Raw genomic sequence first — 57,671 nt, forward strand, 5'->3', positions numbered from 1 at the left:
TTTCTTGACAGAAGACCAATATAAGCGGAAAAACTTCCTTTATTATCAAGGAAATATGGGTATTTCCCAATTTAAACGGAATTTTGCCGTTTATTTTTCAAATGCAGTGAAATATAAAAGAGCCTTTAAATTAAATAAAACATTCTATGAAAAAAGCCCGCCCCATAGGAGCGAACTTCAACTAGCTATATCTCTTCCCCGATACCCAATCGGTCGGTCGGTCATTCGGGCGAATATTCTCCAGGGGTACGAATACCTCTAAATGGCGGTACAGGTTTTCAAATTCGGCAGGCAGCAAGCCGCCAAATTCGCCATCTAAGTTCAACTGTACTTTTTCATCTGAATATACCTTAATCCTGTTTGCCTGTGTGTAGAGCACATTCGGGTCATTCACATGTTCACCGCGAATCGCTAAAGTGGCAATCCGGACAAACTCGGCAAGATTTACTTTTTTCAGAATTAACAAGGAAAACAATCCATCGTTTATGGAACTATCAGGTGCGAGCTTTTCAAATCCGCCAATCGAATTAGTCAGCCCCACTAAAAACATCATTGCTTCTCCTTCAAACAGCTTTCCATCATATTCAATCTTTAAATCAGAAGCTTTAAATGCAGGAAGCATTTCCATCCCTTTTAAGTAGTAGGCAAGTTGACCGAGCATCGTCTTTAATTTGCTGGGTACCTCGTATGTAATCTCAGTAATTTTGCCACCGCCGGCAATATTAATAAAGTAACGATCATTAATCCGGCCAATATCGACGGGAATTAATTCCCCATTCGTGATAATATCCACTGCAGATCCAACATCCCTTGGAATATGAAGAGCTCTTGCAAAATCATTGGTTGTACCCGCTGGAATAATCCCTAACTTTGGACGATACTCCTGCTCTGCAAGGCCATTTACGACCTCATGAATCGTTCCATCGCCGCCGGCTGCAATGACGACATCATACTGACGCTCGACCGCTAACCGCGCTGCAGCCGTTGCATCACCAGCACCTGTTGTCGCATGACAAGATGCTTCATATCCGGCAATCTCTAATTTTCCAAGAATTTCCGGCAGATTCCGCTTCAGAACTTCTCGTCCTGATGTAGGATTGTAAATAAGTCTTGCTCTTTTCATCATCATCATCCTATTTTTTAAATAACATGGCTTTGTCAATTCTATATTCTACCAATTATCTTCATCGCTTACAAATATCTTGCAAAGCCATTGTATTAATATCTCCTCCAACGTCAGAATACTATCATAACGTCTTTTTATTTATTTGCAAAAAATTAACCAAGATTTTTATTGATTCGTGTTAAGGCTGACATCATAGGCGCCCGCAATGTGAATTTGGTATTTACCTTCACCTGATTGATAAACAGCATTTTTTCTCGTCCCATATTTCGGATTCTCTTTTTCTGATACCTGCCAGTCTCCTTCTTTCCCGCTTACATTTTCAACGCCAACAGCAGAAACCTTTAAATTACTGTTTTCTGCAGCATCCACGATAATCGATGACGCACTCTCAATATTCCAGTCGTTTGCGAGTGTCCGCGGTTTTAAGGTTAGCGAATTACCATTTCCGATCACCTCAAGTTTTACATCCTTCGGCACAAGAATCGTTCCTGCTAGACTTCCCTGCGAATCAAACGGGCCAATCTCGTTCGGCAGCGTCTTTACATTTAAATAAAGTGTATCTCCCTTTTTCGTTGCTGCAATGATATCATCCGCACTTTTCAGCAGCTTCTCTTTGTTCGCCGCTTGCACCCGGTACGTGCCAAACATCGAGACTTCTTTCTCCTCTGTCGCCTCAATCGTCATATCATATCCGACAGTCCTAACCACCACTCGTTTAATGCTATCGTCCATTTGGTAAGAAAAAGCAGGTAGTTCAAACGAACGCTCCTCTCTAGCCATTACCTCTTCAGCTTTTTCCATCAGCCCGGTAGTATTTAAAACAGCAAAGACAATCCCAACCGTTCCAATCACGCCAACAAAGAAAATACTCAAAAAATCATATTTTAATATGGGCTTTTCCTGCCGTGACAAAAATAAATATAGAAGGATTTCAATACCCAGAACTATTAATAAAAGCGGCCACCATGCCGTCATTACCTGAACAAGATTTAATCCTAAAAACTTCGAAAAAAAGAGGAATACACCTAGCAGTAAAAGTGATGCCCCCATCGAAAAAGTGCCAACACGCCAGGTTCTCATACTTCTTCTCCTCCTTTTCTTTTTCTAAAAAGGAATCCAATACCGGCTCCGAGAATGATTATCCCCGCCAACCCTTTTTTCCACTTACTCATGGTTCTTAACCTCCCTTTTCCGTTTACTTCCTGATAAAAGCTTGATTCCGCCGCCAATCAATAAGACACAAACAAGACCGGTTTGGAGGTAGCCCTGAACCCAATACATGACATCGACATTGATTAATCGTCGTAACAACGGTGAAAATGCCGGAAGCAGGACATTCATGACCAAATAGTAAACCCCCATTAGTAGTAATCCAATACCGACCCATTTTTGATGATTAAGGAAATAGGCGATAATCGGGACATCTTCAATTTCCTCTTCACCGTACCTAGACACCTTTTGCATTGCGTCAAAAAAGCTGTAAAACCAGATAATCGGGATGAGGAATAAGAAAATGCCAAGGCGTAAAACATCTAAGATATAAACCGAAAACAAGAACGCAGCCATCAGTTGAATGCCGCGGCGTTGCAAACCTAGATACAAATGGCCGGCGCCAGGGAAAATCGAGAGAAACGTTGCGATGGCCTTGCTTTTCTTGCCGTCCTCCCGGCGTAATTCAAAATCTTCATAAATTGTCCGGTCAATTAATTCCTCACCGCGCTGCTTTTTATTGACCTGCTGCACGGCGTCAAAAAATCCATATACCCAAATGATCGGGAGTGCCGCCAAAAAGATTAAAAATTCTGAACGGCTGGAAAGTGCCGTGATAAAAATAATCATGGCACCAAGGCCAAAAAAGGTGGCTAATAAGGTTAAGCCCCGGTTCATTAAGCCAAGTTGAAAATGGCCAAGTCCAGGGATAAACGATAAGACGATGGTGTAAAAGCGTTCTGAGTCCTGGCTTCCCTTGGAATTCCGGTATTCAGGATTCGTTTCCGTTAGAGCTTTCTTTTGTTTTGAAATCTGTACACCCATATCTATAAAGCTAATCAAATAAATGAAGATACCTGCCATAAAGGCCAGGATGGCCACTTCTCCATTATGATTGTACGAGAATAAAGAGATCACCGTTACAAATGCCAAGCCAATAACCGATAGTAGATACAGCACCCCGCGAAACATGTTGCCGAAATAAATATGACCGAGGCCGGGAAAAAGCGATAATGTTAAAGCCTTCGAGGAATTTTTCATTTCTTATCTGCCTCCTTTTTTTCTAATGAATCCATCCATGCAAAAGTTTTATTAATAACACCTTCCGTCACCGAAGACTTCTTTTCCTGTACGTGCTGCGGACTTTCTAACGAACTCGCATAAGTAGCGAGCGATTGAAACGCCCCCGAAAACATCAGAAGAATCGTCGCCACCGCCGCCAAAAAATAATGAAACACCACCTGCTGATAAAAAGGCTTTTTCCCGTCAACCGTGTTGTTAATGGTGTCAGGCACCACCGAAGGTACCAGCATTGCCATTACTTGGTCTGTGAAGCTGCTTTCATTTGATAGAGCTGGAAGGGATGTTTCATTGGCTGAGACTGCTTCCAAGTAGTTCTCTAGACATTTGTCGCATGTATATAAGTGATTTTCTAGCTGCTCACGGTCTGTGTCGTTGATTTCGTCCTTCACATATTGCATCCATTCATCGTAACTATAATGCTTCATGAAAAATCGTCCTCCTTCCAATTCTTTTTCATCCAGCTTCGCGCCCGGTACAGCTTGGTTTCGATCGTCTTGACCTGGACATTTTGTTCCTGCGCCATTTGCTGATAGCTTTTCTCTGCTATGTAGAACCCATAAATTACTTCGCGGTAATTCTCAGGCACTTCATTTAGCTTACTTCGAACCAGCCGGCGCCGATCCTGCTCGATAATTTCCTTCTCTATACTATCCCTCGGCGTTGCTAATGCTGCCTGCTCGAGCGCATCCACAACTTCCTCTCTTCTTCTTACCTGCTTTCGTTTTACATCTATCGCATGGTTAACAGCAATGCGTGTCATCCACGTTTTAAACCCTTGACCTTCATATTTGGGGAGAGAGGTGTAAATTTTCATAAACACTTCCTGTGCCGCGTCTTCCGCTTCCTTTTGATCGCGAAGAACAGCAAAGACAGTCCGGAACACATCATTGCGGTACTTCTCAACCAAAAGACGAAAGGCATGATCATTGCCTTCCAGCACTTTTTGAATTAACACAGTGTCGCTAATCGTTCTCTCCCCCTTTCTTTTTACCTTACACATGAATAGACGATTCGTTTTCGCCGAACCCCTACACTTTTTCTAAAAAGTTTAATTAATCTTTTTCATTAACAAAACGAATATAGTATTCCACTCCACCGTTTTCTATAGAAACTATTTCAGAGTACCAATCCTTGCCAATAAGGCGGTGTGAGCAGAGCCAAGATAATACTAATCTTAAGCTATAAATGTATATTTATCATATTACTTGTCCATTCTTATTCGTTTTTGTGGCGCTCCGCCCCTTTTCCAAACCAAAAAACGCGCAAGAACAAGCCTGCACGTCCAAAAAGAGTATTCTATTAGTCCATAATCCCAATATAAATATATAATAATGCATTTCCGGGTAATGGAAATCCACCATAATAATACCAATTACTTATGATAGAATAGTAGTGTAAAAGAAAATAGTTAGAAGGGAGTCATTCATATGTTTTGGTTGCTGCTCCTTGCTTCCTATTTAATCGGAAGCGTTCCCACTGCCCTGATTGTGGGCAAATTAGTCTTTGGTGTCGATATTCGCGACCACGGCAGCAAAAATCCTGGTGCAACCAACACCTTGAGGGTACTTGGTAAAAAATCAGCCATCTTCGTCCTCATTATCGACTTAGCCAAAGGAGCCTTGGCAACGTACTTGCCAATCCATTTTCACCTTAATGCGGAGCCGCTTTATTTTGGACTAATGGCAGTTGTTGGCCATTGCTTCCCGATTTTTGCAGGTTTCAGGGGCGGTAAAGCAATTGCTACAACCGCAGGCGCACTTTTAATGGCAAACTTACCATTGCTCATCATTGCTTATGTAACCTTCTTTTTGGTCATCTTTTTATCAAAATATGTATTTTTCGGCTCCATCTCAGTCGGCCTGAGTATGCTTGTCTATGCATTTATTTCTCCCAGCCTTGAATTAGAACTTATCTTTTTATTATTCTCGTTATTTTTAATCTTTTTGCACCGCTCCAACATTCGCAACTTCATCCTTGGCATCGAACCGAAAATCAATGATAAAAACTTGATAAATGATAGAATCCCGCCAAAAAATAGCGGATTCTAAAAATCCCCGGTGGAACCACCACCGAGGATTTTTTTATTTTACTAGCGCAGCAATAATACTGTTCGCAACCGTTTGCCAAATGTTCGAGTCCACCAGATACTCCGCCCGAAGCTGCTTATACACTTCCATTTGCTTCTCCTGAAAATCTTCAGCTTCTTTATCCGGCAGGGCCGCCCGTCTTTCCATCACAAGCGCCTGCATTTCAGCTGCGCGAGGACCCCAAACTGCCACTTCACTACCTTCTTCATTTATAAAAATGAAGATAGGAATCGCTCGTGACGTGCCATTCGTTAAGTATTGATCCATTAACTCGAGATTTTGGTCACGGAGAACAAATCGCAGTTCGATTCCCGCCGCCTCAGCTACCCTCATTAATATCGGGTTGTTCAGCAACGCATCGCCGCACCAATCCTCTGTCAGTACAATCGCACGCAAGTTTTTAGCCCTGACAGCCTCCAACTTGCTTTTATCTTCAGCACTCAAAGAAAACTTCTCATAAATTGAAAGCATTTCCTCTTTATTTTGCTTCATCAAGTTAATATACTCGTCCGCAGTCAAACCTTTTTGAAACCAAGCATTCAACCCCATCTACACTGCACCCCTTCCATTTTCTTTTATGATAATCGTTTCCACCACACGTTACAAAAGAACTGCTTTATTTATTTTTCGTTATTATTGTACAAGCATTCTTTCCTATTTTGAAAAAGCAATATTTTTACACTGGAAATAGAACTACGGAGTTGATAGAATATTTCATATATAGAAAATATTATTTATATTATTTTCTATTGATAATAAAGGGGGTAAATATATGTCCAATGTTTCACTGCAGCTGGTTTCGATTGGAGTCTACATTGCGATGATGTTATTCATCGGCTGGTATTCCTACCGAAAAACGAGCAATCTGACGGATTACATGCTTGGGGGGAGGTCGTTAGGGCCTGCTGTAACCGCCTTGAGTGCTGGCGCCGCTGACATGAGCGGTTGGCTTTTGATGGGGTTACCTGGGGGTATTTATGTAACCGGTTTAGCCGACGCATGGATTGCCATTGGCCTAACAATTGGGGCTTACCTAAACTGGCTTTTGGTTGCACCACGCCTTCGCTCATACACTCAGGTTGCCAACGATTCAATTACCATACCAAGCTATCTTGAGAACCGTTTTAAAGACAAAACCAAACTACTCCGAATCGTTTCAGGTATAGTTATTCTTCTATTCTTTACTTTCTATGTTTCCTCGGGGATGGTTTCAGGAGCGGTCTTTTTTGAAAGTTCATTCGGAACAAGCTACCATACTGGCCTGTTTATCGTGGGCAGTGTTGTTGTTGCCTACACCTTATTCGGCGGGTTTCTGGCAGTTAGCTATACCGACTTTATCCAAGGCCTAATGATGCTGATTGCTCTACTACTTGTACCAGCCATTGGAATCTTTAGTACTGGCGGTCCAGCAGAAACGTTTGATACAGTTCGTGCAATTGATCCTACAAGATTAGACTTATTAAAAGGGACAACAGGGATTGGAATCATCTCAGCGATGGCCTGGGGCCTTGGCTATTTTGGACAACCACATATTATCGTCCGCTTTATGGCTATCAAAACGATAAAAGAAACGAAGAGTGCCCGCCGGATTGGCATGGGCTGGATGATTATCTCGCTTATCGGTACCATCTTTACCGGATTAATTGGTATCGCATATTTTCATAATAACCCTCAGCATGTTTTAGAAAATCCTGAAACAGTATTTATTGCATTAAGCCAAATTTTATTCCATCCTATTTTTGCAGGATTTGCATTGGCTGCAATTCTAGCGGCGATTATGAGTACGATTTCTTCCCAGTTAATCGTAACCTCGAGTGCGCTTGTTGAAGATTTATACAAAGTCGTCATGAACAAAGAGGCTAAGGATAAGCATCTTGTTTTCTTAGGAAGAATGGCTGTCCTTCTCGTTGCTGTTGTCGCAGCAGCACTTGCTTTCAAGCAAAATAGTACCATTTTAGACCTTGTTGCTTATGCATGGGCCGGATTTGGAGCTGCCTTTGGTCCTGTTATTCTGTTAAGCCTATTCTGGAAAAAGATTACAAACCAAGGTGCCTTGTTTGGCATGATTGTCGGAGCCGTTACAGTCATCGTTTGGAAAAATGGAGACCTTGGTAAAGTTTTTTTTGGTGAATCACTTTATGAAATCGTACCGGGGTTCGTTCTCAACCTGCTTTTTGCGGTTGTAGTCAGCTTAATTACTTATAAGAAAAATGAAGTGATTGAGAAAGAATTTGATGAGAGTGTTCGTTTATTAAAACAGGAATAGTGTAGTGGAAACGGTCGGATTTGAATGAAATCCGACCGTTTTTCGTGTTTTTTACAAATCGCTTGGCTGGGAAGAAACAGAATTTAGCTCTGATCATTATGCTGTCTTTAAAACGGCAGGTGTCCTGTTTATTCAACAAATTTCTTCGGACATTTAGTAAGAAAAGACCGTATTTTCAACGTAATTACCACTTTTAATCAAACGATTAGTTAAGAAAAAATAAACCAATCAAATGTTTGATTAAAATGGTTACAAAGCTTATGAATAAAGGAATTACTCTTCAAAATGAGTGAGAATACTGTCGATTACTAGGGCCGCTTTTATATTTTTATCAGTAATCTATGACGAAAAACTGCTTTTTACCGCTAATAATACACACTTCGACAAGTATTCCCATATTTCATTATCAAACAAACGTTTAATTAACAATGGATCAAATACTTATAACTCTTTACTTTTTCCCGGGAAATTGAAAAAAAGATTGTCGAAAACCGCTCGACTTTTTTCTCACAAAAACAGCTGGCAGACGGAGAGTCTGCCAGCGCACGTTTTTACTGTTTTTGTAATTCCTGCTGCAACAATTTATTAACCATTTGTGGATTTGCTTGTCCTTTAGTAGCTTTCATCAATTGTCCAACAAGGAATCCAACTGCTTTATTTTTTCCAGCTTTGAAGTCCTCAATCGATTGCGGGTTCTTATCGAGAACCTCTGCAATAATTTTGAGAAGTGTTCCCTCATCAGAAATTTGCACGAGCCCTTTGTCCTTCACGATTTTCTCGGCATCGCCGCCGTTTTCGATTAACTCTTGGAAAACTGTTTTTGCGATTTTTGATGAAATCGTACCGTTCTCAATCAGCTTAATCATTCCCGCTAAGCCCTCCGGCGTTAAAGCAACCTGCTCAAGTTCCTTTGACTCGGCATTTAAATAGGCAGAAACATCTCCCATGATCCAGTTTGAAGCCAGCTTCGCATCGGCACCACCGGCCACGGTTGCTTCAAAGAAATCAGCCATTTCTTTTGTAACCGTTAATACCTTAGCATCATAAACAGGTAATCCGAGTTCTTCCACATAGCGCTTTTGCCGCTCATCAGGAAGCTCAGGGATTTCGGCACGAATTCGCGCTTTCCAGTCCTCGTCAATAAATATATCGAGTAAGTCTGGTTCAGGGAAGTAACGGTAATCGTCCGAACCTTCTTTAACCCTCATAAGCAAAGTTGCCCCAGTCGATTCGTCAAAACGTCGTGTTTCCTGATCAATTTCCCCACCAGCAGAAACGACTTCTCGTTGACGTTTCTCTTCGTACTCAAGACCTTTACGAACAAAGTTGAAGGAGTTCAAGTTTTTCAATTCCGTTTTCGTTCCAAATTCCTCTTGTCCTACCGGACGAATCGAAATATTGGCGTCACAACGGAGTGATCCTTCTTCCATTTTACAATCGGAAACACCTGTATATTGAATGATGGACTTTAATTTTTCAAGATAAGCATACGCTTCATCAGGGGTACGGATATCCGGTTCAGAAACGATTTCCACTAGCGGTGTACCCTGGCGGTTATAGTCAACCAATGAATAACCCTTGCCGTGGTTCAGCTTTCCGGCATCCTCTTCCAAATGAATTCTTGTGATGCCAATTCGTTTCGTATAGCCGTTAACCTCAATCTCAATCCAGCCATGCTCGCCTATCGGCTTGTCAAATTGCGAGATTTGATAGGCCTTTGGATTATCCGGATAAAAATAATTCTTGCGGTCAAATTTCGTATGTGTGGCAACTTCACAGTTTAACGCCATCGCTGCCTTCATACCGAACTCAACTGCCTTTTTATTTAGGACAGGCAATACCCCTGGATATCCTAAATCAATGACACTCGTATTCGTATTCGGCTCAGCTCCAAAATGGTTTGGGCTCGCTGAAAAGATTTTTGATTCTGTTTTTAATTCAACATGGACTTCAAGTCCAATCACTGTTTCAAATTCCATTGTTTTCACCCCCTACAATTTCGGCATTTGTTTATGAAAGTCTGTTGCTTGCTCAAACGCATGGGCAACACGGTAAATGGCTGCTTCATCAAAATACTTGCCAATCACTTGTAATCCTAACGGCAGACCAGCGTCAAAGCCGCATGGAACTGAGATTCCCGGTAAGCCCGCTAGATTCAAAGGAATGGTTAAAATATCATTTGCGTACATCGTTAACGGATCTTCAATATTTTCGCCAATTTTAAAAGCAGCTGTTGGTGTTGTTGGGCCAACAATCACATCATATTTGGCAAACACATCTTCAAAGTCCTTTTTAATCAATGTCCGAACCTGCTGTGCTTTTTTATAATAAGCATCATAGTAGCCAGAGCTTAGCGCAAACGTGCCGAGCATAATCCGGCGTTTTACTTCATCGCCGAAGCCTTCCGCACGGGACTTTTTGTATAAATCGATTAAACTTTCTGGATCTGGTGTCCGGTAACCGTAGCGCACACCATCAAAACGGGATAAGTTCGCTGACGCTTCCGATGATGACAATAAGTAATAGGCTGCTAGAGCGTATTTGGAGTGCGGCAGTGATACCTCTTCCCAAACTGCTCCAAGACCTTCAAGCACCTTTAATGCATCTAAGATCGATTGACGAGCTGCTTCGTTGACACCTTCGCCAAGATATTCTTTTGGCACAGCAATTTTGAGACCTTTAACGTCGCCTGTTAGGGCTGCCGCAAAGTTTGGAACAGCCACATTCGCTGAAGTCGAATCCATTGGGTCAAGTCCCGAGATTGCCTGCAATAGATAGGCATTGTCTTCAACGGTTCTCGTAATTGGTCCAATCTGATCAAGGGATGATGCAAAAGCAACAAGACCGAACCTGGAAACACGGCCATAGGTTGGCTTCATGCCGACAACACCGCAGAACGAAGCGGGCTGGCGAATCGAACCCCCGGTATCAGATCCTAGTGAAAATAATACTTCTCCAGCCGCTACAGAAGCTGCTGAACCACCTGAAGAACCCCCTGGCACCCGATCAAGATCCCACGGATTGCGGGTCTTTTTAAAAGCAGAGTTTTCATTCGATGATCCCATGGCAAACTCGTCCATGTTTAGCTTCCCAATTGTCACCGTCTCTGCCTGCTGCAGCTTTTGCACGACGGTTGCATCATAAATTGGGTCGAAGTTTTCAAGAATTTTACTCGCACAGGTTGTTCGTAAACCTTTTGTCACGATGTTATCCTTCACACCCATCGGCATTCCGAATAATAATCCCTTTTCTTCACTCGAGTTTATCTTTTCATCAAATGCCTTTGCCGTTTCTCTGGCTCGTTCTTCATCCAACGTTAAAAAAGCCTGAACCTTGTCCTCGACTTCGCCAATCCTCTTATACGATTCATCAACTAGGTCAGTCACTTTAAGCTCTTTTTTATGTATTAACTCATGTAAATCTGCAACTTTATAATCAAATAAACTCACGTTTTAATCCTCCTTCCCCATAATGTTTGGTACCTTAATTTGTCCATCTTGGTGCTCAGGAGCATTTTTCAGTACCTCTTCCCGCGGCAATCCTTGCTGCGGCACATCTTCACGCAAGACATTTTTCATATCAAGTACATGGTATGTAGGCTCCACATTTTCCGTATCCAATTCATTTAATTGCTCCGCAAAGCTAATGATGGCATCAAGCTGTTTTGTGAACTTCTCTGTTTCTTCCTCCGTGATTGCTAAACGTGCCAGGTTGGCAACATGTTTGACCTGTTCTTCTGAAATTCGTGACATTTTTTGACCCCCCATCCCATTGTCAATTTACTATTGATAATATCAAACTTTTCCGCTTTACCGCAATGATTCCTTCTTCAGTATGGACAATAGTTTGTTTCTTTAGATTACTTTCATTAAAAAGAGTCTTATGTAAAAAAGTTCATCGCTGACTTTATTCTCCTATTCCCTTATAATGTTCAAAGAAGAATTGATTTGGGAGAGAAAGATTATGAAAAAACGAAGACGGAAGAAATTCAAAACCTTTTTCGTGCTGTTTATTATATTTTGCGGTTTGGCGATGTTTCAGGCATTTTTTCAAAAACAAAATTCCCTTCCACAAATAATAGAAAACGATCCATATGCCGATGTTAAAAAATATAGCCCCTTACTATACGATGAATTAGCGAAATACCAGCTTGAAAGTCATACAGATGTCCTCATAGCCCTAATGCAGCAGGAAAGCCATGGAAAAGGTGGCGACCCGATGCAGGCTTCGGAATCAGCCGGTTTAGCACCAAACGCAATTACAGACCCAAAACAAAGTATTGAAGCTGGGGTCAAGCATTTTCAGAGGGTACTAACCTATGGAAATCAGAAGAAGGTAGATTTCCCCACTATTATCCAGGCTTACAACATGGGAAGCGGTTATGTCGATTATGTAGCACAGCGAGGCGGCAAACATAGCGAGGAACTGGCAAAAGAATACTCACTTTTAAGGGCAAAGGAAAAGCCGACCCTTTATAATTGTGGCGGCGATAAAAGTAATTTCCGCTATCCCTACTGTTATGGTGATTTTACCTACAGCACGAAAGTAACAAAAAACATGAAATTGATAGTGGATAGTGTTCCAGTAACAAGCAGCGAAAAAACAACCGGAGGATCTTTTTAAAAGATCCATCGGTTGTTTCATTTAAAGCGTCTTTAAAAATTGCTCTGGTTGAAGGCCTGGGCTTTCGATAATGATAGCGGTCATACTTGTTTCTGAACCCGATTCATGCTGCTCACCGGCATCCCAGAATACAGCCGTACCTATGGAAACAGGTACTTTTTCGCCGCCCACAATTTGAACCCAGCCATTTCCCTCAATTACTAGAAAGAGCTGCGGTACTGTTGCCGGATGCATGCCTACTACACTATTCTGATCGAAATACATACAGCCAACCGATGTACGTCCTTCGTTTTTTATGATTGGCGTTATTCCCACATTTAAACTATTAAATGCGGTAATCTCTCTTCTTACATCACGGTCGAAGCGGAAAAATTTCATTGGGTGGTTCCTCCTAAAATTCCGGTTTGTTTATGTGTTTCTTTTTTGAATCAATAAAATGAAAAGCAAGTTTAATAGGCAGGTAACCCAATATCCCACCAATGGTATTCAAAATCAAATCATCCACGTCAAAGCTGCCAAATTCAAATACCAACTGTAATAGTTCGAACGTCAGGCTTAGGCAAAAGGTTGCAACGGTCACAGCGCTAAGCTTTTGAAACTTTTTCGCCAGCAATGGTAAGATAAATCCGAAAGGTACAAAACCGATGATATTTCCTGCTAGGTTTACTATCCGGATATTAAGATTGATATCAGCTAAGAACAGGTAAAAGTAGATAGTTTTGAAGGGGATAAAATTATTCGACCGCCAGTGGTATTCATCATACGTAAAGTTAAAATGATTAATAATCTCAGATAACGGAATATATTTAAACAAAATTAATTTCGAAAGAATCGCTAAGTACAAAAAAAGAATAATTAGTAGGGTAATTTTAATAATAACTTTCATGCATCACTGCTCCATTTTTAACATATCAAAATAACCATACCATATTTTCCAAATTATGTGGGAGCAAAACAAGAATTGGAGGAAATTTAACATGGCAGAACATGTTTTTCATTTAAAAGCTAACTGGCCGGGGCTACGAAATGATGTTGGAGAAATTGAGGCGGGGAACTTGAAAACAAAAGTCTCCATCCCGCCGGAAATGGACGGACCCGGTGTCGGCACCAATCCTGATGAGATGCTGCTGGGGGCGGCAGCAACCTGTTATATCATTACCCTTGCCGCTATAATGGAACGAAGCGGGCTTGAAAAGGCAGATTTAACAATGGATTCTGAAGGCATTGTTGATGTAACTAAAGGAGTTATTACTTATAAAAAGATTATCCACCGTCCTCATATTGTCTTGAAACCTGGAGCTTCTGAAAAAGACGTTGAATTGGCGGGACGGCTTGTCAAAAAGGCCGAAGCTTCCTGCATGATCAGTCGCGCTGTTAAAGGGAATGTGGAGATTGAATTGATGGCTACGGTGGAAGTGGCAAATTAGGGCTCATGAGGACAGTTTCTGCTCTCGCTCGATGATTAGTGTCCTCATGAACACCTCATGAGGACAGTTTTGTCCTAAAATAATAAAAAGTGTAATCCATTTATTGAATCACACTCCTTTTAATTACCACTTAAATATTTTTGATAATAGCCCCTTTTTTTCCTGAGACTTTTCTAGGTATGGTTCCTTTTTTGTTATAAAAATTTCTTCTTTATCAATGGCATCGGGCATTGCTAAAATGAGGCCAATTTCCGTGTCGGATTCCTTGTTTGCAACAAGTTTATGTTCAATCTTTTGTTTCGTGGCCAATTTAACATACTTGGATAATTCCTCGTAATTCATGTTTCCATTTAGAAATAGCTGTGCTCCTGGGTATTCCTTCATTGCCCGCACAATTTGCGGATAAACATCCGCCTCTGCCACCTGGCTTTTGTAAAGGGCAACAATGATTCGTTCCCGTATCGTTCCTAAGTATTTGCGCCGTTCATCCGGTTTCGTTTCTAAAGGGCCATAAATACCTTGCTGCAAGACCTCGTCAACGGTGGTTTTTTTCAAACAAATCAACTCCATATAAAGGCTATTATTATGTATGATAATACCCTAAAAAGTGTTACAGACCAAAAAAGTGGATAATTATTGAGGGGAAAAATAGCTTTACGACAGTAAGCGCAGCTTATCCGACAGTTACCTTGTTCTATCCGATAGTTATCACGTTCTATCCGACAGATACTCTTCATTATGCGACAGTAACAAGTTCCGCAAAAAACCCTCCTCTCCATTCGGAGAGGAGGATGCTGGCTATTATTTAGAACCTGTGAATTGTTCTTCTTCAGTAGAACCCTTAAGCGCTGTTGTCGAAGATGTTCCACCAGTAATCACCATTGAAACTTGGTCAAAGTAGCCAGTTCCTACTTCACGTTGGTGTCGTGTTGCAGTATAACCGTATTGCTCGCTCTCAAACTCTGCTTGCTGCAATTCGGAGTAAGCTGCCATGCCGCGCTCTTTGTAGCCGCGAGCAAGCTCGAACATGCCATGGTTTAAGGCATGGAAACCGGCAAGTGTAACGAATTGGAACTTGTAGCCCATTTTTCCAAGCTCTTGTTGGAAATTCGCAATGGTTTCTTGATCTAGCTTCTTTTTCCAGTTAAATGATGGCGAGCAGTTGTAAGCTAGTAGTTTGCCAGGGAATTGCTCATGGATGGCATCCGCAAATTGTCTTGCTTCCTCAAGATTTGGCTCAGAAGTTTCGCACCAAACAAGATCCGCATATGGTGCATAAGCAAGGCCACGGGCAATCGCTTGTTCAATCCCTGCCTTCACTCGGTAAAAACCTTCCGGTGTCCGCTCACCGGTAATGAACGGTGCATCAGTCATATCGATATCACTTGTAATTAAATCCGCCGCATTGGCATCAGTACGGGCAACTAATATAGTTGGAACACCCATAACATCGGCTGCTAAACGTGCAGCAATTAGGTTTTTAACCGCCGTTTGTGTTGGCAGCAATACTTTACCGCCTAAGTGGCCGCATTTTTTCTCAGAAGAAAGCTGATCCTCAAAGTGAACGCCTGCCGCACCTGATTCAATCATGCCTTTCATCAATTCAAAGCAGTTTAACTGTCCGCCAAATCCTGCCTCGGCATCAGCAACAATCGGAGCGAACCAATCAATTGAATCGTCTCCTTCTGAATGAGTGATTTGATCTGCACGCTGTAGCGCTTGGTTAATACGTTTAACAACACTCGGAACACTGTTTGCCGGGTACAAGCTCTGGTCAGGATACATATGTCCGGAAAGGTTGGCGTCTGCCGCTACTTGCCAGCCGCTTAAGTAAATGGCTTTAAGTCCTGCTTTTACCTGCTGGACAGCCTGATTTCCAGTTAGGGCACCAAGGGAATTAATATAGTCTTCTTCATTTAATAGCTTCCATAGTTTTTCTGAACCCTTACGCGCTAATGTATGTTCGATATCGATTGATCCGCGCAGCTTGATTACATCCTCTGCAGTGTATGGTCTAGTAATTCCCTTCCAACGGCTATCCATTTCCCAGCTTTCTTGTAATTGTTCTGCTCTCGAATTTGTCATTTTAAAATCCTCCTATTAATCTATTATTTTATAATTGCTCATATCCAGGCAATGTTAAGAAATCAACAAACTCATCATGACTAATTAACTTGTCATACAGTTGAACAGCTTTATCAAATCGGCCATTCTCAAAGCCATGTAAACCAATTTCCTGTTTAATTCTTTCCAGTTCCTCTTCCTTTAATTGCTCATACATTTCTATTGTTACTTTCCTGCCGTCAGCCAGAACACCTTTCGGATGGCGGATCCACTGCCAAAGCTGGGCACGTGAAATCTCCGCTGTCGCCGCATCTTCCATTAAGTTATAAATTGGTGCGGCACCTCTGCCAGAAAGCCAGGAAGCGACATATTGAATGCCCACATTGATATTTGTGCGGACGCCTGTTTCCGTAATTGTTCCGCCCGGTACCTCAAGTAAGTCTTGTGCGGTAATCGTAATTTTTTGCTGTTTCGCCGTGTGTATTTGGTTTGGCGTTGGCATTTCGCGGTCGAATGCTTCCATTGCCACTGGGACAAGTCCTGGATGTGCGACCCATGTTCCGTCATGCCCGTCTCGTGCTTCCCGCTCTTTATCAGTGCGGACTTTAGCAAATGCTTCTTCGTTTGCCTCCGGGTTATTTTTTACCGGAATTTGTGCTGCCATGCCGCCCATTGCCGGTGCCTTGCGGCGATGGCATGTTTGAATCGTAAGTAATGAGTACGAACGCATGAACGGTGAGGTCATCGTGACTTGGGCACGATCCGGTAAAATGACATCCTTTTGGTTACGCAGTTTTTTAATGAAGCTGAAAATATAATCCCATCTTCCGCAATTTAAGCCAGCTGAGTGCTCCTTTAATTCATAAAGAATCTCATCCATTTCAAACGCCGCCATGATTGTTTCAATTAGAACCGTTGCTTTAATGGTTCCTTGTGGGATGCCTAGTTTCTCTTGTGCATACACAAATACGTCATTCCAAAGCCTTGCTTCTAAATGGCTTTCCAGTTTTGGGAGATAGAAATATGGCCCAGTGCCTCTTGCAAGCAGACTTTTTACATTATGGAAAAAGTACAACCCGAAATCGAAAAAGCTTCCTGAGATAGGCTTGCCATCTAATAGCACATGTTTCTCCTCAAGGTGTAGTCCACGCGGTCTTGGGATTAGAACCGCAATCTCTTCCTTTAGCGTATATTTTTTTCCATTCGGATTTTCAAAGGAAATCGTCCGATTTACTGCATCCCGCAAGTTGATTTGTCCTTCGACAGCATTTTCCCATGTCGGTGAAGTGGCATCCTCAAAATCAGCCATAAACAATTTTGCCCCAGAGTTTAAGGCATTGATGACCATTTTCCGGTCAGTTGGCCCGGTAATTTCTACCCGGCGGTCTTGAAGATCCTTCGGCAGCGGAGCAACTGTCCACTCCCCATTGCGAATATGTTTCGTTTCAGGCAGGAAATTTGGCAGTTTGCCATTATCAATTTCTACTTGGCGTTTTCGCCTGTACTGTAACAGTTCCACTCTTCGTTCACCAAAGTTTCGTTCCAATTCTTCAATAAAATTCAAAGCCCCTGTTGTTAAAATCTCATCGTACTGGGCTTTCACTGCCCCAACCACTTCAATACCTGTCGTTTGCGTCGACATAAACTTGATCACCCCTTTGTTATAATACAGTAACTATATATGTTTCGTATTATATAACACACTTTTTAAAATTGGAACCACTTTTCCGAAAATTTTTCAAAAATAGGTAAAATTTCCCCCATCAGTATATAATTGAGCTTGATACATCTTAATTTTCACTATTGGATATTTTTCTCTATTTCGTCTTCGGAGGTGTATTATGGCGATTTATGTAAAGGAAATGGATGATATTTTTGCAGAGGAAATATTGGGTTGGAAATACGAGGCACCCTATGATTTTTATAATAATGAATACAGTGTAGATGCTGTGAGGGAATTATTGAATCACTCGTATTTTGTTGTATTAGACAATGATGAGATATTTGGATATTTCTGCAGCGGTGAATCCGCACAGGTACCGATTGGGAGCATGTTCGGGGCATATCCTGAAGGCTATTTGGATATCGGTATTGGGATGAACCCAATATTTACGGGTCAAGGGCGTGGACTTTTATTTTTTTTATTTATCCTTAATCACATTAAAGAAATTTTTGGAGATGCCCCACTCCGCCTTACTGTGGCCTCGTTTAATAGCCGCGCCATCCATCTTTACGAAAAAATTGGATTTGTAAATGAAAACGAGTTTAGACACGGGGATGTTGTGTTCATGACTATGGTTAAAGGGTCTATGTTCATTTAATAAACCTTCCTTGGGAGACTTTATTAAAGACAATATTCAATAGTTTTTCACCTAATTTGTCTTTAAGAGCCCTTATTAAGGACAAAAACCATTGGTTAATCAATGAATTTGTCTTTAAGAGCCCTTATTAAAGACAAAACCAATTGGCTAGTCACTGAATTTGTCTTTAATACCCTTTATTAAAGACATATCTCACCAACTAATCACTAAAATTGTCTTTAAGAACTCTTATTTTTTCAAAAAATCAATTCCTTATAAAGCAACTGAAAATCTCGCTCACGATCGTGGCTATGTAAAAACTCATCGCTAACAATAGCCGTTAACAGTTTTCTTTTTAAAGCGGGGTCTGCAACTTCACTAATAATCCACTTCCGCTTCTCAAAAAGAAATTCGAGGTAGTCCTCGTACTTCTCATCAAACCCCAACTCGAGCTGCGCACGAATCTTCTTGGCTAGCGTTGGACTCGCACCGCCTGTTGAAACGGCAATCGACAAATGGCCGCGTTGTACCACCGATGGAAGGTGGAAATCGGATCCATCCGGATCATCCACCATCATGACAAGCTGGTGGGGCTCCGTAGAATCCTTTATCAATTGATTCACTGTCTTATCATTTGTGGCGGCGAATACCATAAATGCACCCTTCAAATCATCAACACAAAACGACTGCTGCATCCATTCCATTTTCCCAGACTTAGAAAGCCTTTGTAATTCCTCCGTCGCTTCCGGGCTAATCACCACTACTTTGGCCCCAGAAACCAGTAAGCCGCTGACCTTCCGCTCAGCCACTTTGCCGCCTCCAATGACCACAACCTTTTTCCCTTCAAGCCGTAACATAATTGGATAATTTGAGCTCATGTTCCACCTCAGCTGCTCGTTTTTCAATTAGCGGAATTAATTTTTCATCAAAGCCAATCGCTTCACAAAAAACAACATCCCCAGCTAGTTCCTTCTCCATTTTGACGGTATAACCTCCGGAAAACAAGAAATAGGGAAGAATATAAATCTTCTGGTTCGTTAGTTTCTCTGCTACCCCTTGATATAATGGAGACGTTGTGACGAAGGCCGTATGAACCTTACTAGTGATTTTCTCAGCTAAACCTAAAGCTAGTTTTTCAAAATCAACCCCAGCTTCAGTCAAACGGCTTCCATGTCCCACCAGCAGCACCGATTCATTCTCCGCCCCGCCAAACCCAGCCTCAGCCAGCCTATCTGAAAGAATTCCGACCAAAACTTCATCAACACCAAGCGGCTTTCCGTAGTGAAAGACAACATCCGGAAAGCGTTCCAGTTCTGCGGGAATATCAACATTTGCATGAATTCCTGGCAATAAGAATACAGGGACAACCGTAATCTCACTTGCCCCCTGCCCGATACATGTTTCAATTGCCTGTGTCGTTGATGGATCAGCATGTTCAAGAAATCCATAGGCCTGTACCGCTGCCGAAGACCGCTGCATTACTTTTTGGATAAAAGCAATAAATCTCGCATTTGCTGCAGCCCGCCGGCTTCCGTGTGCGATATAAATGATCGCTTTCATCCCTTACACATCCTTAATCAGATGACCGGCCAAATAGTCAACCAGTGCTTCCTTCGTTGCCTTTTCCGGCATTCCATGCGAAGGCAGTCCGGCAGCTTCTACTGCGGCCATTGTTTGTTTACCCATACTGACAACTTGCAAATCCTTCAATAGCTCCACGGTATCTATGTCACTTTCTCGCAATGCTTCGATAAACGGTTCCACAGATGCACTGCTAGGGAATACCATGGTATTCCCATCCGCTTCCTCTAGCATTCTTTTAAAAATCGGCAGGAACTGGAAATCCAACTCCTTTTTGCTAGTTACCATTAGATTAGCATTTTCAGAATTTCTCCGTAAAATACTATCGTCACCAACAATTAGTAAGTTACCTGTCTCCGGCATCTCTTCAGCAAGCTGCGCGATAAATCCACGGTCATTTAATGCTTTCACTGATTTAGTAGACGCGCCAAAAAAATCAGCATGTATTTTTCGGATATCGACACCATTTTCAAATACAGCACTAAAAAATTCGCCTACACTTTCAGGAGAGGTAAATAGAATCTTGTCATACGATGACACTTTTTTTAGATCAACTGGCAGCACGGTCTTTTTCCATTTCGGAAATTCGATGACATCAGCGCCTTGATCCATTAAATGCTGCGCCATACCGCTCACGCTCTCACCAGTACGGGCCAAGAGGATTTGCCGGCCATACAGTGGTTTACTTTCAAACCAGCTAATTTTCTCCCGAAGTGAAATGACTTCTCCTACAAGAATGATCGCAGGATTGGTGAACTTGGCCTTCAACACTTTCTCAGAAATATCAGCAAGTGTCCCTTGCAATGTTTTTTGGCGGCCAAATGTCCCCCATTGGATTAGAATCACTGGTGTGGAAGCTGGCTTCCCTTGATTTACAAGATTTTCACAGATAAATGGTAAATTCCCCACTCCCATGTAAAAAGCAATCGTATCCACTCCGCGGACGAGACCTTCCCAGTCTAGCAGCGGTTTACCTTCCTTGGATTTATCATGAGCGGTAACAACGGCAAAGGATTCGGCATGATCACGATGGGTTACAGGAATTCCCGCATAAAGGGGGGCTGCAATCCCCGATGAGATGCCTGGAACGATTTCAAAAGGAATTTGGTATAGGGCGAGGGCTGCCGCTTCTTCACCCACGCGGCCGAAAACGCCGGGGTCTCCGCCTTTTAAGCGGACGACAATTTTTCCTGCTAATGCCTTTTCCACCAATAAGTCATTAATGTTCTCCTGCCGTAAAATATGACGATCAGGCAATTTGCCGCAGTAAATCAACTCGCAATCGCCCGTTGCATATTCCAATAGCTTTGGATTGGCAAGCCGGTCATATAAAATGACCTCGGCTTGCTTAATGGCTTCCATTCCTTTAACAGTGATTAATCCAACGTCCCCTGGCCCTGCCCCAACTAAAAATACCTTTCCTGTCTTCATCCTGCAGCCTTCCTTCCCTGTTGTCTTACAATACGATAAAAATAATATTCTCTTTTATTTCTACCTGATATGTCTGTACTTTCCCCTCGTCCGGAGCCTGAACCGTACCATCTACTAAAGAAATTTTCCAATCATAGACCGGGCAGTATACATAATTGCCGCTGACAAGTCCTTCGGAAAGGACGCCGCCCTTCGGATGGGGACTGCGATTTTCAAGTGCATAAACCTCGCCATTTGTAACCTTAAAAAGAGCAATTTCTGTCTTATCAATCTTAATAGAATAGCCTGCCCTAGCCTTTAAATTAGAATAATGTGCTACTGGAATCCGTGTTAATGTTTCGATCATTTGGACTCACTCCCAACTGCTACAGTGTGTTTAGTATAATATTTATCTTGAATTTCTTCACTTTGAATCGCTTCATTCCAAGGCTCGATATACTTTTTCAACGTTTGATCCATGCGTTCGTTTAAAGCTTTACGAGTTTCTTCATCTGCCAGGACTTCTTTCACATGATCAAGACCCATGCGCTCAACCCATTTTGAGGTACGCTCTAAATAATTCGCTGTTTCCCGGTAGTATTGCAGGTAAGCGCCTGTCATTTCCATAACTTCTACTTGTGTTTTTACCGTGCATAGTAAATCTCCAGGGCGAAGGTCAACACCGCCGTTACCCGCGACGTAAATCTCCCAGCCGCCATCGATGCCGACGAAGCCGATATCCTTGATGCCTGCTTCAGAGCAGTTTCTTGGGCAGGCTGATACGCCCATTTTTACTTTATGAGGTGTATCAAGTCGTTCAAATTTCTTTTCCAGCTCAATGCCAAGTGCCATGGAATCCTGTGTACCGTAGCGGCAGAATTGTGCGCCGACACAAGTCTTAACGGTACGTAGTGTTTTTCCATAAGCATAACCTGATGGCATATCAAGATCTTCCCACATGCTTGGCAGGTCTTCTTTTTTCACACCGAACAAACCAATCCCCTGTCCACCGGTTAATTTTACTAACGGAACATGGTACCTTTCTGCGACTTCAGCAATTTTCTTCAAATCCGCCGCCGTTGTGACCCCGCCGTACATTCTTGGAACGACGGAGTACGTTCCGTCTTTTTGAATATTGGCGTGTATTTTTTCGTTAACCAAACGGGAATCACGGTCATCCTTGTATTCATCCATGAGAATCATGCCAAGGTAATAATTGATGGCCGGGCGGCATTTCGTGCAGCCTTCCTCATTATTCCACTCCAGCACGTTCATGACCTCTTTCACACTTGTTAAGCCCTTCTCCTTGATTTCCGCCACCAATTCCTCACGGCTAATCGTAGTACAACCGCAAATGCTCACCTTTTGCGCAGCAGTAGCATCAAATTGGTCACCAAGTGTATGGGCAAGAATGCTGCTGACCATCGGCTTACAGCGACCGCATGAACGACCGGCGTTTGTGCAATGGCTGACTTGATCAAGAGTCGTGAGCCCCTGCGTTTGAATCGCTTCAACAATTGCCCCTTTTGTGACACCATTACAGCCGCAAACTAGTTCATCGTCCGGCATAGCAGCAATCGAATCGCTTGTCCCGCTTCCCGTACATTCTGTTTGAAAAATTGAACCCCCGCTAATATCTTCTTTTTTCGTCAGCATCCGGAACAGCCTTGTGCTATCCTTTGTGTCACCATAAAGAACAATCCCAACAATCATGTTATTTCTGGTTAGCACCCGTTTATAGATGCCTTCATATTCGTTGTAAATCATGATTGATTTGGTTGATTCGTCTTCAAATATTTCTCCGGCAGAGTAAAGGTCAACTCCTGCCACTTTTAGCTGTGTTCCTGTAACAGAGCCTTCATAAGGTTCCCCGTCCATACCACAAATCCGGTTCGCTAGTACTTTCCCTTGTTCATACAATGGTGCAACCAACCCATAAACAATTTCTCGGTGCTCGGCACATTCTCCAACAGCGTACACATGTGGCACACTGGTTTCCATAAAGTCATTGACGACAATGCCGCGATTAACGTAAATACCGCTATTTTTCGCAACCGTTGTATTGGATTTAATCCCAATAGACATTACGACAAGGTCGGCTTCGGCTTCTGAGCCGTCTTTAAAACGAAGACCTGTGACACGTTCATCACCAAGAATTTCGACCGTTTCTTTTTCCATTAAGAAGTTCATGCCCTGGGCTTCTAGTTCTGACCTAAGAAGTGAAGAGGCAATTGGGTCAAGCTGGCGTTCCATTAGATGCGGCATCAGGTGTACCACATCGACGCTCATTCCAAGATTCAACAAGCCTCTTGCAGCTTCGAGCCCAAGAAGTCCACCGCCGATTACCACAGCTTTTTTATACTCCTCGGCTGACTTGATCATCATTTCACAATCTTGGATATCACGAAATCCTGTTACACCGATTTTGTCTGCACCTGGAATAGGCAAGATGAAAGAATTTGATCCTGTAGCAATGATTAATTCATCATACTCAACTTCCCGGCCTTGATCGCTGATGACGCGCTTTCTGTCCACATCTATTTTGACAACTGCTTCACCTGAAAATAATTGAATATTATTCTCTTTATACCAATCTAGCGGATTGATAATGATTTCATCAAAATTTGTATCGCCCTGCAGGATATTGGATAACTTGATTCGATTATAGTTAGGGTGTGGTTCTTGTCCAAAAATCGTTATGTCAAATTGTTCTGGGGCTTGTTTGAGGATTTCTTCAATCGTTCTGACCCCAGCCATTCCGTTTCCGATCATTACTAATTTTTTCATCATTGGGTCGCTCCCTATCTGTTTTATTACGTTATTTATGTTTTTCTCTATATCTATATTGTAATTACCTGAACAAAATAAAATTGTGAAGTTCGTCACATTCCAATACAACTTGTGAATGATTTCACAATATTGTCATAAACCTCATTTCACTTGATAATATAATTAAAAATGGAATATTATTGAATTACGAGGTGTTACATGACGAGTCATTTAATTTATAAAAGTGACATTGGAAAAGCTGCTATTCTTGGTTTTTACGAAAAATACTTAGAATCATTTAAATGTGATTTCGAAAGAATGTATGTGGAGACGACATTTGGTAGGACTCACGTTTTAGTGGCTGGACCTGAAGACGGAAAGCCGATTTTTATTTTTCAAGGCGGAAATTGTATCAATCCTATGACATTATCATGGTTCAAGCCGCTACTAGAAAACTATCGAATTTATGCTCCCGATACGATTGGTCATCCAGGATTCAGCGCAGAAACACGAATATCTGCCCGGGATGACAGTTTCGCACGCTGGATATCAGAATTAATGGCCAACTTTCATATCGAAAAATCGGCCTTTATTGGGCCTTCATACGGCGCTGGTATTATCCTGAGGCTGGCGACCTTCATGCCTGAAAAAATCGCTTGTTCCGTTTTAGTATCTCCATCAGGGATTCAACTTGGTTCTAAGCTTGCGATGATTAGGAAAATTCTTGTGCCATTAATGATCTATAAATTCAATGATTCTAATGAACAAATGAATAAAATAGCTAATACCATGTCCGACGATAGTATGAAAGAAATGGATCAAGAAATTATTGCGAGTATTTTTAAGTATGTAAAACTTGAGCAGGAAATGCCGAAGCTCACTGAAAAAAGAGAATTACTAAACTACACAGCTCCAACTATGATCATCGCTGGTCGAAAGGATATTTTTTTTCCAGAGGAGAAAATTATGAAAGCAGCCCATGAAATCATTCCAAACCTTACAAACTATGAAGCTTTCGATATGGGGCATTTCCCGTCTGAAGCGGATCTAGTAAAAATGGATCCCGCAATAAAACAGTTTCTTGAATTATATTACTAGAGGTGATTTATGATTAAAGATCAATTTAGACTTAATCGACAATATGATTTGGATTGGATCCGGGTATTGGCAACGATTGCGGTGTTTCTCTATCATTGCTCGATGTTTTTTAATCCCTTTCCATGGCATGTGAAAAACAATGAACAAGATTCAGGCTGGATTTTGGCCTTTTCACTCTTTGTCGGTTCCTGGCTGATGCCTATTTTTATTGCTGTATCGGGAATTAGTGTTGTTTACACTTTGCAGAAACGAACCGCGGCGGTCTATATTCGCGAGCGATTGTTACGATTAGGTGTTCCACTTTTATTTGGAGTAATCTTTTTAACTCCACCGCAGGTTTACATTGAACGAATTACTCACAATCAGTTTAATGGTTCATTTATCGATTTCCTTCCCCATTATTTAGACGGTGTGTACTTAAGTATTGGCGGAACGGGGAACTTTGCCTTTTTCGGTTTGCACCTATGGTATTTGCTTGTACTTCTCGTCTTTTCCCTTCTTACTCTGCCTCTTTTTAAAAAAATAGGCAGGAAAAATAAATTTAGCTTTGTTCATTTTTTCATTTTACCAATAGTACTTTTTCTAGTCGGGCCCATTAAAACCGTCAATCTAGGCGGATGGGATATCGTTTATTATTTAGTACTCTTTATTTATGGCTATTATTTCTTTTCAAATGAAGCATTCAAACCTGCCCTTCAAAAGACCATTAAGTTTCATTTTACTATCGCTGTTTTCACTTCGTTGGTTTTCATCGTTTGGTTTATGAAGGCAGTCCCGCAGCCGGGAACAATCAATGATATCCTTTTTTATGCCGTTCACACGGTAAATTGTTGGAGCTGGCTGTTATGTATATTCTTTTTAGCAGACAAATATTTATCGGTACCGAATCGTTTCTTAACATATGGCAGTGAGGCCTCCATGCCATTTTATGTGCTACATCAGCCTGTCATCGTATTGCTTGGTTTTCTTATGTATGATTTGCCTTGGCCAATCCCCGTTAAACTGATTTTTCTTATTGCTGCTTCGTTTGTCATTATTATGCTACTTTATCATTTGATCATTAGACGCATTCCTGCCTTACGATTTTTGTTTGGAATGAAGAGTACGACAACGGTGAAGGAAACTCCTGCTGCGACAGGTACTGCTCCACGCTAACGTAATTAGAGGGTGCCCATCATGTGGGCACCCTCTTCTTTAGACAATTTGTTTTTCTTTTTTTGGCAGTGGTAAAAACTTCACCACTGGGATGATAATGGGAACAAGGACACCGACTAAAGCAACAGGTACGATCTCCCACAATTCTAATGGCGGTGTGATGAGTATGCCAGATTTATGAATTGCAAACAAAGAAAGGAAATAGGCTATACCCCCCGTAAGTCCTGCCAGCCAGTTTGTCTTTTTAAACAATAAATACAGTAATGGAATTAATAGCAGTGTGATTGGTACATAGGAGGTTGGATAACCCACTGCAAGAAAGGTTGCTTTTCCAATAATCCTTAATAGGATATATAGTGCTGCGGCCATTACTGGTATGGTAAATTCCTGGAAAATTCGAATGATCAGTACCGTAAGCAATGCCACCATCAGCACGGAATAAATCGGATAAACCCATTCCGGAATACCGCCGAAAATTTGCGAGGCCGGATCCGAGATCAGCTCTAGGATTTCTTGGGAGGCGATGGATTTTCCATGAATGTACTGATCATACGAAATCGCTCCATTTTCCTGCTGCATATTCGGGAACATCAAACACTCAAGTTGGAACATCCCGAACCATGTATGCATTGATTTCCAGGTCGGCAATACATCCCTTGTGAACAAGTAATACCCACGCCAGACTCCAAATATCATGATACTCGTTCCAATATAATAAATAAAATGGGTCGGACTCCATGTCGTTAAATCAATTCCATATGCAATATGATAGGTGAAATCTAATGGAATACCGATTAAAAATAAAACATATCCAATCGTAATCAGATTTCTTGAAAATCGATCCATGTATTGGGGGCGCCGCCACTCTTGCAGTAACAAATATCCGCCCAAGACAAATCCAAGTGTATTAACAATATGGGGAATCGAATATTCTTCAAACAAATACTTAAAGTGATATGACGCATCCCAAGCAGAGCCTATAAATTTTAATAAAAAGGCAATTACCCATAAACGGTAATATTTCAAATCTTCATCTCCTCACCTTGGGGACTAGCCCAACAGATCAAATGGATCTCCAAAAATAGCTATCAGGATATAATTTATAGCTAAGGCGATCCCAAATACGATTCCAGCAATCCGAACTTTCTTTTGAGTAAATAACCTATACATAAAAATGATTCCGGAAGTGACTAAAAAAATGTTAATGGTTACAAACGTCCAAAGTAGGTTTTCACTGTGTTCCACTGCTGTCACATGCATCAAATATAACGGTATCAACTGCTTAATTCCTCCATGGATTTACTTTTTAATCAATAGGCCCTAGAATCATACTCCATTATATGACGAAGATTTTCCTACTATTGTTTCTATAGTATCATTTTTTTTTACATAGATGATTAGTTTGTTTACATAAAATTCTTGCATTGGTTCAAATAGGTAATGTAAAGTGAATGGACGGACTATGATGCGAAAGGAGAAAATCCCATGAAACATTTTATTATGACCACCCTACTATTAACCACTGTGATGCTTTCTGCTTGCAATTCAATAAAAGTCCCAAAGTCGACGATGGATCATAAAATGAGCGCCACACCAACTAATGTTGTTCCAACAAAATCCGAATGGAAAATTGCAGAACATCCAAAACCAAACGAGAAAATTCCAATCTCCATTTTAATAAAAGATAAAGACAATCAGCCCATCAAATCATTCCAAACCGTCCATGAAAAAAAGATGCATTTATTTATTGTTAGTAAGGATTTATCTTATTTTTCACATATCCACCCAAAATATAAAGGAAATGGGGAATTTACAATTACCACCACCTTCCCAGCAGGTGGAGATTATAAGATTATTGCTGATGTGACTCCGAAGGGCGGCGGGGATAGCAGTATTGAAAGTCATTGGCAGCATGTGGAGGGCGTGGCCGCACAGGAGGAGCCATTAGTTCCTGATCAAGAATTAACCAAAGTAGTGGATGGAAAAAAAGTGACACTCTCGTTTAGTCAACTTACCGCAGGTGAAACTTTGCATATGACCTTTACCATTACTGACGCAAAAACCAATCAGCCCATCAAAGATCTCCAGCCCTATTTAGGGGCCATGGGTCACATGGTTGCCATGAGTGCAGATGCCGAAAGATACTTGCACATCCATCCGATGACAACCGCGGGAAATGGGCCGAAGGTGATCTTTATGACGATTTTTCCGGAAACTGGCGTTTATAAAGTTTGGGGGCAATTTAAACTTGAAGGTAAGGTCTTTACAGTTCCATTTGTGATAGATGTGCCAAAAAAATAGACCAAAAAACCCCTACAAAAGTCAAATAGGGGTTTTTGGTTGCACATTTTTTACATTTTCTTGAAATTGGTGCCTGACACCCTTCGTGGACAGTGTCCGCGTGGAGCAGACAATCAAGGGAACTCTCTCCTGCTTTTAAGCATAAAGTCTATACTTCTCCAGAAGGTTTGGTCATCGGTGTATAGGCTGGTAGTGGCGTACCAAAATTTGGGGTACCGTCTGGTTTCCAATTGATTTTTTGAATCCTTGGATTCCGCAGCCTTCCCAAACCATGATCTCCTTCGGCCTCCGAAAACGAAAATGCGTGGTAGACGATCCAGTCCTCCGTTCCGTCCGGGGATTGAGTAAAGCTATTATGCCCAGGTGAAAATACTCGGTTTTTTACACTTTTCGAGAAAACGGGTCCTGGATGTTTTACCCAAGAATCAGGATCAAGAAGGTTAGCCGTTTCACTTGCTGTAAGCATCCCTAAGCAATAGTCATCAGACCATGTTGCACTTGCAGAAAAAACGAGAAAAATTTTACCGTTCCGTTTTAGAATTATTGGACCTTCATTTATAGCCATTCCACCTTGTTTCTCCCATTCATCCTCCGGAGCCGATAGTAATATGTTTTCACCTATTAGGGTCCACGGGTTTTCCATTTTTGCCATGTAAAGTGCTGACCCATAATCAGGAAAGTATCCATATCCTGAGTAAAGAAAATATAATTCGTTCTTATGTTGAAGAACGGTTCCATCTAAACCAGGATGATCGGTATTCACTGCACCCCTGAAATGCCACTTGCCCAGAAATGGATTTGGCGAAGAATTTTCAAGTACATAGATATGCCGAGTATCATCACCACCACCATCATTGGCAGTAAAATAAATGAACCATTTTCCGTTAATATAGTGTATTTCAGGTGCCCAAATATTGTGGCTATATGGGCCTTCTGCTGGAGGTGACCATATTATTGTTTTGGCTGTTGTCGAAAATCCTGTTATCGTCGGACTTCTCCAAATGGCTATATGATCAGATAATGTAATGGTTAAATAATAGTACCCATCTGTATGTTTATAAATATAAGGATCTGGGCCACTTTCAAGCAGGGGATTCATAAACATTTCATTTTTTTGACTCGTAATGATATGGTGGGTTTGTGTTTCCATAATTAGTACCTCCATATTGGCTTATATGACTATCTTTGAATTGATTTTATCGTTAAGCACAAAACGCTACTCATTTTTTTAAAAAGGTAGACATCTAAGATTTACCTTTTTGTTGAAATTTATATTCTTTTTAATTCCCTTAGTAATCTATCTCCATCTGACAATAATTCTTCCTTTGCACGTTTAGATACATAATCTCCTTTTGCTTTATCAAGAAATTCTTGAAAATCATTTAAATGTTTTAAGGATTGTTCAATATGGCCTTTTTCCATATGTTGTTTTGATTGTTCTAGTTTATTGCTTAATTGTTTATATAAACTATGATTTATTTCTCCAGAAGCATTGTATTTATCAAGCAATTTCAAAATTGTTTTGTGACTTGTTTCTATTGGTTTCACATGAAAATTATCAAATCTCGTAAAATTATAGTTTGATCTAAGTCCTACTTTTCCTTGTGTAAATGCTGTGCTGCTATTATCGGTATAATCTATTTTAGGAGTATCCATATCACCAACAAATATCTTAATATTGGTTCCTTTTGCAACAACTTTCATATGCTGCCATGTATTTAGAGGAGCGCTGATTTTTGCACCTTTTAGGTACAACCAATTATAATTAAATTTTCCTAAATGAACACCATCTTTATTGATATACGCTAGATACCCTTGCATAAAATCAGGATTATTTTGTCCAAGTTCAATCCCATTGGCTGGATTATTTACTCTAAAAATTATGCCGCCGTCACCTGTCCCAGCTCCAATATTAATATCTGCTTCAACCGTATAATCCTTCCACATATGATCTCCGATTACAGATTTCGCAAAGGTACCTGGTGCTGCACTATATTCCCCTTCAGCTGCCGGTGGTTCTTCTCCTTTATCTAAAGTAAAATCAATACTTCTAAAGTCAAATTCACCCTTTACCATTTCCGCCTTAATCGTATGTTTGCCAGCGGGTAAAAAGACATTTTCTTTAATGACACTTTCCCAGTTATCCCAGCCGCCTGTTTTTGGCACATCTATGATACCTGTTAAATCAACAGTATCATCAAGCCAAAGTCTAATTTGATTTCCCTCTAAATCAGTTGCAATTCTGATGGCTACTTGGTATTTGTCCTCTTTTTCAATATCGACGTTATATTTTAACCATTCTCCCGCTTGATTCCAGCCAACATTATACCCACCCTCAGGATTAACGCGAATATCTACGGAATCTCTTCTATATTTACCTCCGATATTTACAGGAGAATTATCGTGATAACCAATACCTTCTCCACCTGTAATATATTCAGCCGCCATGATTTTTCCTGGAAGCTTCCTATGATTGTCAAACCTGTGAAGTGTTAATCTAGAAACATCAAATTCTCCATGAAGAGTTACTAGCTTTAATGTGTGTTTTCCAGCTGGTAATGAAATGTCCTTTAATGAAACACTTTTCCAATTATTCTGATCGCCTGTATTTGGTATGTCTATTTCTCCTGTTACATCAATTTTATCATCTATAAGGAGCTTTGCCTTTCCTCCATCTTTGGTTGCAGATGTAAGTAAATCTAAACCATATGTGCCTTCTTCTTCAATATCTATATCATATGCCAGCCATTCACCTGTTTGATTGGAGGTAACTGCGAATCCACCTTCCGGATTCACTCGGATATCGACAGAATCGGCTCGATATTTTCCTCCACTATTCCCCGCAGTGTTATCATGGTAGCCTACACCTTCACCACCAAGATTGTATTCAGCAGCTTCAATGATACCTGGCACTGGTTTATGAATATCAAACGATGTAAAATCAAGACTAGTAAAATCAAATTCTCCTTCTACTATCTCAACCTTAATCGTATGATCACCCTCAGGCAATGTAATCCCTTCTTTAATAACGGGCTGCCAATTATTCCAATCACCTGTATTGGGGACATCTAACACACCAGTTAAATCTGTTTTATCATCTAACCATAAACGAACCTTTGCCGATTGAAATGTAGTTGCCGTATTTAATTGAACATTATAGAGACCTGTTTCTTTAATGGAGACATTGTATTTAAACCATTCTCCTGTTTGATTCCATCCAACTGCTGTCCCACCTTTGGGATTGTTGCGGATATCGACAGCATCTCCTCTTAATACACCACCAATATTTTCAGCCGTTGTTTCATGATATGCGACCCCTTCACCGCCAGTTATATAGTAGGCGGCACTAATTGAACCTGGTATAGGTTTGTGTGCATCAAAAGGGCTGGGTTTATTTGTTTTAACCGTCCAATATCCTTCTATTTCCTCCCAGCCATCACTCTTTCCATCGTTAAAATCTGAAATCACTTGTTTTACTTCTTTATATTTTTGAAAATTCATATTGGCTAAATCAAACGTTCCATCGTTAACGACTATTTTTATCGAATGCTTCCCTTTTGGTAAATCAATGCCCTCAATCGAAAATGTTTTCCACTCATCTGTTTTTGGGATATTTAATACACCTGTCAAATCGGTCGAGTCATCTAACACTAATTTTAACTTGGCATCATCACTCGAGGCTGATACTCTTAGGTCTACATTGTAAGTTGCGTCTTCAGCAACATTGACATTGTAGTTGAACCATTCACCGGGTTTATTCAAGCTTACGTTATATCCACCTTCAGAATTCACTTTAATCTCAGCAGAATCTCTTCTATATAGGTCACTAGTATTCTTTGCAGTTGAATCATGAAAGCCTACTCCTTCACCGCCTGTATTATAGTGAACAGCTTCGATCTTTCCCGGTAAAGGTTTATACGCCTTAAATACATTGCTTCCGTTTACTTTATTGCTGAATGCAGTATAGCCAAATGCCGCGTGAAGGTTAGAAGTAATATATCCAATTTTTCCTCCGTTGAGCCCAGCCATTTTGCGCGTTTGCTTTTGCATTCCATCTACAAAAATCTTATAAGTGGCGGAAGACTTTTCTACTCGTAATTGATGGAGCTTTGAATAATCATAGCCCTTAGGCAGGTCCGTAGCTTCACTGCTTTGTTTGACCCCGTTTATGATAAAGTAAGATTCTAATTGATTTTTCTTAGGATTTAATACCGCTAAGCCGTAATTATTTTCATCCTTATAAGAGAAAACAGCACCTAATTGTGGATCACCTACCGTTCCCTGTTCTAACGCTTTCATATTGAATTCTGCGGTGTAGTCTGAGGCAGTGGAAGCCTTCGTCAATTGTTTAAATGAATGGGTATTTTCTATTGTCGTTTGTTGAAGCCAGCCAGGCATATCTGAAGCAATACTCCAGCTTCCTCCTTTTGTGTTTTCCCAATTTTCAGTAAACGATGATTGTGTGAAACGCTCACTAAAATCAGGTAAGTCCGGGTTTGGCTGTTCTGAAGTCGTAGGTCCAAGGACAAGCATCTTTTCGCCATTCCAAGCGATTCGATCTAGATTCATATATCGTCCTGGATTCGCATGACTATGATACACCATATACTCAGAGTCAAGATCTGGACCTCTAACGACAGAATTGTGCCCAAGTCCTACATTCGATCCTTCCGAATTTATCAAAATTGGATTTTGGTCAAGGTTATGTGAAAAACCAGTAATCGGACTATCACTGCTTGCATAGTCAACACGATATGCTTTGTTCCATACGTGATTGCCTGTATAGGTCATATAATATTTACTATTTCTTTTCAAAACGGTTGGCCCTTCTGTCCAGCCATTCATTTCTGCACCAGTATTTGATACTTGACCAAAGGTATAGGGATCTGACATTGGACGCGCATCAATTCTTTTATCTCCAGTACTATAGAAATACCATTTTCCATCATCATCAATGAATACATGTCCATCGATTCCCATGCCTAAGTTATTTGTTTGCTTCACAAAAGGACCTAATGGATTTGAGCTTTTGTACACATAATGCCCATGTCCCCCAGGTGATGTGTACATATAAAAATCACCATTCCAATAAACAACCTCAGGTGCGTAGGCAGCCTTCGTTGTTGGTTCCTTCGTTACTAATCCACCGTACTCCCAATTTACTAAATCCTCCGACTTCCAAGCTTTTACTCCACTCTTATCATCCACCGTACTGACATAAAGATAATAAATACCATTGTGTTTTAAAATATAGGGATCCCCTTCTCCATAAAACACTCCTGTATCCCATTTCCAAGAATCTGATAATGTAAGGGGGTTACTGTAGGCAAAGGCCGATAAGGGGATGGATAATAGAAAGCTAGCTAAAACGGTCGTCATTACAAACCTTTTCAGAAAAATCTCCTCCTTTATTTATTCTCCTAACAATCAATCAAACGTTAAAAACAGGCAAAAAAAAATCAACCTAATCAAAGGAATGGATAGAAATTAACCTTTCCTTTGATTACATACTATTGATCTTCTATATCTCCATAATGACTGAATTAATAGGACGAATAAGTGTAATTATTGCTTTTGAAATTGATAGTTTACCATCTTTGAGATTGATTTATTTTTCGCTAATGCTAAAATTCCTGCCGATAGAAACATCAAAGATCCTAAAAGATCCATCACTAGATAGGATGCAAGCCCTAATAAGATAAACCAGATAGGTTTCTTCACTTCTGCTTTATCGTCCTTCAGTGTTTTCGCTAAAACAAAGTTTAAAATTCCGAGAATAACAAAAAGCATCCCAAAGGTAACCGAAAACATATACATACTGCCAAAAATGGATTGTGCAGCCTCGAGTTTAGCTAGAGTGTTATACGAGGAGTTCAATCCTTCATTTTTTATATATGATGCATAAACGAAAATGGTAAGGAGCCCCGAGACTATTTGCCATATAGAACCGACCATAATTAATCTTCTCTCTAGCTTTCTATTCACTATTAGCCCCCCTTTACAGGCAGAAATTGTTTTTATTATCCTTTAACACCAGATGACAAGGAGAGTGATTCCATAAAGTATTTTTGTGTGAATAAATAAAGGATAAATGTTGGAACAATGGCTACCAATGCTCCAGTTAAGGCATGAGCTACATCTAGTGCATACATCCCCTGGAGTAATTGCAATCCTGGTGTAATGGGCATTTTTTCAACATCATTAAACACAATAGATGGCCATAAGAAGTCATTCCATGAGGCTGTAAAGGTAAACAATGCTACAACAGTCAACACAGGTCTTATCAGCGGCAAGATCAACTTAAAGAATATTTGGAAATCAGAGGCACCATCCACCCTCGCTGATTCATCAAATTCCTTAGGAATCCCCTGCATAAACTGTCTTATGAGAAAAATATTAAATACTCCCGCTGCCCCTGGAACAATCGCCGCTAAATAATTATTTACCCAACCTAATGTATCAATAATTTTATAGAGTGGAATAAGATTTACGACTGCCGGGAACATCATCGTTGCCATTAAAAAGACAAAGATCGCGTCTCTTCCCTTAAATTTCATTCTTGAATATCCATAACCAGCTAATGAAACGATGACTAATACTAATACTGTTTGTGATACCGATATAATAAGCGAGTTCAAAAACCATTTGGCAACTGGAGCACTCGTGTTACCAAAGAGGACATCCTGATAATTACCAATCACCCAATTAATAGGTAAAATTGTAAAAGCATTCGTTTGAATATCGGCCTCACTTTTGAAGGAAGTGATCATTGTATACAGGACAGGGACAACCCATATAAACACCATTAATAGTAAAAAGATTACAGCTACAATTTTTGATATTCTTTTTTTCACCAAGGTAAGCACCTCCTAATCACGTTGTCTTAAAAAGAAGAATTGGATAGCAGAAACAGCCATAATACATAAACCCAGGATTACAGCCAGTGCTGCCCCAATACCAGCAATGGAAATTCCAGAACCAAATGCGTTCTCTTGAATGTACATTAACAAAACTGTAGTTGAGCTTGTTGGTCCGCCTTTTGTTAACATGAGCGGTTGTCCATATACATTAAATTGCGCGATGGTTGTAATGACAACAGTATATAATATTTGAGCTCTTATGCTCGGTAATGTGATTCTAAAGAATCTTTGTATACTATTTGCCCCGTCCATTGAGGCAGCTTCATATAAATCTTTTGAAATACCGTTAAGAGCAGCCTGATAAATAATCATATTCGCACCGATTGTCCACCAAACAGTAACAGTCACTAATGTAATCCAAGCGTATGGCTGGGTAGCTATCCAGTTCGTTTCTACATTAAGATAATGGTTAAGCGGTCCAAAAGAAACACTATAAAGCATAGAGAAAATAATCATGACTGCAGAAACGGAGAACAAAGTTGGCATGTAGAATAGTGCTTGAAAAAACTTCATCCCCTTCGGTTTTGTGTTAAGACCTGAAGCTAAAAGTAAAGGAACAATAATACAAGCAGGAACCGTAAAAAGTACAAACTTAAATGTATTTCCCAATCCGGTGCGTAGTTGATCGTAAAATGTAGACTCTTGATTAAATAATATTTCTTGATAATTAGCAAATCCTACAAATTCGGGATCTCCTATTAGATCCCAGTTGGTAAATGAAATATAAATACCATATATAGTGGGAAAAAGAAAAAAAATTGCAAATAATATTAGATGTGGTCCGATGTAAAGATACGGAGAAAGATTAATCCGGTTTTTACCCGAATTTTTTTCTATTGCTGAAGACATATTTATTTCCTTGTTCACTCCAGTATTTATCATAATTTTTAACTCCTATTCTTACGTTATCGAATAGAGAGAGAAATCCTTATGCTCTTATAAGGATTTCTCTATAATTCTGCTAACACCCAATATTAACAAACTCATTTCTAGCAATTTTACTTTTTATTATTTGTGGCAATTTTATCCTCGACTGCCTTTTGAGCCGCTTTTAGTCCTTTATCAATATCCAATTTTCCATATATCGCATCACCGACCAATTTATCAATTTCTTCGGCTGCAAATCCATTATATTTATAATCAAAGATTTTAAGTGTATTTTGCATTTCAGGATTTTTCACTAAAAATGATTGTGGTAATTCTTGATATTCAGGATTCTCTAATGTCGCTAATGCTGCCGGGTTTTGGCCAGCTTTAGCCCATGGAAGTGAATTTTCTCTGACATAATCAAGGAAATCCATTATTCCCTTCGTCTTCTCTTCAGATCGATTTTTGTCCTTAAACATTACGAATTGATGTGAGGACGTCCAGTTTACAATTTTATCAGGTGAAATCTGAGGAAAGCTTGTTAAACCCCATTTTAAATTTTTCGCTTCATTTACACTATTTTGCATCCAAATACCTTCTGGGTAAAAGATTGCCTTACCGGATTTGAATAATTGACCTGGGTCTTCTCCATCCTTGTTAGCAATTTTGTCATCAACTAATCCTTTTAATAATTCTAATGCTTTCTTAGCTTCTGGCGTATTAAGAGTTGGTGTTTCACCGTCACTAGTGATATCTCCACCAAGTTGATTGTAAATCGATAAAAAGATTGGTCGCGTCCAAGTTATACCAATACCGGTGATTTTATCTTTTTTAGACAATTCTCCAGCTGCTTTTATTTCATCAAAGGTAATCACGTTATCATCGAGTGCGTTTGGTGCATATTTTTCTAGTAAATCCTTATTGTAATACATAACAAAACTGTGTACATCTAATGGAACACTATATCTACTTCCATTAAGATCACCAATGTTCCAACCTGCAGGTACATAGTTTTCAGCTTTAATTTCAGGATAATCAGCCAATTTATCGTCATAAGTTGTTAATAGGTCATTGTCAACAAACTGTTTAATTCTCTCAGCATGGACAATTGTAAGATCAGGGATACCTTTTCCAGAGTTAACGACTGTTGGAATCTTTTTATACATATCATCAGCTTGAATTGATACATTCTTTATCTGGAATTTTGGATTTGTCTTGTTATATTCATTAACGATTTGTTTCATATTTTCGCCATCAGGCCCTGTAAACGGATTCCAATAAACAATTTCATTTTTAGCTGAAGAAGAACCCCCGGAACCTGAACTAGATGAACTGCATCCTGTTAAAGCCATCATCACCACAAAAAGTATAGAGAACATTAATACTGATATTTTCCTCATTGGTTTTCCCCCTGATTTTTTTATAATAAAACTGAAACCCTACTAACAACTTGAAACCTGTACCCCCTCCCAATTAAATACAGTTTAATTAATAGCAAGTACACTTTTGAATAAATATTTTACTATATATAGCTCCAATTGGCTGAACTTTTAAAATTTTCAGCCAATGGGGATTATACTTAATGATCAATGTGGCAATTATTTGTTGTTAATTGCCCTGATTTTGTTTATGTCTACTTTGGCTGCTCGATTTTCCTTTAATAAGCCATTAATCTCTTGCTGCACATCGGTAATTTGTGTATAGCAAAATCCACTAATATATGGTGTATCTTTTATTGCTTGAGTAATAGATTCATAACGATGTAAGAACTCTTCCTCACTCTTTACCTGATTACCATAGCCCCAGCCTTTTTCAGAATTGAATGCAATGCCGCCATATTCACTAATAATGATTGGCTGACCGTTATATTTATAACCCTGTGCCATCGCATGTTTAAAATTATTAAATGCTATATCGTTTTTAACTACTTTTTCTTTATCGTTATATCGTTTTAAAAATTCATCACCATATTCTACATAATCATGTAACGAAATAATGTCTGAAACGGTATGCTCCCAGCCATCGTTTACAATAACAGGCCTCATGCTATCAATAGCTTTTGTTAGATGATAGATTCCTTCTGTGAATTTTTGCTGCTTATGGTTTGTATAAATATTTTTCACACCCCAAGATTCATTAAACGGTGTCCATGTAATGATGCATGGATGATTATAATGTTGTTTAACAACTTCTATCCATTCCTCTGTAAAATTCTGAACTGCCTCATCTGAAAACTCATAGGTTGCAGCCATTTCAGACCACACAAGTAGACCTTTTTTATCGGCCCAATAAAGATAGCGCTGATCTTCCACTTTCATATGCTTCCTTACTCCGTTAAAGCCCATCTCCATTGTCCGGTCAATATCCTCAATAATTGCTTCTTCTGAAGGCGGTGTTAAATGGGACTCTTCCCAATACCCCTGATCTAAAATTAGCTTTTGATAGAGTGGAATATTATTCAATAAAACATTCCCATTCTCGATTGAAACCTTTCTCATTCCAAAATATGACCTTACAGAATCTATGACTTCACCGTTTTTGTATAAAGTAAATTCTACATCATATAAATTGGGGGCTTGTGGACTCCAAAGGATCACTCTCCAATGGTGAAATTCACTTGCAATATTTGTCTTGATTGTTTGATATGGACGATTAACCGTTTGCTCAAATGCTCTAATTGACTCACCTTTAAATGAAATAGTGGTTTTTAAGACTAAAGATGGATCAATGTTTCCCGACACTTCATAGGCAATTTCCACTGATTCTGTATCAATATCTGGTGTGATTTTTACAGCTTGAACATGTGCTTCATTTAAAAACTCAAGCCAGACTGTTTGCCAAATTCCCGTTGTTTGAACATACCAGCATTCATAACTATCATCTAACCATCTTTGTTTTCCTCTTGGCTGGAAACAGCTTTGACTATCTTCAATTTTCACTACAATATTTAATTCATTTTTCTCATTTAAATAATCAGTTATATTAAAAGAGAAAGCGATTTGCCCACCTTTTCTTTCACCAACAAAAGTGCCGTTTACCCATAACTTTGTAATATAATCAGCTGCTTGGAAATGAAGTATTACATTCTTTTTTTCATACTCACTAGGAAGAATTACGCTTTTTTGATACCAGACAGCTGGACAAAATACTTCTTCACCAATACCACTGGCTTTTGTTTCATATGTAAAAGGGACAATAATTTTTTTATCAAAATTTGATTCCTGGAACCACTGTTCCTTTTCACCTAGGTTCTCTCTATCAAACTTAAAATTCCATTCGCCATTTAAATTCATCCAGTCTGCCCTTTCGAATTGGGGACGAGGATATTCACTTCTTGGAATGTTCTTTTCAGTCATTTTATATAACTCCTTTTTTAGCATTTATGAAAAACTTCAGTTAATTCAGTTTTTGAAAGTGTTTACATTCACATCTTATATTAAGTTTTTTACTGTTAATATACTAAACTTAGTATAAAATATACTTTTCAAGAAAAAAGGTATTTTTTCATATCTAACTCTTCCTACTTTAAAAAAGATAAAACCCAAACAAGGACAGCGGATCATGCCTACGTTTGGGTTTTATCATCTTTTATTGTATCTAAAGCTATGTTAGGATCTTTTCCAACAATTCACGCTCACTTAAAATAAGTTCAACAGGGACATACATTCTTTTCGGCTCATAAATACCTTCAAGTTGTTCTAAAAGCAAATCAACTGTTTTTTTACTACATTTTTCAATATCCTGTTTTATAAACGTAACTCCAGAAATACCTGGTGAATCAAAGGTTAGTAATTCAATTTCTCTGCCTGTCTCGCTCTTTAGAGAACTTATGGCTAAATGAGTATAAACCGCTAATTCAGCATTCATGGTAAAAATTGCTGTCATTTCAGGTTTACTGATTAGAAACTCTTTAATGAGCTTGGGAGTTTTATTCTGAGAAATATCATTGAAACTAAGTGTTAGCCAAAGATTCTTATTAATGGTTGTTCCCCGTTTTAAAAAGGCGTTTTCAAACCCCTTAGCCCTCTCGTCAGTCACTGTATTAGTAATGATTGGAGATATAAGCCCTATATGCTTATGACCTTTATTTAATAAGTATGAAACTGCTTCTAGAGTCCCAGCTTTATTTTCAGAGGTCACGCTGTACGTTAAAATATTCTCCATATATCTATCAATTAATACAAATGGAAATTTATCCAGTGAAAGCCTTAGTACAGCATCATTATATGTTTCTTTTTCTGTAGGAAAAATAATCATTCCCTTTATATCCATTTTTCTAAACATCTCAATTGCATCTGCTTCTTCAAACTGAGACTCTCTTGTTATCTTAATAATAAGATGATGACCATTCTTTGAGACGTATTTCTCAATATAATTGACAAATTCTTGTTCAATTCTTGTTTTCATACTAGGAAGAATAAGGCCTATTAACCCTTCCTGTTCATACGCTGGTCTGATTGAAGTCGTAAGGTCACTTTCACAAACAAAGGTTCCTCTCCCTTTAATTCTTTCAACTATCCCTTCTTCAGCAAGGCCGACAAGTGCATTTTTAGTAGTAATCTGACTAACATGGAATTTTTCAGTTAACTCCTTTTCCGAGGGTACACGGTCACCTACTCGCAGCTTACCCGACTGTATTTGCTCTTTGATTTTATTTTTGATTTGTTGATACAGAGGTTCATTCTTAATCCCAACTCACCCTTAGCTTATAATAATCTAACTTATATTAAGTATATTAATACTTAATATATCTTTTTACAACCTCATTAAACTAAAAAAAGCCTTCAATCCCTATTTTAGGAACGAAGGCTTTTTTATTGTTATTCATTTAAATACTAGAAATTTTTATTTCTTCGACTTAATACATTTCTGAAGTTGTCTTTGCTTGCATGTGAAGCAATAAGTAGTCTGGACCGCCTGCTTTTGAGTCAGTTCCCGACATGTTGAAACCGCCGAATGGCTGGTAACCAACGATTGCACCTGTACAAGAACGGTTAAAGTATAGGTTTCCAACATGGAAATCTTCACGAGCTTGTTCTTGGTGCGCGCGGTTTTTCGTGATGACAGCACCTGTTAAACCATACTCTGTATTGTTGGCAATTTCGATTGCTTCCGTGAAATCTTTTGCTTTTGTGAATCCAACAACTGGGCCAAAGATTTCTTCCTGCATAATACGGGCAGTTGGAGAAAGGTCAGCAATAATCGTTGGTTTGATGAAGTAGCCTTTGGAATTATCACCTTCGCCGCCTGTCATCAGTTTGCCTTCACCCTTGCCAATTTCAATGTATTCCGTAATTTTCTTAAATGCATTATTATCGTTTACTGGACCCATGAACGTACCTTGCTCAGTTGGATCACCAACCGTTAATTGATTGGTTAATTCCACCGCACGGTTCAATACTTGATCATAGACATCTTCAACAATAACAGCACGAGAGCAGGCAGAACATTTTTGACCGGAGAAGCCGAATGCACCGGCAACGATGGATTGTGCAGCCAGTTCAAGATCCGCATCACTGTCAACGACAATCGTATCTTTCCCGCCCATTTCTGCAATCAAACGCTTCATCCAAACTTGACCTTTGTTCACCTTAGAAGAACGGTCGAAAATACGAAGACCAACATCACGAGAACCGGTAAAGCTGATGAAACGAGTATCTTTATGATCAACTAAATAGTCGCCCACTTCGGCACCGCTTCCCGGTACGAAGTTTAATACGCCTTTTGGAAGACCCGCTTCTTCCATTACTTCAACAAACTTTGCAGCAATAATCGGAGTTGTGGAAGCTGGTTTTAATAGCACCGTATTTCCTGACACGATTGCTGCTACCGTTGTTCCTGCCATGATTGCAAACGGGAAGTTCCATGGTGAAATAATAATGCCCACACCCAATGGAATATAATCATAACGATTAAATTCATTTGGACGACTTTGTACTGGTACACCATCTTTAAGTGCCAGCATTTGGCGGCCATAATATTCTAGAAAGTCAATTCCTTCAGCAGTATCTGCATCTGCTTCTCTCCATGGCTTACCTGCTTCTTTTGTCATTAGAGCTGAAAATTCGTGCTTTCGGCGGCGAATGATGGCAGCCGCTTTAAATAGAACATCCGCTCTAACCTCTGGCTTTGTTTTTCTCCATGTTTTAAATGCTTCGACCGCAGCCTGCATCGCTTTTTCCGCCAGCTCCTGGTTTGCTTTGGATACTCGGCCGATTATTTCTTCTTTATTTGATGGATTATAAGAAACGATTTTATCTTCCGTTGCGATTCTTTCCCCGTCGATCACAAGGTCGTAATCCTGACCTAAATAACCTTCCACAGTTTCTAATGCCTTAAGATAGGCCTGACGATTTTCTTCAATTGTAAAATCGGTAAATGGTTCATGTTTGTAAGGTTGTATCATTTCTAAACCCCTCCTACATATGTATTAAAACGTTTACACCCAAAATCCATTCTACATGATTCACTTATTAGTATCAAATAGAAAAGACCCAGCGCACCCGCTGGATCTTATTAGTAAATATATACGAATGGTTCGTTTTCATTGGCCTTTCGCACAATCAATGCTTCCGGACCGTCAACAGAGGTAACACTTACTGAAACAGAAAGATACTTAGGAAAATGTTCCATTACTAACCCTGTCACGTATTGAGCAAACCCAATTCCCTCCGTTTTTCCATAGAATTGGATAGGAATGGTAATGTTTAAGTCCTGCAACTGATCGCCAACGTAAAAAGCTCTGCCAATGACCCCATTAAAGTTAGGAAAATATTCCTCTACGTCCTGCTTAAAGTTTAAAAAGGCGATTGTATCATCACGGTGATCATTTTGCGCTTCAGTTGACGGGAATAAGTAGTATTTTTCATCTACCTTTTCCCAGCCATTTAAACTTGAGCTCCCCTGGTCAACAGTGGTATAGGCAAAAAAATGGCCTGGTGTCACAGAGGATTTACTTTCTTGTTCAAATAAAGCAACTGTTATCGGAACATCCCTCAAAGTTTTCGTTGCACGGGCTCGTTTGACCACTTCTTCGGCTAATTTCTTTCCTTCACTTTCCATTTCAGCAAACTCAATCTTCTTCTCGAGAGTATCACCATCAGGCGTTATTTTATAATAATAGATTGAGTTCATCGCAAGACCAAACGTGACTCCGGCAAGTTTAACATTCCCTTTATCATCTTTAGTCAGATAGTCATGTTCTAAAATATGCGCTAGATAAATCGGGCTTGATGGATCCGTACCAGCGGCACTGGTATCTACTGGGTTTAGTCCGATATTATCTTCCGACTTCATATTTTTTGCCTTTACCTGTTCTTCAGTATATTGGCGGTTTAGCCACTGCCTAACGGTCTTTGCTTTAATTTCTTGACCTTCTCGGAAAAGATACTTGTCGGTATCGAAGCTATTCTGAGCAATTCGCATTAAACCCATTTCAAACTCATTTAAGTCATAACGTGTATTGATATTATTGACGACCAATCCACGTGCTTCCCCCGGCTGAAATGGCAGAATGGTCCGGTAATACTTGTCCGATATATTATATTTAGGAATAATCGCCTTCCCTTTCACTTTCTCCTTTGTTTGAACAGCTTCATTTTGCTTTTGAAAGTTTGGTGCACAGGCACTCAGCAAAAAGACAAGGGAGAGAGCGAGCAATGAGAATTTCCTCACGTCAATCCACCTCTTATTTATTTAGTTCTACTAAAAGCTTCTCCTCGTCCCACACTTCAATACCCAGCTCTTGCGCCTTCGTTAACTTGGAACCTGCGTCTTCTCCAGCAATGACGAGATGTGTTTTTTTACTTACGCTGCCGGCAACATTGCCGCCTAGCGCCTCGATTCTTTCCTTCGCTTCATTTCGCGAAAGCTGCTCAAGCTTTCCAGTAAGGACAACCGTTTTCCCGGCGAAAATGGAATTTGATTCAGCGTTGGTGACAGGTTTCGCTCCCTTATATTCCATATTTACTCCTGCAGTGACTAGTTCTTTTATAAGCGCCTTCGCTTCCTCCTGCTCAAAAAAAGCAACGATGGAGTCAGCCATCTTATCACCGATTTCATTGATCGCAATTAAATCCTCTTTCGTAGCGACAGCTAGTTTTTCCATTGTCGTAAATGCTTGAGCAAGCGTTTTTGCTGCCTTCGCACCGACATGACGAATGCCAAGACCAAATAGCAGTTTTTCAAGAGAATTTCCTTTTGAAATTTCAATCGCCTTTAATAGATTGGTGACAGACTTTTCGCCCATTCTTTCAAGGGCTAACAACTGTTCACGAGTTAGCTTATAAATATCAGCGACATCGCCGATTAATTTTTCAGCAAAAAGCTGGCTAATGACTTTTTCTCCAAGACCGTCTATGTTCATAGCATCACGTGAGACGAAATGAATCAGGCCTTCACGAATTTGCGCCGGGCATTTCGGGTTAATGCAGCGTAGTGCCACTTCCCCCTCAAGACGGACAAGCTCGCTTTCACATTCAGGACAATGTGTTGGCATGTGAAAATCTACTTCTTTACCAGTCCGTTGATCCGCGAGAACATTTACTACCTCCGGAATGATATCACCGGCTTTTTTCACCACGACTTTATCGCCAATTTTGATATCCTTTTCACGGATTAGGTCTTCATTATGCAAGGATGCACGCTGTACGGTTGTCCCGGCAACTTTTACTGGTTCAAGCAGCGCTGTTGGCGTAATGACACCTGTTCTACCAACGCTTAATTCAATATCTAATAGGGTCGTAATCACTTCTTCAGCGGGAAACTTATACGCAATCGCCCAGCGCGGGCTTTTGGCCGTTGTGCCTAGCTCTTCCTGCTGCTGCAGTGAATCCACTTTGATAACAATTCCATCAATCTCATAGGGAAGATGCGGACGCTTTTCAACCCAGCCGTTCACATACGAAATCACATCATCAATCGTTGCACATGTTTTCCGCTCTTTATTAGTTTTAAAACCGAGATGGTCTAGGTAATTAAGACCTTCACTATGGGAGATGACACCGCTCGCCCCTGTATTACCAATCCCATATAAAAATACATCTAACTTTCTTGATGCCGCAATTTTCGGGTCAAGCTGCCTGAGCGACCCTGCGGCTGCATTTCTTGGGTTGGCAAAAAGCTCCTCGCCGCGCTCTTCTCTCGCCTTATTCAACGCTTCAAATGAACGTTTTGGCATGTAGGCCTCACCGCGAACTTCTAAAGACACATTTTCCCGTAAGCGAAGCGGGATGGATTTAATCGTTTTTAAATTTGCGGTAATATCTTCGCCAATCGTTCCGTCACCGCGGGTTGCCCCTTGAACAAATAACCCCTCTTCATATCGTAAGGAAACGGCAAGTCCGTCGATTTTCAACTCACAAACATAGGAAACGGCCTCTCCTGCTGCCTGACGCACCCTGCGGTCAAAATCCCGTAAATCTTGTTCATTAAAGGCATTGCCCAAACTCAACATCGGGGTACGATGCTCCACTTTTTCAAACAGATCAAGCACCGTACCGCCAACGCGGATGGAAGGAGAATCCGGCGTTTTTAACTCTGGGAACTTTTCCTCAAGTACGAGTAGCTCCTGCATGAGCTTGTCATATTCCGCATCCGGTACAGTTGGATGGTCGAGCACATAATATTCATAGCCATATTGATTTAATAGGCTTCTGATTTCATTGATTTTCTGTTCAGCCAATTGAAGGTCCATATGTTCAGCCCTTTCATTAGGTAATCCTACATTTAGGAGAGCACTATATTACCCGTATTAACGGGCAATATAAACTCTGCCTCTGATTAACGTATCATTTTATGCCTTTTTAATTGGGGCGAATTTCGCCAGCAGACGCTTGATGCCAACAGGGCTCGGGAATGCAATATCCAGCTCGATTCCTTCCCCTTGACCTTTTACACTTACGACTGTTCCAATACCCCATTTTCCATGTTCCGCTTTATCCCCAACCTTCCAGCCAACTTCTTCGCCACCGGAGGAAGTTGAAACAGGGCGCATAACCGGTTTTCTTGGTGAAGCTGGCGTGCTGAAAGAACTTTTAGGGGAACCAAATGAGGTACCCTTTGAACCAAACGCTCTTCCGCCGCCGGAACCAAATGGCGTATTCATCCGTTTTTCCGGTTCCACTCCTTCAATTAGGTCTTCAGGTATTTCTGCAATAAACCTTGAGGCCGGGTTCATATTGGTTCTACCAAACAAGGTTCTCATTTGGGCATTCGTAATAAATAAACTTTGCTCCGCCCTTGTAATTCCAACATAGGCTAAGCGGCGTTCTTCTTCCATTTCCGCCTCTTCCATAAGCGAGCGGCTATGCGGGAAGACCCCTTCTTCCAGACCGATTAAGAAGACAACCGGAAATTCCAAGCCTTTTGCTGAGTGCAAGGTCATTAAGGTAATAGAATCGACCTTTTCCCCATCTTCATCGAGTGAATCAATGTCCGCTACAAGTGCTAAATCTGTTAAAAAGGCTACGAGGCTCTTATCTTCATTGGCTTCTTCAAAGTTTTTCGTTACCGATAAAAATTCCTCCAGGTTTTCTAAGCGGCTTTGTGCTTCAAGCGATTTTTCCGCCTTGAGCATCTCCCGATAACCCGTCTTTTCGAGAATTTCCTCTACTAATTCCGTTACGGAAAGGAAATCCTGCATATTGGTGTAATTGCGAATTAAATCATGGAATTCCCGTGCTGCCTTGGTAATTTTCGGGCTCAGTCCGATTAATTCAACCGAGTCCAACGCTTGATAGAGTGAAATATCATGCATCGCCGCAAAATTAGCGATTTTATCAACAGAGGTTGAGCCAATTCCGCGTTTCGGAACATTGATCACGCGCTGCAAGCTGATATCATCATCCGGATTGGAAATCAAACGTAAATACCCAAGCATATCCTTGATTTCTTTTCTGTCATAGAACTTAATGCCGCCAACGATGGCGTATTCAATATTTGATTTAAGTAAAACTTCCTCCATCACACGGGATTGTGCATTTGTGCGGTAAAGTATCGCAATGTCGGAAAGCTTTTTACCATCACGAGTTAATTCTTTAATTTTTCCAGCAACAAATTGTGCTTCGCCTTGCTCACTATCAGCACGATAGTAAACTAGTTTATTTCCTTCCGGGTTTTCCGTCCAAAGATTTTTCGCCTTCCGGTTCAGGTTGTTTTCGATCACCTTATTGGCCGCAAGGAGAATCCTTTTGGTGGAGCGGTAATTCTGCTCGAGGAGAATTACCTCTGCCCGCGGATAGTCTTTTTCAAACGAAAGAATATTGGCGATATCCGCTCCGCGCCACTTATAAATAGACTGATCAGAATCCCCGACAACACAAAGATTTTGAAAACGCATTGCCAGCATTTTCACAAGCATATACTGCGCTCTGTTGGTATCCTGATACTCATCCACATGTATATATTGAAATTTGCGCTGATAATATTCTAGTACATCCGGAACTCTCTGAAACAATTGAATGGTTATCATAATTAAATCATCGAAATCGAGCGCCTGGTTTTTCCGTAATCGTTTTTGGTATTCTGTGTACACTTCACTCACGGTCTGTTCAAAATACCCGCCGGACTCTTTCGCATATTCTTCCGGGTCGATTAGTTCATTTTTAGCTGAGCTGATGGATCCTAAGATTGCCCGTGGGTCAAACTTTTTCGGGTCGAGGTTTTTGTCTTTGAGTATTCCTTTCACCACCGATAGTTGGTCGGTTGTATCGAGAATCGTAAAATTCCGGTTAAAGCCCATCCGGTCAATATCGCGGCGCAAAATCCGGACGCACATCGAGTGGAAAGTGGAGATCCAAACCTCCTCCGCTGCTCCGCCCATCATTTTTCTGATCCGTTCCTTCATTTCGCGGGCGGCCTTGTTAGTAAACGTGATTGCCAAAATGTTATAGGGATTTACACGTTTTTCAACAATTAAATAAGCAATCCGATGTGTTAATACTCTTGTTTTTCCACTTCCGGCACCTGCCATTAATAAAAGCGGGCCGTCTGTCGCTTTTACAGCATTTTGCTGCTCCGGATTCAGTCCGTTTAAAAGCTTGTCTGTTAAATATTGCATTTCTTCCACCACCATTTACAAACATTTGTTCTTATTTTATTGTAACGTTCTTATCATGCTAAAAGCAAATTCTATTTAACACTTTTTACCGTTTCTAGTGCTTGTTCAAAATCTTCATAAATTGCATTTCCGACGACAATGACGTCAGCATGCTTAGCCATCTCTACCGCCTGATCCATTGTAGCGATTCCTCCGCCATAAAATAGGGTTGTTTTTTCCAACACCTTTTTCACAGCGGCCACCACCGTGGGATCTCCGTATTTACCGCTATATTCTAAATAAAAAATCGGCAGCTGAAACATTTTTTCGGCCATCATTGCATATGCCCTGACATCATCAGTCGTTAAGTTTGCATCGGCGTTCGTCAGCTGTGCTGCCTTGCAATCCTCATTTAAAATACAATAACCTTCCATGGCGAATTCTTCCCAGTCCATAATTTCACCAAATTCCTTTACGGCCTGATGATGCAGCCCCGTAATCCACTTTGGATCATTACTATTTAAAATCGTTGGGATAAAATAAAGGTCAAAACCGGGTGTCACGGTCTCAATGCTTGACACTTCAAGGACACATGGAACCGTGTAGCGGCGGACTCTTGCCATTAAATCGAGGACGTTTTCAAGTGTTACCCCGTCCGTTCCCCCTACCATTACTGCATCTGTACCGGATTCACAGATTTTTTCTAATTGACCGTCTGTTATTTCTTTATTTGGATCGAGTTTAAACACATGCCGCCACTCGCGAAAATCATACATCCAAGGCCCCCCATTCTTTTATCCATTTCACCATTATAACATTTGAAGAAACGATAAAAAAATAAAACAATAGATCTTATTATAGAAATACTATCCATTAACAAAAAGAAAAACCGAAGAGTTGTCTCTCCGGCCTTTTTATTCTTCTAATGCCTTGCTGTCTTCTTCTTTAACGCGTTCCAGCACCATTTCATAGGTATCATTTCCAAAGTTCAAACAGCGTTTCACACGGGAAATGGTCGCCGTGCTTGCTCCTGTTTCTGTTTCAATTTTATGATAGGTGTTTCCTTCCTTCAGCATTCTTGCTACGTCTAAGCGCTGGGCTAACGATTGAATTTCATTGATGGTACATAAATCATCAAAGAAACGATAACATTCTTCCAAATCCTTTAACGAAAGAACTGCTTGAAATAACTGATCGAGTTCTTTTCCCCGTAATTTATTAATTTGCATATACATACCCCTTTAATTGATTAAGATCTATTCTCCATTAAAAGAAACACTCTTTTGGAGCCCAGGATTCGTTGGCACAACATTTACCCATGTCTTTCCTTGAACAAACGGCACTTCTTCGCCATTTTTCACAGGAACAATTCTGCCATCCTTATTCGCCCACTCCACTTCGTTGACCTTACCTTTTTGCAATAAGTAACCTTTTCCACCAGACTTTAAATCAATTTTCTTATGCCCTACTTCATCGACTACTTGATGAGCTGTTTCGATAATAAAAATATTATCCAGCAAAATCGGGTCATTTGAATCTAAATCAATCGTTTGCTCGCCACCCGAAAAACGCTTGTATTTGCCAAGTGATTCATCAAACTCGTAAGCAGCATTGGAGAATGCATTCCTTGAATAGGAAATCATCACCGACTTCGCATCGGATCCTGTTACATGTTTACTTTCTTCCTCAGACATAAAGGCAAAGCTTGGCGGACTTTTTTCCATGGAATATTTCTTTTCGGCAGCACCTTTTAAAACATTTTCGTACGTAATATAGGAATTATGTGGTGCTTTTCGTGCGCTAGATCTTTTAAATAACGTGCCATCGTAGACCATTCCATTTATATTATCGACATAATTGCTCTCAAGCATTTTCCTAGCTTCCTCACTGTATCCGTGGGCAACATAGAACGCATCCAATCCCTTTGCCAGTTCAATATAATAGGCTCTCGAACTCCTTACAGGGCCAATATTGGCCGGCTTTTCACTTTGAAAAACAGCTATAAAACGCGTAACATCGCCTTCGGTCAGCAGTTCATATACGATGTCCGCTTTATGCAAACCCGATTGCGGTCTTGCCTTTGGATCATTATTAATCATGACCGCTATTGCTCTACCGTCTGTTTTTTCTTCAGATCCTATACCTGTTAATGGAAAGGAAAAAGGGTTCTCTTTCTTCTCCTCTACCTTCTCCACCACTTTGTCGACCACTTTTTCTTTCTTTTCTGTTTGCTTTACGGTTTCCTTACTGCTGCAACCCGAAAGCAATAACAGTACAGCTGCTGCGGCAACAGCCCACTTTTTCATATATATGAACACCCCAATTTCGTCCCCAAGCTTTGAATCACTTTCACGCTTTACCTCTTTACTTACTAACAGTTTAACGCATTATTGACGGAAAGAGTACTGTTTTATTCATCACATCGTACATTCCCTGCTGGGTGATACGAATGTATGGCAGATGGGTAGCAGAGAAGAAGGCAAGACTGTAAATCGGATCTGAAAATTTATAGCCCCTCTCTTCCAACTCCAATAATAATCTTTTTTCCTGCTCGATTAATTTTTCGACTGGCAGTTCGGACATTATTCCGTTTAGTTTTAACGGCACCTCACAAACGACTTCGCCATTCTCCACCATGACAATGCCCCCGCCTAACTCTTTCATTCTATTAAAAGCATGAACAATATCCTGCTTATTTTTTCCAATTAAAATAATGTCGCCTGAATTGGAATAGGAACTGGCCAATGCCGGCAAAGTAGTGGCGAATCCTTTCAATAACGTATTGATTCTCCATTTACCATTCCGATCCATCAAGGTAAAAAAGCATTCATCATGATTGGTTGGTAATTCGTCCACTGACGCATCAATGGCAATCGAATACGGCTTCGTGATAACCGAGTTTTCCATCTTGATCCCAAACGGCATTGAAAATTGTAAATCGTCTGTGGATAAATTCCAATCCAGTTCCAATGGTTTAAGCCCATATTGATCCCAAGTATTTGCCGTATAAGCACCGTCCACTTGGACACCATTACGCTTTACCCATTTTCCTTTTGCCAAAACGGAAACCGGCGTTGGATTTTCTATACTTGATAAAAAGTTAATATTCGCAACGCGTCCTGTTGCAATCGTCCCATGAATATGGTCAATATTGTAGTATTTGGCGATATTGGCCGTTGCCATATTATACGCATCAATGACAGGGACACCTTTTTCGATGGCAATCCGAATCATTTGATCGTTCATTCCCTGCTCATAAAAAGTGGAAGAAGAACCATCGGTATTAAATAGTAATCGATCATATGCCTCAATACCTAACCGCTTCATATCATCCAAAATCTGCGGTAAATCAGGGCGAATCGAAGAGTACCGTAATGACACCATATATCCTTGCATCAAACGATTGTAAACCTCTTCCCCTGTCATTGCTTCGTGATCGCAATCCGCACCTAACAACATCATTTTCGCTAATGTTTTTTCCGAAGCTCCAGGAAAATGGCCTTCAATTTTCTTGCGCATTCGTTTCGCTTCTTGAATCCAATGAAGCATCATATCATCGCCATCAAGCAGCTTCGGCCAGCCAGTCAACTCGCCGCCCTGTAGTACGGCATCATGCTCAAGCCACGATTTAATATTACTATTCGAAAAGATTTCTTCTTCATGCAAAATTTCCGTTTGTGCATCAAAACGGCACCACCAAAACATCGTCGATGGGATAGAACGAAGATCCCTTAATAATGAAAACGCTTCCCTTTTCTTTAAATGTAAAATCAGGTCCATATTGTCATTAATTAGCGTCGTTGTCCCAAATTGCGATGCATAGGCCGCCAACGTTAGGGGATTATATAATTGAAACGGATGTGCATGCGGCTCGATGTATCCCGGGACAAGAATCTCATTGGTGCAATCAATGATTTCACATGTTTCCATATTTGGAGGTAAGTTCTCACCAACATAAACAATTCGATCTTCGTAAATCCAAATATTCGCTCTCATCCATTTGCGGAATGTCTGATTTAAATACAAGGCGTTTTTCAATAAAATGGTTGGAGATGTTTTCCCATCCAAAACGGATACATGCATGCGTAAGTGTTTATTTTTCCAGCGGTAGCGTTGTTCCAGCATACCATGTCCCTCCCTATAAAAACTATCTATATAATAATAAGTTGATTTAACAACAAAGAAAGCCCTTACAAAATTTTCTTTAGATACTATAGTATCATATTTTACTATTTAAAGCAGTAAAGAGTTGATAAATATTGTAAATTTTTTGTGAAGGAGTGAACATTATGAACATCAAGCCAAATATCAGCATGTTAAACGCCTTAATTCGCATTACCTTTGGATTGACGATTCTGGCATGGAGCACCTCGAAACTTGTCAAACACCCATGGAGGGATTCCTATTTATTTGCCGCTTTTTGTGGCGCAATGAAGGTAGCTGAGGGGATCGTCCGCTATTGCCCTGTAACGGCATTGTGTGAAAGGTGTAAGGATATGATTCAGGAGCACAACCAGGCAACGGATTCCATGGATGGGATGGAAGGTTTAGATACGGATTCGATTGTTCCTTATAATCCGTCATAACGGAAGAAGAATAACTAAAATGTCCTTTAGACGTGGTCTATTGGACATTTTAGTTATTCTTCTCGGGGTTTTGTCCTTTAGACGCAGTCTATCGGACACTTTTTCGATTTTCTTCAAAGTTTTGTCCTTTAGACGCAGTCTATTGGACACTTTTTCGATTTTCTTCAAAGTTTTGTCCTTTAGACGCGGTCTATTGGACACTTTAAGTTTTGCCTCGAAAATTTGTCCTTACGAGCCAATTATACTTTAATAAACAGACACCGTTTTCTCACAAATACCTTATTTTTAAAGTAAAATGGGGTCGACCATATGGTAGACCCCCAAATCTAATTAGCCAATGACAGCATGTATCGCTTTTGCCCCAATATCTCTCCGATAAAAAACTCCATCACAATTCAACTTCTCTAGTTCACGATATACCTTTTCTTGGGCGGCAGCCAAAGTATCAGCCTTGGCGCCCACAAGCAGCACTCTGCCGCATGCCGTGATAAAATTACCTTTTTCATTTAAAACCGTTCCGGCATGAAATGTAACAACTTCATTATTAAAATCAGCTAACCCTGTCAGCACAGCACCCTTTTGATAAACCTCCGGATACCCTTTTGCGGCAACGACAACACCAACCATCGGCTGCGGATTCCACTCGAGCTCAGGGACTTTTCCATCCAACAACATTAAAATTGCTTGAACCAAATCTGATTTCAGCCTTGGCAGCACGACCTGTGTTTCCGGATCGCCAAAACGGGCGTTAAACTCGATAACTTTAGGACTATTACCCGTTTTAATCAGACCTGCATATAAAATCCCGCAAAAACTGCGTCCCTCTTGCACCATCGCTTTTGCCGCAGGAATCAGTACAGTATTAACCGCTTCTCGCACGGTTTCCACACCAATATGCGGAACAGGTGAATATGCACCCATTCCGCCGGTATTCGGCCCTTGGTCGCCATCAAATGCGCGTTTATGATCCTGGGCGATTTCCAGCGGCACGACTACTTCCCCATTCACAAATGCCATTAGCGAAAATTCTTCGCCGCTTAAAAATTCCTCTATGACTACCCGTGAGGAGGCAGCACCAAACTTCGCATCTACAAGCATTTCTTCTAAGGCTGCGAATGCTTCCTCTTTTGTAAAAGCAACTACTACACCTTTTCCAGCAGCTAATCCATCCGCTTTAATCACAATAGGCGCGCCTTTTTCATCGACATATTGACGGGCAGCTTCATACGAAGTAAACACCTCATACTCAGCCGTTGGAATTTGATATTTCTTCATCAGTTCCTTCGCAAAAGATTTACTTCCTTCGATCTCAGCCGCAGCTTTGCGTGGGCCAAATACGACTAAACCTGCTGCTTCGAATTTGTCGGCAAGCCCTTCAAGAAGCGGGACTTCCGGGCCTATAATCGTTAAGCCAACCTCTTGTTCTTTAGCAAACTCGATCAACTGCTCGTGCTGTGATTCTTCAAGCGGAACAAGTTCTGCCACATCCGTCATTCCAGCGTTTCCGGGAGCGACAAATACTTTTTCAACAAGCGTGCTCTCACTCACCTTATGGCAAAGGGCATGTTCTCTCCCACCGCGGCCAATGATTAGTACCTTCATCCTCACACCTCGTTTTAATGTTTAAAGTGTCTAACGCCTGTAAATACCATGGCAATCCCGTATTCGTCTGCTTTTTTAATTGATTCCGCATCTTTAATCGAGCCGCCTGGCTGAATAATTGCCGTAATTCCTGCTTTTGCCGCCGCTTCAACCGTATCATCCATTGGGAAGAAGGCATCTGAGGCAAGTGCCGCACCTTCTGCTTTTACACCTGCTTGCTTCAGAGCAATTTCAGCGGAACCAACACGGTTCATTTGGCCCGCACCAATCCCTAACGTCATCTCTTCGCTTGAAACCACAATCGCATTCGATTTTACATGTTTCACAACTTTCCAGCCCAATTTCAACGCTTCCCACTCTGCGTCTGTCGGCTGTCTTTTTGTTGGAATGGTAACTTCTGCATCCTCAAGTGAATAACGGTCTTGATCTTGCACAAGCAATCCGCCCTCAACCGTTGTCATTTTGCGTTCAGCCTTTTTGGCACCATCAAACGAAATCGTTAACAATCGAAGATTCTTTTTCCCTGTTAAAATGGCAAGCGCCTCTTCTGAGAAAGACGGTGCAATTACAATTTCTAAAAAGATTTCATGTAGCTTTGCTGCTGTGTCAGCATCAACTTCACGATTAAAAGCAATAATTCCGCCAAAAATGGAAACAGGATCCGCTGCAAACGCCTTAGTAAAAGCATCATACCCAGTCTTACCTGTGCCGACACCACATGGATTCATGTGCTTCACCGCCACCGCGGCCGGTTCCGAAAATTCCTTCACGATTTGCAATCCCGCATCGGCATCATTGATATTATTATAGGAAAGCTCCTTGCCATGAAGTTGCTCTGCATAGGCAATCGAAAAATGAGAGCCAAGCGGCTTCTTATAAAAAGCTGCCTGTTGATGCGGATTTTCTCCGTATCGTAACCCCTGCTTTAATTCATATGTAACCGTTAATTTTTCTGGTGTTTCTTCCTGAACGAGGTCTGTCATGTATCCCGCAATTAACGCATCATAGGCTGCCGTGTGACGGAACACCTTTGCCGCTAGCTTTCTTCTTGTTTCAAGCTTCGTGCTGCCATCCTCTGCTAATTCTGCAAGCACGGTTTGATAATCAGCCGGATCGACCACGACGGTTACATATTGATGATTTTTCGCGGAAGCACGGAGCATGGTTGGGCCGCCGATATCAATGTTTTCAATTGCATCCGCAACGGTTACATCTGGTTTTTCAATCGTTTGCTGGAATGGATAAAGATTGACACAAATAAGCTGAATAGGCTCAATCCCATGTTGGGCGAGCTGCTTTTGATGTTCTTCATCATCTTGTTTTGCAAGCAAGCCGCCATGGATCAAGGGATTTAACGTCTTCACGCGTCCCTCTAAAATTTCCGGAAATCCGGTAATATCACTCACTCCAAGCACGGCAATTCCCTGTTCCCGAAGCGTTTTTTTCGTTCCGCCGGTAGAGATAATTTCAAAGCCAAGATTCACTAATTCTTTTGCAAATTCGCTAACCCCGCTTTTGTCAGAAACACTAATAAGTGCGCGCTTTTTCGTCATTCGTAACCTCTCCTTGTGTTAACAGCATGTGTAAAATGGATGGGTATAACTTATGTTCAACCCTTTGGATTTTCTTTTGCAGGCTTTCTCTTGTTTCATTTTCCTCAATCCGTATTCGCTCTTGGACAATGATTGGGCCAGTATCCATGCCTTCATCCACAAAATGAACGGTCACTCCGGTCCATTTTGCCTTCGCGGCTAGTGCCTGACCAATGGCATCCTTTCCCGGAAAGGCGGGCAACAGTGAGGGATGGATATTGACAATTCGCCCTTCGTACTCTTTTAGCAGAGTTGACCCAATCAGACGCATATAGCCTGCAAGGACAATAATATCTATATTCAAATTCTGCAACAGCTTGGAAATTTCCTTTTCATATGCTGCTTTACTTTGGTAATCCTTTGCGCTGAATACAAATTGCGAAATCCCATTTTCTCTTGCTCTTTCAATTACGTATGCTTTCGGTTGATCACACACCAAAAGAGATATGTCCGCTGGAAGCAGCCCTGATTGAGTCACATCAACAATTGCCTGAAAGTTACTTCCGCTACCCGAGGCAAACACTGCAATTCTTTTCATCGCCGGCCACCAAAACCTTTAATCTGAATTCCTTCTTGTTCGGTAACGACGCCGATTTCATATGCCGTTTCACCTAATTCTTTGAAATGCTCCATTACATCATCCGCGGTCACCCGATCAACAGCAACCACCATCCCAATTCCCATGTTAAAAATATTATACATGTCTTGGTATGCGATTTGTCCAACCTCAGAGATCAACTTAAAAATAGAAGGAATATGCCAGTTTCTTTCGTTCAATTCGGCCCCCAACCCTGCAGGCAGCATTCGTGGAATATTTTCAATAAATCCGCCGCCCGTAATGTGGGCCATGCCTTTGATGTGGAACTTTTTCAATGCCGCTAAAATCGGCTTTACATATATTTTTGTTGGTCTCAGTAATTCTTCGCCCAAAGAGCAGCCAAGTTCATCGACAAACTCGATTAACGACCAGTTGTTAAATACTTTTCTAACCAGCGAGTAACCATTGCTGTGAATGCCGCTTGATGCTAAACCAATCAACACATCTCCAGGCTTAATGTTTTCACCGGTGATCAATTGCGGCTTTTCACAAGCGCCTACTGAAAAACCAGCTAAATCGTACTCGTCTTCACGGTAAAGTCCCGGCATTTCCGCAGTTTCGCCGCCAATTAAGGCACAGCCGGCCTGCTCACAGCCATCGGCAATCCCTTTAACGATTGCTTCGATTTTTTCGGGAATGGCTTTTCCGCAAGCAATATAATCTAAAAAGTAAAGCGGTTCTGCTCCTTGGACAACAATATCATTGACACACATCGCTACGGCATCAATTCCAATCGTATCGTGACGATCCATCATGAACGCAATCATCAGCTTCGTGCCAACACCATCGGTGCCTGACACCAAAACCGGCTCTTTTAATCCGAGCATTGAGAGGTCAAAGATTCCACCAAAGCCGCCGAGGCCGCCGATCACACCTGCTCGTGCTGTCCGCTGTACATGTTTCTTCATCCGCTCAACCGCTTCATAGCCTGCTTCGATATTTACTCCCGCTTGTGTATACGCATTTGCCA

The 57,671-nt window shown here is 40.7% G+C and carries 50 protein-coding genes (1 of these 50 running past the window's edge); 9 read left to right on the forward strand and 41 right to left on the reverse strand.

Annotated elements, in window-relative coordinates:
- Positions 1 to 181 precede the first annotated feature (181 nt).
- The 5 genes from BABA_RS00780 to BABA_RS00800 all read right to left on the reverse strand — a co-directional run bounded on the left by BABA_RS00780 (position 182) and on the right by BABA_RS00800 (position 4,418).
- Positions 182 to 1,123, reverse strand: a complete 942-nt coding sequence (locus tag BABA_RS00780; RefSeq protein ID WP_007083203.1) for a diacylglycerol kinase — start codon at positions 1,121 to 1,123, stop codon at positions 182 to 184.
- Positions 1,124 to 1,291: 168 nt separating this feature from the next.
- Entirely contained in the window at positions 1,292 to 2,206 is a 915-nt protein-coding gene (locus BABA_RS00785) for a hypothetical protein (RefSeq protein WP_007083204.1), read from the reverse strand.
- Between the two features lie 84 nt (positions 2,207 to 2,290).
- A complete protein-coding gene (locus BABA_RS00790; RefSeq protein ID WP_007083205.1) occupies positions 2,291 to 3,376 on the reverse strand; it encodes a hypothetical protein in 1,086 nt (361 codons plus the stop codon).
- Positions 3,373 to 3,843, reverse strand: a complete 471-nt coding sequence (locus tag BABA_RS00795; protein ID WP_007083206.1) for an anti-sigma factor family protein — start codon at positions 3,841 to 3,843, stop codon at positions 3,373 to 3,375. The genes BABA_RS00790 and BABA_RS00795 overlap by 4 nt, the downstream gene beginning before the upstream one ends.
- The gene (locus tag BABA_RS00800; RefSeq protein WP_040344818.1) at positions 3,840 to 4,418 is read right to left on the reverse strand and encodes an RNA polymerase sigma factor; all 579 of its coding nucleotides are present in this window, start codon (positions 4,416 to 4,418) and stop codon (positions 3,840 to 3,842) included. The genes BABA_RS00795 and BABA_RS00800 overlap by 4 nt, the downstream gene beginning before the upstream one ends.
- A gap of 427 nt (positions 4,419 to 4,845) precedes the next feature.
- Here BABA_RS00800 and plsY point away from each other — a divergent pair, with 427 nt between their 5' ends.
- Positions 4,846 to 5,466, forward strand: coding sequence for a glycerol-3-phosphate 1-O-acyltransferase PlsY (gene plsY, locus BABA_RS00805; protein ID WP_007083208.1), 621 nt, complete (start codon positions 4,846 to 4,848; stop codon positions 5,464 to 5,466).
- Between the two features lie 33 nt (positions 5,467 to 5,499).
- Here the strand turns inward: plsY and BABA_RS00810 are convergent, their stop codons facing one another.
- Positions 5,500 to 6,054, reverse strand: a complete 555-nt coding sequence (locus BABA_RS00810; RefSeq protein ID WP_007083209.1) for a thioredoxin family protein — start codon at positions 6,052 to 6,054, stop codon at positions 5,500 to 5,502.
- Positions 6,055 to 6,277: 223 nt separating this feature from the next.
- On the opposite strand from BABA_RS00810, the gene putP reads away from it, so the two are divergent.
- Positions 6,278 to 7,771, forward strand: a complete 1,494-nt coding sequence (gene putP, locus BABA_RS00815; RefSeq protein ID WP_007083210.1) for a sodium/proline symporter PutP — start codon at positions 6,278 to 6,280, stop codon at positions 7,769 to 7,771.
- 551 nt (positions 7,772 to 8,322) lie between these two features.
- On the opposite strand, the gene gatB is transcribed toward putP, so the two are convergent.
- Genes gatB through gatC form a run of 3 tightly spaced genes read right to left on the reverse strand, consistent with a single transcriptional unit; the run spans position 8,323 to position 11,523 of the window.
- Complete coding sequence (gene gatB / locus BABA_RS00820) at positions 8,323 to 9,750, reverse strand: Asp-tRNA(Asn)/Glu-tRNA(Gln) amidotransferase subunit GatB (RefSeq protein WP_007083211.1); 1,428 nt, start codon at positions 9,748 to 9,750, stop codon at positions 8,323 to 8,325.
- 12 nt (positions 9,751 to 9,762) lie between these two features.
- Complete coding sequence (gatA, locus tag BABA_RS00825; protein WP_007083212.1) at positions 9,763 to 11,220, reverse strand: Asp-tRNA(Asn)/Glu-tRNA(Gln) amidotransferase subunit GatA; 1,458 nt, start codon at positions 11,218 to 11,220, stop codon at positions 9,763 to 9,765.
- A gap of 3 nt (positions 11,221 to 11,223) precedes the next feature.
- Positions 11,224 to 11,523, reverse strand: a complete 300-nt coding sequence (gene gatC, locus BABA_RS00830) for an Asp-tRNA(Asn)/Glu-tRNA(Gln) amidotransferase subunit GatC (RefSeq protein ID WP_007083213.1) — start codon at positions 11,521 to 11,523, stop codon at positions 11,224 to 11,226.
- Positions 11,524 to 11,734: 211 nt separating this feature from the next.
- Between gatC and BABA_RS00835 the strand changes: the two genes are divergently transcribed.
- A complete protein-coding gene (locus tag BABA_RS00835; RefSeq protein WP_007083214.1) occupies positions 11,735 to 12,394 on the forward strand; it encodes a lysozyme family protein in 660 nt (219 codons plus the stop codon).
- Between the two features lie 21 nt (positions 12,395 to 12,415).
- Here BABA_RS00835 and BABA_RS00840 read toward each other — a convergent pair whose 3' ends face one another.
- Both BABA_RS00840 and BABA_RS00845 read right to left on the reverse strand, forming a co-directional pair.
- Positions 12,416 to 12,772 carry a cupin domain-containing protein gene (locus tag BABA_RS00840; protein WP_007083215.1) on the reverse strand — a complete coding sequence of 119 codons (357 nt, stop codon included), beginning with the start codon at positions 12,770 to 12,772 and terminating at the stop codon, positions 12,416 to 12,418.
- 13 nt (positions 12,773 to 12,785) lie between these two features.
- Complete coding sequence (locus BABA_RS00845) at positions 12,786 to 13,280, reverse strand: VanZ family protein (protein WP_007083216.1); 495 nt, start codon at positions 13,278 to 13,280, stop codon at positions 12,786 to 12,788.
- Positions 13,281 to 13,371: 91 nt separating this feature from the next.
- On the opposite strand from BABA_RS00845, the gene BABA_RS00850 reads away from it, so the two are divergent.
- Positions 13,372 to 13,821: an OsmC family protein gene (locus tag BABA_RS00850; protein WP_007083217.1), complete on the forward strand. Its 450-nt coding sequence runs from the start codon at positions 13,372 to 13,374 to the stop codon at positions 13,819 to 13,821.
- A 123-nt stretch (positions 13,822 to 13,944) separates the two neighbouring features.
- Here the strand turns inward: BABA_RS00850 and BABA_RS00855 are convergent, their stop codons facing one another.
- The 3 genes from BABA_RS00855 to aceB all read right to left on the reverse strand — a co-directional run bounded on the left by BABA_RS00855 (position 13,945) and on the right by aceB (position 17,527).
- Positions 13,945 to 14,376, reverse strand: coding sequence for a YueI family protein (locus BABA_RS00855; protein WP_007083218.1), 432 nt, complete (start codon positions 14,374 to 14,376; stop codon positions 13,945 to 13,947).
- A 246-nt stretch (positions 14,377 to 14,622) separates the two neighbouring features.
- Positions 14,623 to 15,906, reverse strand: coding sequence for an isocitrate lyase (gene aceA, locus BABA_RS00860; protein ID WP_007083219.1), 1,284 nt, complete (start codon positions 15,904 to 15,906; stop codon positions 14,623 to 14,625).
- A gap of 28 nt (positions 15,907 to 15,934) precedes the next feature.
- Positions 15,935 to 17,527: a malate synthase A gene (gene aceB, locus BABA_RS00865; protein WP_007083220.1), complete on the reverse strand. Its 1,593-nt coding sequence runs from the start codon at positions 17,525 to 17,527 to the stop codon at positions 15,935 to 15,937.
- A 199-nt stretch (positions 17,528 to 17,726) separates the two neighbouring features.
- Here aceB and BABA_RS00870 point away from each other — a divergent pair, with 199 nt between their 5' ends.
- Positions 17,727 to 18,206 carry a GNAT family N-acetyltransferase gene (locus BABA_RS00870; protein WP_007083221.1) on the forward strand — a complete coding sequence of 160 codons (480 nt, stop codon included), beginning with the start codon at positions 17,727 to 17,729 and terminating at the stop codon, positions 18,204 to 18,206.
- A gap of 236 nt (positions 18,207 to 18,442) precedes the next feature.
- Here BABA_RS00870 and BABA_RS00875 read toward each other — a convergent pair whose 3' ends face one another.
- From BABA_RS00875 to nirB, 5 genes are read right to left on the reverse strand one after another with little or no spacing between them, the layout of a single operon-like run.
- A complete protein-coding gene (locus BABA_RS00875) occupies positions 18,443 to 19,063 on the reverse strand; it encodes an NAD(P)-binding protein (protein WP_007083222.1) in 621 nt (206 codons plus the stop codon).
- Positions 19,029 to 19,745: a sirohydrochlorin chelatase gene (locus tag BABA_RS00880; protein WP_007083223.1), complete on the reverse strand. Its 717-nt coding sequence runs from the start codon at positions 19,743 to 19,745 to the stop codon at positions 19,029 to 19,031. Before BABA_RS00880 ends, BABA_RS00875 begins: the two co-directional genes overlap by 35 nt.
- 3 nt (positions 19,746 to 19,748) lie before the next feature.
- Entirely contained in the window at positions 19,749 to 21,197 is a 1,449-nt protein-coding gene (cobA, locus tag BABA_RS00885) for a uroporphyrinogen-III C-methyltransferase (RefSeq protein ID WP_007083224.1), read from the reverse strand.
- A gap of 25 nt (positions 21,198 to 21,222) precedes the next feature.
- Positions 21,223 to 21,543 carry a nitrite reductase small subunit NirD gene (gene nirD, locus BABA_RS00890; RefSeq protein WP_007083225.1) on the reverse strand — a complete coding sequence of 107 codons (321 nt, stop codon included), beginning with the start codon at positions 21,541 to 21,543 and terminating at the stop codon, positions 21,223 to 21,225.
- Positions 21,540 to 23,966, reverse strand: coding sequence for a nitrite reductase large subunit NirB (gene nirB / locus BABA_RS00895; RefSeq protein WP_007083226.1), 2,427 nt, complete (start codon positions 23,964 to 23,966; stop codon positions 21,540 to 21,542). Before nirB ends, nirD begins: the two co-directional genes overlap by 4 nt.
- 198 nt (positions 23,967 to 24,164) lie before the next feature.
- On the opposite strand from nirB, the gene BABA_RS00900 reads away from it, so the two are divergent.
- Positions 24,165 to 25,043 (forward strand): alpha/beta fold hydrolase, encoded by an 879-nt coding sequence (locus BABA_RS00900; RefSeq protein WP_007083227.1) that lies wholly within the window; start codon positions 24,165 to 24,167, stop codon positions 25,041 to 25,043.
- Positions 25,044 to 25,052: 9 nt separating this feature from the next.
- Positions 25,053 to 26,198 (forward strand): acyltransferase family protein, encoded by a 1,146-nt coding sequence (locus BABA_RS00905; protein WP_007083228.1) that lies wholly within the window; start codon positions 25,053 to 25,055, stop codon positions 26,196 to 26,198.
- Positions 26,199 to 26,237: 39 nt separating this feature from the next.
- On the opposite strand, the gene BABA_RS00910 is transcribed toward BABA_RS00905, so the two are convergent.
- Together BABA_RS00910 and BABA_RS00915 are read right to left on the reverse strand one after the other, a co-directional pair.
- The gene (locus BABA_RS00910; RefSeq protein WP_007083229.1) at positions 26,238 to 27,224 is read right to left on the reverse strand and encodes a hypothetical protein; all 987 of its coding nucleotides are present in this window, start codon (positions 27,222 to 27,224) and stop codon (positions 26,238 to 26,240) included.
- A 24-nt stretch (positions 27,225 to 27,248) separates the two neighbouring features.
- Positions 27,249 to 27,476, reverse strand: coding sequence for a hypothetical protein (locus tag BABA_RS00915; protein ID WP_007083230.1), 228 nt, complete (start codon positions 27,474 to 27,476; stop codon positions 27,249 to 27,251).
- A 207-nt stretch (positions 27,477 to 27,683) separates the two neighbouring features.
- On the opposite strand from BABA_RS00915, the gene BABA_RS00920 reads away from it, so the two are divergent.
- Entirely contained in the window at positions 27,684 to 28,499 is an 816-nt protein-coding gene (locus BABA_RS00920) for a hypothetical protein (protein ID WP_007083231.1), read from the forward strand.
- A gap of 148 nt (positions 28,500 to 28,647) precedes the next feature.
- On the opposite strand, the gene BABA_RS00925 is transcribed toward BABA_RS00920, so the two are convergent.
- The 16 genes from BABA_RS00925 to BABA_RS01000 all read right to left on the reverse strand — a co-directional run bounded on the left by BABA_RS00925 (position 28,648) and on the right by BABA_RS01000 (position 52,448).
- Entirely contained in the window at positions 28,648 to 29,649 is a 1,002-nt protein-coding gene (locus BABA_RS00925; RefSeq protein WP_007083232.1) for a glycoside hydrolase family 43 protein, read from the reverse strand.
- Positions 29,650 to 29,768: 119 nt separating this feature from the next.
- Positions 29,769 to 33,878 (reverse strand): carbohydrate-binding protein, encoded by a 4,110-nt coding sequence (locus tag BABA_RS00930; protein ID WP_007083233.1) that lies wholly within the window; start codon positions 33,876 to 33,878, stop codon positions 29,769 to 29,771.
- Between the two features lie 186 nt (positions 33,879 to 34,064).
- Positions 34,065 to 34,484 carry a hypothetical protein gene (locus BABA_RS00935; RefSeq protein ID WP_007083234.1) on the reverse strand — a complete coding sequence of 140 codons (420 nt, stop codon included), beginning with the start codon at positions 34,482 to 34,484 and terminating at the stop codon, positions 34,065 to 34,067.
- A 35-nt stretch (positions 34,485 to 34,519) separates the two neighbouring features.
- Entirely contained in the window at positions 34,520 to 35,353 is an 834-nt protein-coding gene (locus tag BABA_RS00940) for a carbohydrate ABC transporter permease (protein WP_338040003.1), read from the reverse strand.
- A 15-nt stretch (positions 35,354 to 35,368) separates the two neighbouring features.
- Entirely contained in the window at positions 35,369 to 36,301 is a 933-nt protein-coding gene (locus BABA_RS00945) for a carbohydrate ABC transporter permease (RefSeq protein ID WP_007083236.1), read from the reverse strand.
- 116 nt (positions 36,302 to 36,417) lie between these two features.
- On the reverse strand, positions 36,418 to 37,686 hold the full coding sequence (locus BABA_RS00950; RefSeq protein WP_007083237.1) for an extracellular solute-binding protein: 1,269 nt from the start codon (positions 37,684 to 37,686) through the stop codon (positions 36,418 to 36,420).
- 198 nt (positions 37,687 to 37,884) lie between these two features.
- Positions 37,885 to 39,642 carry a glycoside hydrolase family 2 protein gene (locus BABA_RS00955; protein ID WP_007083238.1) on the reverse strand — a complete coding sequence of 586 codons (1,758 nt, stop codon included), beginning with the start codon at positions 39,640 to 39,642 and terminating at the stop codon, positions 37,885 to 37,887.
- 247 nt (positions 39,643 to 39,889) lie between these two features.
- Positions 39,890 to 40,975 (reverse strand): GntR family transcriptional regulator, encoded by a 1,086-nt coding sequence (locus tag BABA_RS00960; RefSeq protein ID WP_040344824.1) that lies wholly within the window; start codon positions 40,973 to 40,975, stop codon positions 39,890 to 39,892.
- Positions 40,976 to 41,144: 169 nt separating this feature from the next.
- Positions 41,145 to 42,692 (reverse strand): L-glutamate gamma-semialdehyde dehydrogenase, encoded by a 1,548-nt coding sequence (gene pruA / locus BABA_RS00965; protein WP_007083240.1) that lies wholly within the window; start codon positions 42,690 to 42,692, stop codon positions 41,145 to 41,147.
- 110 nt (positions 42,693 to 42,802) lie between these two features.
- Positions 42,803 to 43,960, reverse strand: coding sequence for a CamS family sex pheromone protein (locus tag BABA_RS00970; RefSeq protein ID WP_007083241.1), 1,158 nt, complete (start codon positions 43,958 to 43,960; stop codon positions 42,803 to 42,805).
- Between the two features lie 13 nt (positions 43,961 to 43,973).
- Positions 43,974 to 45,980 (reverse strand): NAD-dependent DNA ligase LigA, encoded by a 2,007-nt coding sequence (gene ligA, locus BABA_RS00975; protein ID WP_007083242.1) that lies wholly within the window; start codon positions 45,978 to 45,980, stop codon positions 43,974 to 43,976.
- Positions 45,981 to 46,079: 99 nt separating this feature from the next.
- Complete coding sequence (gene pcrA / locus BABA_RS00980; protein ID WP_007083243.1) at positions 46,080 to 48,344, reverse strand: DNA helicase PcrA; 2,265 nt, start codon at positions 48,342 to 48,344, stop codon at positions 46,080 to 46,082.
- Between the two features lie 71 nt (positions 48,345 to 48,415).
- Positions 48,416 to 49,099 carry a heptaprenylglyceryl phosphate synthase gene (gene pcrB, locus BABA_RS00985; protein ID WP_007083244.1) on the reverse strand — a complete coding sequence of 228 codons (684 nt, stop codon included), beginning with the start codon at positions 49,097 to 49,099 and terminating at the stop codon, positions 48,416 to 48,418.
- A gap of 138 nt (positions 49,100 to 49,237) precedes the next feature.
- Entirely contained in the window at positions 49,238 to 49,552 is a 315-nt protein-coding gene (locus tag BABA_RS00990; RefSeq protein WP_007083245.1) for a YerC/YecD family TrpR-related protein, read from the reverse strand.
- 27 nt (positions 49,553 to 49,579) lie between these two features.
- Positions 49,580 to 50,629, reverse strand: a complete 1,050-nt coding sequence (locus BABA_RS00995) for a DUF3048 domain-containing protein (RefSeq protein WP_007083246.1) — start codon at positions 50,627 to 50,629, stop codon at positions 49,580 to 49,582.
- 73 nt (positions 50,630 to 50,702) lie between these two features.
- Complete coding sequence (locus tag BABA_RS01000) at positions 50,703 to 52,448, reverse strand: adenine deaminase C-terminal domain-containing protein (RefSeq protein ID WP_007083247.1); 1,746 nt, start codon at positions 52,446 to 52,448, stop codon at positions 50,703 to 50,705.
- Between the two features lie 164 nt (positions 52,449 to 52,612).
- Between BABA_RS01000 and BABA_RS01005 the strand changes: the two genes are divergently transcribed.
- The gene (locus tag BABA_RS01005) at positions 52,613 to 52,909 is read left to right on the forward strand and encodes a YgaP family membrane protein (protein WP_007083248.1); all 297 of its coding nucleotides are present in this window, start codon (positions 52,613 to 52,615) and stop codon (positions 52,907 to 52,909) included.
- A gap of 330 nt (positions 52,910 to 53,239) precedes the next feature.
- Here the strand turns inward: BABA_RS01005 and purD are convergent, their stop codons facing one another.
- The 4 genes in view from purD to purM are tightly spaced (at most 14 nt apart) and all read right to left on the reverse strand, a layout consistent with a single transcriptional unit that may run on beyond the window.
- Positions 53,240 to 54,511, reverse strand: a complete 1,272-nt coding sequence (purD, locus tag BABA_RS01010) for a phosphoribosylamine--glycine ligase (RefSeq protein WP_007083250.1) — start codon at positions 54,509 to 54,511, stop codon at positions 53,240 to 53,242.
- A gap of 14 nt (positions 54,512 to 54,525) precedes the next feature.
- Positions 54,526 to 56,064, reverse strand: a complete 1,539-nt coding sequence (purH, locus tag BABA_RS01015; protein WP_007083251.1) for a bifunctional phosphoribosylaminoimidazolecarboxamide formyltransferase/IMP cyclohydrolase — start codon at positions 56,062 to 56,064, stop codon at positions 54,526 to 54,528.
- Positions 56,039 to 56,641: a phosphoribosylglycinamide formyltransferase gene (gene purN, locus BABA_RS01020; RefSeq protein WP_007083252.1), complete on the reverse strand. Its 603-nt coding sequence runs from the start codon at positions 56,639 to 56,641 to the stop codon at positions 56,039 to 56,041. The genes purH and purN overlap by 26 nt, the downstream gene beginning before the upstream one ends.
- On the reverse strand, positions 56,638 to 57,671 hold the 3' portion of the coding sequence (gene purM, locus BABA_RS01025) for a phosphoribosylformylglycinamidine cyclo-ligase (RefSeq protein WP_007083253.1). 1 nt of this gene lie beyond the right edge of the window; only the last 1,034 of its 1,035 coding nucleotides appear in the window; only part of the start codon is in view: it crosses the right edge, with 2 bases visible at positions 57,670 to 57,671; it ends in the stop codon at positions 56,638 to 56,640. Before purM ends, purN begins: the two co-directional genes overlap by 4 nt.

Source organism: Neobacillus bataviensis LMG 21833, from assembly GCF_000307875.1.
GTDB lineage: Bacteria > Bacillota > Bacilli > Bacillales > Cytobacillaceae > Neobacillus > Neobacillus bataviensis.

Excerpts from the sequence above, each read along its gene's own strand:
- BABA_RS00780 (WP_007083203.1), bottom strand. The coding sequence starts at position 1,123 with ATGAAAAGAGCAAGACTTATTTACAATCCTACATCAGGACGAGAAGTT.
- BABA_RS00785 (WP_007083204.1), bottom strand. The coding sequence starts at position 2,206 with ATGAGAACCTGGCGTGTTGGCACTTTTTCGATGGGGGCATCACTTTTA.
- BABA_RS00790 (WP_007083205.1), bottom strand. The coding sequence starts at position 3,376 with ATGAAAAATTCCTCGAAGGCTTTAACATTATCGCTTTTTCCCGGCCTC.
- BABA_RS00795 (WP_007083206.1), bottom strand. The coding sequence starts at position 3,843 with ATGAAGCATTATAGTTACGATGAATGGATGCAATATGTGAAGGACGAA.
- BABA_RS00800 (WP_040344818.1), bottom strand. The coding sequence starts at position 4,418 with ATGTGTAAGGTAAAAAGAAAGGGGGAGAGAACGATTAGCGACACTGTG.
- plsY (WP_007083208.1), top strand. The coding sequence starts at position 4,846 with ATGTTTTGGTTGCTGCTCCTTGCTTCCTATTTAATCGGAAGCGTTCCC.
- BABA_RS00810 (WP_007083209.1), bottom strand. The coding sequence starts at position 6,054 with ATGGGGTTGAATGCTTGGTTTCAAAAAGGTTTGACTGCGGACGAGTAT.
- putP (WP_007083210.1), top strand. The coding sequence starts at position 6,278 with ATGTCCAATGTTTCACTGCAGCTGGTTTCGATTGGAGTCTACATTGCG.
- gatB (WP_007083211.1), bottom strand. The coding sequence starts at position 9,750 with ATGGAATTTGAAACAGTGATTGGACTTGAAGTCCATGTTGAATTAAAA.
- gatC (WP_007083213.1), bottom strand. The coding sequence starts at position 11,523 with ATGTCACGAATTTCAGAAGAACAGGTCAAACATGTTGCCAACCTGGCA.
- BABA_RS00835 (WP_007083214.1), top strand. The coding sequence starts at position 11,735 with ATGAAAAAACGAAGACGGAAGAAATTCAAAACCTTTTTCGTGCTGTTT.
- BABA_RS00840 (WP_007083215.1), bottom strand. The coding sequence starts at position 12,772 with ATGAAATTTTTCCGCTTCGACCGTGATGTAAGAAGAGAGATTACCGCA.
- BABA_RS00845 (WP_007083216.1), bottom strand. The coding sequence starts at position 13,280 with ATGAAAGTTATTATTAAAATTACCCTACTAATTATTCTTTTTTTGTAC.
- BABA_RS00850 (WP_007083217.1), top strand. The coding sequence starts at position 13,372 with ATGGCAGAACATGTTTTTCATTTAAAAGCTAACTGGCCGGGGCTACGA.
- aceA (WP_007083219.1), bottom strand. The coding sequence starts at position 15,906 with ATGACAAATTCGAGAGCAGAACAATTACAAGAAAGCTGGGAAATGGAT.
- aceB (WP_007083220.1), bottom strand. The coding sequence starts at position 17,527 with ATGTCGACGCAAACGACAGGTATTGAAGTGGTTGGGGCAGTGAAAGCC.
- BABA_RS00870 (WP_007083221.1), top strand. The coding sequence starts at position 17,727 with ATGGCGATTTATGTAAAGGAAATGGATGATATTTTTGCAGAGGAAATA.
- BABA_RS00875 (WP_007083222.1), bottom strand. The coding sequence starts at position 19,063 with ATGAGCTCAAATTATCCAATTATGTTACGGCTTGAAGGGAAAAAGGTT.
- BABA_RS00880 (WP_007083223.1), bottom strand. The coding sequence starts at position 19,745 with ATGAAAGCGATCATTTATATCGCACACGGAAGCCGGCGGGCTGCAGCA.
- cobA (WP_007083224.1), bottom strand. The coding sequence starts at position 21,197 with ATGAAGACAGGAAAGGTATTTTTAGTTGGGGCAGGGCCAGGGGACGTT.
- nirD (WP_007083225.1), bottom strand. The coding sequence starts at position 21,543 with ATGATCGAAACATTAACACGGATTCCAGTAGCACATTATTCTAATTTA.
- nirB (WP_007083226.1), bottom strand. The coding sequence starts at position 23,966 with ATGATGAAAAAATTAGTAATGATCGGAAACGGAATGGCTGGGGTCAGA.
- BABA_RS00900 (WP_007083227.1), top strand. The coding sequence starts at position 24,165 with ATGACGAGTCATTTAATTTATAAAAGTGACATTGGAAAAGCTGCTATT.
- BABA_RS00905 (WP_007083228.1), top strand. The coding sequence starts at position 25,053 with ATGATTAAAGATCAATTTAGACTTAATCGACAATATGATTTGGATTGG.
- BABA_RS00920 (WP_007083231.1), top strand. The coding sequence starts at position 27,684 with ATGAAACATTTTATTATGACCACCCTACTATTAACCACTGTGATGCTT.
- BABA_RS00925 (WP_007083232.1), bottom strand. The coding sequence starts at position 29,649 with ATGGAAACACAAACCCACCATATCATTACGAGTCAAAAAAATGAAATG.
- BABA_RS00930 (WP_007083233.1), bottom strand. The coding sequence starts at position 33,878 with ATGACGACCGTTTTAGCTAGCTTTCTATTATCCATCCCCTTATCGGCC.
- BABA_RS00945 (WP_007083236.1), bottom strand. The coding sequence starts at position 36,301 with ATGATAAATACTGGAGTGAACAAGGAAATAAATATGTCTTCAGCAATA.
- BABA_RS00950 (WP_007083237.1), bottom strand. The coding sequence starts at position 37,686 with ATGAGGAAAATATCAGTATTAATGTTCTCTATACTTTTTGTGGTGATG.
- BABA_RS00955 (WP_007083238.1), bottom strand. The coding sequence starts at position 39,642 with ATGACTGAAAAGAACATTCCAAGAAGTGAATATCCTCGTCCCCAATTC.
- pruA (WP_007083240.1), bottom strand. The coding sequence starts at position 42,692 with ATGATACAACCTTACAAACATGAACCATTTACCGATTTTACAATTGAA.
- ligA (WP_007083242.1), bottom strand. The coding sequence starts at position 45,980 with ATGGACCTTCAATTGGCTGAACAGAAAATCAATGAAATCAGAAGCCTA.
- pcrA (WP_007083243.1), bottom strand. The coding sequence starts at position 48,344 with ATGCAATATTTAACAGACAAGCTTTTAAACGGACTGAATCCGGAGCAG.
- pcrB (WP_007083244.1), bottom strand. The coding sequence starts at position 49,099 with ATGTATGATTTTCGCGAGTGGCGGCATGTGTTTAAACTCGATCCAAAT.
- BABA_RS00990 (WP_007083245.1), bottom strand. The coding sequence starts at position 49,552 with ATGCAAATTAATAAATTACGGGGAAAAGAACTCGATCAGTTATTTCAA.
- BABA_RS00995 (WP_007083246.1), bottom strand. The coding sequence starts at position 50,629 with ATGAAAAAGTGGGCTGTTGCCGCAGCAGCTGTACTGTTATTGCTTTCG.
- BABA_RS01000 (WP_007083247.1), bottom strand. The coding sequence starts at position 52,448 with ATGCTGGAACAACGCTACCGCTGGAAAAATAAACACTTACGCATGCAT.
- BABA_RS01005 (WP_007083248.1), top strand. The coding sequence starts at position 52,613 with ATGAACATCAAGCCAAATATCAGCATGTTAAACGCCTTAATTCGCATT.
- purD (WP_007083250.1), bottom strand. The coding sequence starts at position 54,511 with ATGAAGGTACTAATCATTGGCCGCGGTGGGAGAGAACATGCCCTTTGC.
- purH (WP_007083251.1), bottom strand. The coding sequence starts at position 56,064 with ATGACGAAAAAGCGCGCACTTATTAGTGTTTCTGACAAAAGCGGGGTT.
- purN (WP_007083252.1), bottom strand. The coding sequence starts at position 56,641 with ATGAAAAGAATTGCAGTGTTTGCCTCGGGTAGCGGAAGTAACTTTCAG.